The sequence below is a fragment of the Methylocystis sp. H62 genome (assembly GCF_015709515.1).
Lineage (GTDB): Bacteria > Pseudomonadota > Alphaproteobacteria > Rhizobiales > Beijerinckiaceae > Methylocystis.
In genome coordinates, this window is record NZ_JADNQZ010000054.1 from 170,900 (window position 1) to 216,638 (window position 45,739).

Consider the following 45,739-nt stretch of genomic DNA (forward strand, 5'->3'; position numbering starts at 1 on the left):
AAGAGCTCTCCCGCCTCGACCTGGGTCAGACCGATCTTCTCCCGGATACGCCGGATTTCTGGTGGCGAAAGTTCGCCCGAGGCTTTTAGTTCCATGCAACACCACCATGGTCACTTTAATGCGCTTTACACCATTATGGTCACCTAATGGATTTTATCGCCGATCGCAATGATTTTTTAGGGCGTGTCACGCCGTCGAAGCCGAGAAACTCTCGTTGGCGCTACAGATCGCTTGTCGGAAGCATAAGCGGCGGCTTGCGCAGGTCTGCTCCGCTTCCGTCGCCAGAGCCGCCCGTGGACAGTTTGTCCGAAGGTGGGTTGGCGGCCACCGCACTCGCGCCCGAACCAATGTCCGTTCATGGCGCTAAGCGGAAATGCACTACTGTGGCGATTCCTGAGCGGTTTCTTTGTCCGGCGTGCCGGCTTCGATTATCGTAGCGGTGGCGCTGCGGCCGATTGGTGTGTCAAGGAAACCCGCGGATGCTCAGCCTTATATTTCATCAACGTCATCGCATTCGCTATTCGGCGTGGCTTCTGTTCAATCTCACGGTTCGTGCGCGTACCAACCGCTGGCGGGTCGCTGGGCGCTTGTAGGCACGTTGACGGACCGATTAGACTCGCCGGCCGCATTTTCCTTCTTCTAGGCAGATATGTTCGAAGCGACCTATCCCTGACGCCGCCGCCTTTTCGTGCGCTGCTACTTCTTTTCCCTCGCTTTGAATTCTGCCGGTCTTGTGCTTTTTCCCTCTCGTTGGCGAAGTCATTCATAGAGGTTGCTGTCTGGCCAGCTACGACCATCACGACCTCTCTTATGGCTTCATCTGGCCGAAGACCGGCTCCGCCTCGATCGCCATAGCCGCAACAGCATAGGCGCAACCTTCTTCCCCTGACGCCTGCGGCGTCATTCCTCGCGAAGCAAGAAAGCCGCGCCCATGCCGTCCTCCGCTTCGCTGCGGCCCTGGGGGTGCGTCGACGAATCGCCTTCGGCTGCGAAGCGCCATCGAGGCCGCGATGGTCGCGGGCTCGAAGACAGCAGAACCTAAGGAGACTTACAATGGCGAACATCGGCTCTTTCAAGAAGTCCGGCAATGAATTCCTCGGCGAAATCGTGACGCTCAGCGTCCAGGCCAAAGGCGTCCGCATCGTTCCGGAAGCCAACCGTTCTAACGATAACGCCCCGAGCCACCGGGTTTTCGTCAGACGCGCGGAAATCGGCGCCGCCTGGTCCAAGCGCTCGAACGAGGGTCGCGACTATCTCTCGGTCAAGCTCGACGATCCGAGCTTCACGGCTCCGATTTACGCCAATCTCTTCGACGACGAGGATGGCGACGGCCACTCGCTGATCTGGTCGCGGGGGCGGAAGCCGAATGGAGACTGAACGCCAATGCCCCGCCTGAGAAATCGGGCGGGGCAGTCCTTCACTTTCGGATAAGTCACGCTTTGGCGCATGATTTTCCACTTACTCGCGCTGTTATCTTCGAGCCTTTGACTCCCGTCGCTTCGCGCTACTTTTCGACCGCCCGCGCGCTTTCCCTTCGAGGCGTCGGGCCTCTTCTTCGCGCGCTTCGTCATCCGGGGTGATCAAGGCGACATGATTGACGCCGAGCGCAAGCGCGATTTCATAAAGGCTCACGATCGTTGGATTTCGGAGACCACGCTCAAGGCCGCTCACATATTGCTGGGTAAATCCCGACTGTTCGGCAAACTTCTCTTGCGTCAGGCCTTTCTCGAGCCTGATTCTTCGCACGTTTCTTCCGACCAGCCTCCGCATATCCATGGGGAAAGGCTGGACCGACACACACTATGAGGTTTATCCACTATAGTATGTATTTGCGCCGTAATTTCGCGCGAGACGATCGCAGGAAAGATTGGCTAGAGTAAACATCTAATGTTCCCGGAATCGGAAATCGTGCCGCACACCAAAGCCAGTTCAATCGCCGACGTCGCGCCCACTGACAACCACGTGGTCGACTACGACCGCGCGCATTCGATCATTTATCTGCGATTGCTAGACGCCGCTAAGGAAGGGGCCGCCTGGGAGGAGGTTTCGAAGAACGTCCTTGGAATCGATCCGGAACGTGAGCCAGAACGCGCGAAGCGCGCCTATGATACGCACCTTCAGCGTGCGAAATGGATGACGACGAGCGGCTACAGGGACTTTCTCGACGGGTCGCCGTGAATGGTTCTTTGGGCCGAGTTTTGCAGCGCTAAATTGATATGGTTCGGTCAGGACGCCATTGGGAAGGTGATGTAACGGCCGTTCGCCGAGAACGATCACGCCGTAGTTCCGGGATTTCTTAGACAAATTATCGACAAATAGTCTTTCGAACATGGGCTTAGCCACTCCTATCCGAGAATTTCCATGACCATCGGCGATTGGCGCTCAGAAGGCGCATATGAGCATTTGCGAGATACGAATTGGCGCGACTACGCCTGGGAATATCTACGGCGCAACGATGACTATCAGGCGCAATACGCCGATCCCGAGTTCCGGTCGCGGCTCGACGCTGGCATAGATGGACCCGAGCGGTGTTGGGGGCTTCGATTTCGCGGCTGACCCAGCGCTGAACGCCACTGAAGCCGAAATTTTCTGGCGTCCCGAATGCTGCTCCAGCGTTGTGATGCTCGACGCGCATCCAGCTCTTACCTCGATGCTCGCCTACGCGCCGCAAAATTGGCCCGACCTACGGTCTCGCCGCACGACGTCGGACGGAGACTATGTGATCCTTGGCGCGAGACGCCGGGAACATCGGCTCTGGTTGCCCGGCCCTCCGGCGCCAGGCGCCGCGCTTTCAGCGCTTATTCCCGTCGATAAGTCGACACAGACGCGTTCCGCAGCAACCTTGCGCTTTCTCCGTCATGTCAATGGATCGTCCCCGGGCGCGGCGAAGATCGACGATAAGCGATTTTCAGAAATGCTCTGTGCGCTCGATGGACACCTCGCGAAGGCGTCCTATCGCGACATTGCAGAGCAGCTATTCGGTCATGAACGACTGAATCGTGAGCCCTGGAAGACATCCTCGATACGCGCCATGACGATCCGTCTTGTGAAAGGCGGCATTGCGCTGATGCGCGGCGGCTATCGTAAGTTTCTGACGAAATAGCCGATCCGCTCGCGGACAATTCCGCTCAGTCGTTCGCGGCGCCTCGACAACTCGCAGCTGCGAGGGTGACGAATCTCGCACTCAACATATCCGTCATCCCTCCCTCCGGACCTTCTCCGCCAATGTGATCGACGACGCCCGTCGGCTGTCGGCGGCGCGCTTCGCTATTCGAAGGTTCGATCATGTCCGCACAACCAGCAGAACTCCCGCCGCGCTACCTCCGCACGCCCGAAGCCGCACGCTTCCTCGGCCTCTCCGGCCGCACGCTCGAAAAGCACCGTACCTATGGCACCGGTCCCCGCTACTCCAAGCTCGGCGGCCGCGTCGTTTATCGCGTCGACGACCTCCAGGCATGGGTGGAACGCGGAACCAAAGCCTCGACGTCCGATCCTGGCTCCGGGACCGTTCTACCCGCGCGTCGGCACGCCAGCGACGTGCTCCTGCGCGCCCATCTGCCGCTTCGCTGAAGCGTCCGACGCACGCCATGAACGGCCGACCTATGCGCCTTCGCAACGACGAACGCGAGCAGCTCAAATTGTTTCGCGCGCTCCCCGGCGATCTCGCGGCGCGCGACGCCCAGGACCTGATGTCCTACCCATTTTTCAGCCTCGCCAAATCCAAACGCCTGACGCCGATCGACTTCCGGATGGGAGAGATCGTCATCAAGGTCGAAGCGACGCCTGAACACGGCATGGCGACCATTTGGGACGCAGACGTGCTCATTTGGGCGGCCTCACAGATCGTTCAGGCGCGCGACAACGGCTTAAAAACCTCGCGCCTGATGGCGGCGACTCCGTATGAAATTTTGACCTTTATCGGGCGTGCGACGAGCGCCCGAGACTATCAGCGGCTGAAGGCCGCGCTCGACAGGCTGCAGTCGACAAGCGTCGCGACATCCATTCGCCAGTCGGCAGAGCGGCGGCGCCACCGCTTCTCCTGGATCAACGAATGGAAGGAAACATCCGACGCGAACGGCCGGCCGCTCGGCGTCGAATTGATCCTACCGGATTGGTTCTACGCCGGAGTCATGAACGAAGCTTTGGTGCTGACGATCGATCGGGAATATTTCGCGCTGACGGGCGGTCTCGAGCGTTGGCTCTATCGCCTCGTGCGAAAGCATGGCGGACGTAAGGGCGGCGGCTGGAGTTTCGATTTCCGGCATCTCCACGTGAAGTCCGGCGCGCTGTCGCCGCTCAAACATTTTGCGTTTGACCTGCGCGACATCGTACGTCGGCAGCCGCTTCCAAACTACCAGCTCTCCATCCGTCACGACCCGCTTGGCGACGAGCGTCTCGTCTTCGCGCCAATTCCATTCGACCCGTTCAAGCGCGCTTTAGGCCGCCTCGATCCCTCTCTCCCCTCTGTGGATAAGCTGTGAAAACGTTCGTGCTATCGGGGACCTACCCTATCGTGCCATCAGGGACCAGATCCTCGTGCTATCGGGGACCAAAATGGGCACTAACGCCGTGCTATGTCATCGTTCACGGCGTTCCTAACTGTACTAACATTGAATCCTTCGGATTCATCCTAACGGACCACGCCGCAATCCACCGTATGGATGATCGCGGCAAAGCTTTGCCGGAAAGAGAGGACAGGCAGCGACATCGGTTCGGAGCAATCGCCGCTTCTTGGCTTCCGAGCGGCACGCATCAAAGTCGCGCACCTGCGCAAAAGCGGCGCATTCAAAGAACTCCCTCCGTCGATTCAAACGTCGCAAGAAACTCAGCCAGCTCTGTGCCTCGCGGAGGCGCGCCATGACCGCGCTCACCGAAGTGGAGCTCTATTTTCTTAAAGGCAAGATCGAGCGCTGGATTCGTTTCGGCGCGCCCGTTAATGAACGCACGCTCGACCGCAGACGACGCATTGCTTACTTCGCGCCGGGATCCATTTTCGCATTCGTCCGTTGGGCGTCGAACGGTTACGGGACGCTTGTTTCGCGCATCGATATCCTGCGCGCCTGTGAATCGATTGAGCCCCATTCCACTATCCCCGCCGTCAAGCCCGGCGCCGAAATTCTTCTTAGAGCGGCGGGTTGGGACAGAGTTCAGCGGGTTCTGCGCGCCATCGATGCTGTTGAGTCGCTGGGCTTTGCGCCACAAGATATCTGTCCGGATCATTGGCGGCATATCCACAATCGATCGGCTGCCGGCCTGTCTACGCGACCCTATTCGCGAGAACGCCATCAAGCCTGGCTCCTGCGCGCGAGGGTCAATTCCAAATGATCAGATCCATCGTTCTCACATTGCTCGCAAGCTGCGCCGTCGCTTCAACATTCGTGACGACACACGACCCGCTTCTGGTTTGGAACGCCTCCGCCAGCGTCCCAATAGGTCTCTATGCCGTCCAGCCTAAAGGAAAACTCGCCGTTACCAATCTTGTTGTCGCGCGACCACCGGAAGCGCTCGAAGACTGGCTAGCTGAGCGTCGCTATCTCGCTAAGGGCGCGCTGCTGATCAAGCGCGTCGCTGCATTACCCGGCCAGCGAGTCTGCCGCAATAGGCGCACCGTGATCGTCGACGGCATTGAGATGGCGGTGGCGCAGGAACGCGACCATGCCGGACGACCCCTGCCCGTTTGGAACGGCTGCCTTTCGGTGGCTGAAGACCAGGTTTTTCTCATCAACTGGGATGAACCCTCGTCGCTCGATGGACGATACTTCGGAACCATTCCTTCCGAAAAATTGATTGGACGCGCAGTCCCGCTTTGGACATTGGAGTGACGCCATTGACGCCAAGCGAAATTCGAACACTCTCCAGCAGACGTCGCCGCCGATTGGCGTTTCCCGCGGCTATGCTCGCCTCTATGACAGCCTCCGCCGCGACTTCGCATGCGCAGGCCCGCGCCGCCCAGATCGCCAAATGCGCGCTAAATTCGACTCAGGCATCGGCGGAAGCCATCAGCAGTGCGACTGACGAGGCGTCGCGCCGCTTCCATATCCCGCCTCAATGGATTCGCGCCGTCATGCGCGCTGAAAGTTATGGCGACGCATGCGCCGTCTCCGGCAAAGGCGCAATCGGTCTGATGCAGATCATGCCGGCGACATACGAGGAGCTACGCCTCAAGCATGCTCTTGGACCCGATCCCTTCGATCCAGGCGACAATATTTTGGCGGGCGCAGCCTATCTTTCCGAGGTGTTCGAGCGTTATCGCGAAGGCGGCTTCCTCGCCGCCTATAACGCCGGTCCACAGCGCTATGAACAATATTTGCGTGGACGCCCATTGCCGACTGAGACGATAATTTACGTTACGGGACTTGCATCAAAACTCGGCCTCGAGGAGCTTGCTGCGACGCAAAGTTCCCCATCCGCCGACATCAGCAAACCGTCAACCTTCGTCGCTCTAACCAAACTGAATTCTACGCGGCAAATCGCCCAAAACAGCGCGGCCAGCGCCGGAGCGACTACCGGGGAATCCGTCGATCACCCTCTTTTTCCGGCGCAGCGCGATGACAAGATATTTGCGCGAGTTTCGCTTTCGGACGGTGGCTCGATTGCACGCTTGCGCGTGGTCCAGCATTCGCCTGCCGATATTTTTGTAGATCGTCGCGCTCGATGATCCCTTTCAAGCTCTATCGCATGTTAGCGCAGCAACTCGCGCCTTTGTGCGCGAGCGTGGCGGAGGGAGCGCAAGTGAGTGACCTATGGCAAGATAAAAGGGACAGCCTGCGGCTTTGTCCAGCGGTCGGTTTGTCGTTGTGCATCAATGCATTCGCGCAGGCTGTCAATTCCATCCGCAGCCTCCCCCAAACAATAACTCATTGCGCCCGCACCTTCATTTCCACTTCGCGAGACTTTTGACATGGCCAGCGATGACGATATCCGCATTCGTCCCGAGCGCATTCGGCAGACGAAGCCCGGAAAGGTAAAGTCTTTCGTTTCCCGCGTGTTGGCCGCGACGCAGAAGGCGGGCGGACTAAATCGTTCGAGTTCACACGGAAAGGGACGCCACGCTTTCGGTCGTGGCCGCGCCGCGAGCTTCTCCGCGCTGCGCGGACTGACCTCCCGACCGCGAATTGTGGTGGTGAAGGCCCGTGTGGTTCGACATCGCGGAAAGTCGATGTCCCTCGCGGCGCATCTTTCCTATCTGCGTCGCGACGGCGTCACGCGCGATGGCGCGCCCGGAAAAATGTTTGATGCCAGTGGCGATGGCGTTGACGTCAAGTCCTTCACCGAGCGATGCCAGAGCGATCGCCATCACTTTCGCTTTATCGTCGCGCCGGATGACGCGATGGAGCTTAGCGACCTGCGGGCCTTCACGCGGGATCTCATGGCCGACATGGCGCGCGATCTTGGGACCAAGCTCGACTGGGTCGCGATCGACCATTGGAACACCGAGCATCCGCATATCCATGTCCTCTTGCGCGGACGCGCCGATGACGGCGCCGATCTCGTCATCAGTCGCGACTATATCAGCCGGGGTCTTCGCGCCCGCGCCGAGCGGCTCGCCACCCTAGAGCTCGGTCAACGCAGCGAACAAGAGATTCGCCAATCGCTCGAACGCCGGGTCGACGCCGACCGCTGGACGCCGCTTGATCAGGCGCTGGCCCGCGAAGCCGGGGAAAGGGACGGCCTCATTGATCTCCGGCCGGATGTGGAACAGGCGAACGACATGGAGCGAAGCCTCCTCGTTGGACGGGCGCGCAAGCTGGAGAAGCTCGGTCTCGCCGCCCCCGTCGGCGTGGGCAAATGGGTGATGGCCGAGGAGGCCGAGAGCGTGCTTCGCAAGCTTGGAGAACGCGGTGACATCATCAAGCGGATTCATCAAGGCCTCGCCGCCCAGGGCGTCGATCGTGCGACGGGCGATTTCTGCTGGGACGGCGAAACGCGCGGCGATCCGATCATCGGACGACTCATCTCGCGCGGCCTCGACGACGAATTAAAGGGCTCCGCCTTCGCGATCGTGGATGGCGTCGACGGTCGCACCTATCACCTCCGCTTCAACGACATCGATGCGACGGGTGACGCCGCTCCAGGCGCGATTGTCGAAGTTCGACGCCTCACATCTGGCGACGATCGGACAGCGCGTCTTGTTCTCGCCGTTCGTTCCGATCTTTCCATTGAAAATCAGATCGACGCGAACGGCGCTACCTGGCTTGATCGACGCCTCGTCGCCAAAGAGTCTATGCCGATATCGGAATCGGGCTTTGGTCAGGATGTCCGTGACGCGATGGAGGCGCGGGCCGACCACCTTATCGCCGACGGGCTTGCCAGGCGACAAGGTCAGCGACTGGTCTTCGCCAGCAATCTCATCGAAACGCTGCGCGCTCGCGAGCTGAACGAAGCGTCCGCCCGACTCACGTCCGAGACCGGCTTATCCCAACATTCGGTCACCGAGGGAGATTCCGTCGCTGGCGTCTATCGGCGGCGTGTGACCCTGGCGTCCGGTCGCTACGCCATGATCGATGACGGGCTCGGCTTCAGTCTTGTCCCTTGGACCCCTTCGCTCGAAAAGCAACTTGGACGGCAGGTGTCAGGCGTGCTGGGCCCAGGGGGCGGCGTGGACTGGAGCTTCGGTCGCAAGAGAGGCATCGGTTTGTAGGAGCGTTGCCGAATGGGCTCTCACGGCATCCCTTGGCGCGGACCGCTTGGTCTCCTCCGGTATTTGTGCGCTGTGGCGCGCCGATCTGCGACGCGAGGTTAATTTTCCTTGCAGACACAAAACTGGAAGCCACAAGCTGGCGTTATGTCGGCAACGCGCATCCTCTGGGACCAGATCTTAATCGTCTTCGCCATTGTGCTCGCGACGACGTGGAGCGCGACGCAATGGACGGCCTGGCGATTGGCGTTCCAACCGGAATTGGGCCCGCCCTGGTTTCTACTCGGAACATGGCGACTCTATCCGCCGCCGGCTTTCTTTTGGTGGTGGTATCACTTCGACGCCTATGCGCCCGATATTTTTGTCGAAGGCGCCGTCATCGCCGCATCGGGCGGCTTTGCTTCCATCGCGGTCGCCATCGGCATGTCGGTGCATCGCGCCGGCGAAGCTAAGAACGTTGTCACTTATGGTTCTGCCCGCTGGGCGACGCCGGAAGAAGTTCGACAGGCGGGGCTTCTCGAATCAGATGGCGTCATGCTCGGAAAATTCGAGGACAAATATCTGCGCCATGACGGACCCGAGCATGTCCTGTGTTTTGCTCCAACCCGTTCTGGCAAGGGCGTCGGCCTAGTCGTTCCGACGCTTCTTACCTGGCCCGGGTCCATCATCGTCCATGACATCAAGGGCGAGAACTGGTCCCTTACCGCCGGCTGGCGTGCGCGATTTGGCCGCGTGCTGCTGTTCGATCCAACGAACGCCAGCTCCTCTACCTACAATCCCTTGCTCGAAGTTCGGCGCGGCCCCGCGGAAGTGCGAGACGTCCAGAATGTCGCCGATATTCTTGTTGACCCGGAAGGGGCTCTTGAGCGACGCAATCACTGGGAAAAGACCAGCCATTCGCTTCTCGTCGGCGCCATTCTTCACGTCCTTTATGCCGAACCCGAAAAGACGCTCGCGGGCGTCGCCAACTTCCTCTCTGATCCGAAGCGCCCAATCGAAACGACGCTGCGAGCCATGATGACGACGCAGCATCTTGGCGCGGCCGGCCCGCACCCGGTCGTCGCTTCAACCGCCCGCGAGCTCCTCAACAAATCCGAGAATGAACGCTCAGGCGTACTTTCCACCGCAATGTCTTTTCTTGGTCTCTATCGCGACCCCGTCGTCGCTGAGGTCACGCGCCGCTGCGACTGGCGCATCGCCGACCTTGTCTCCGGGGAGACGCCCACAACGCTGTATCTCGTCGTTCCCCCGTCCGACATCTCGCGGACCAAGCCGCTCGTGCGCCTCGTGCTCAATCAGATCGGCCGTCGGCTGACGGAGGAGCTGGAGTCAAGGGAGCGCCGGCATCGCCTACTGCTCATGCTCGATGAGTTTCCGGCGCTCGGCCGGCTCGACTTCTTCGAATCCGCGCTGGCCTTCATGGCTGGCTATGGACTGAAAAGTTTCCTCATCGCCCAGTCGCTCAATCAGATCGAGAAGGCTTACGGCCCCAACAACGCCATTCTCGATAATTGCCACGTCAGAGTGTCCTTCGCGACCAATGACGAACGCACGGCCAAGCGGGTCTCAGACGCGCTCGGCACCGCAACCGAAATGCGGGCGATGAAGAACTACGCCGGCCATCGTCTCAGTCCATGGCTTGGACATTTGATGGTGTCGCGTCAGGAAACCGCGCGTGCGCTGCTGACGCCGGGCGAGGTGATGCAATTGCCGCCCGATAACGAAATCGTCCTTGTCTCCGGCCTACCGCCGATCAGAGCAAAAAAAACGCGCTATTACGAGGACCGCCGATTGGCGGCGCGAATTATGTCGCCGCCGGCGCCCCGCCCCGTCCGCGCGTCCGCGGCGCCCATGATGGCAGGCAACAGCATAACCAAGGACGATTGGACCGCGTTGCGGACACCGCAACCGAAAACGCCAAGCGACGAGGATTTCGCCAACTGCGGGATCCGCCGTGAACCTGAGCTCCCCGAGCACGAAGACATCGCGCTTCCAGAACCAAATTTGGTGCTGAAACCAGAAGTCTTCCTTGTCGAAGACGCGGATGACGACGAGGCGATCAGAGCTCGCATTCTACGAGCTCAATCTCGCTCGCTGGCGCGACAGGCGACGATGGACCCCGATGACGGCATAGCGCTGTAGGAAACCTACATGGCGGTGAAGCAGCGCCTTTCCGTCTATCTCGACGCCGACATGATGGCGCAGCTCGAAAAGCTTGCAAGCAAGGAACGCGCAGCGAAGTCTTCGATCGCGGAAGCCGCGATCATTTCGTTCCTGACGGCGGACGATGCCGACCGCTGGGAAGCCGCAGTGACGCGCCGGCTCGATCGCCTAACGCGCTCCGTTGATCGCCTTGAGCGTGATCTTGAATTCTCCGTCGAGGCGCTCGCGCTCTATGTCCGCGCCTGGCTCACCGCGACGCCGCCATTGCCCGAAGGTACGCAGCCGGCGGCGCAAGCCAAGGGACGAGAACGCTACGAGAGTTTTATCGAGGCGTTGGGGCGAAGGATGGCTAAAGGACAAAGACTGACAAAAGAAATCTCGGAGGAATTCCAGTCCGAAACTGCTGGCGAGATTTCGTGAAAGGTCGCACTGAGATCACGGGACTGCAAGGCATCAATCAACCCAGGCACGGTGAGCATCATGCCATAGTTTACGTCCGGTGAGCTGTTCCGTCGGGTCCGGAAACATGGATTGCTACCGCCACTTCCACGCCGTTAAAAGCACCGGCCCACCGCCCAGCTGGGTGTCGACGCCATAGCAGATCGTGTTCGCCTGATTGCCGCTCCCCTGAAGAGGTCCGGTTGCCGTCTGTTGCGTCTGATTGTACTTATTGAGGGCCCCGACGCGCCGTAATTTCGGCGGAGGGCCATCGGCGCCATAGCCGGTGACTCCCGGGCCATTGGCCCTTGGTTAGAAACACGAGATTCGATGTCGAAGTGATCCGAACGAAGGCCCCTTGCCGTGCAACTGCCCCCCATAGGATCAGCGACGAGTACGGCTCAGTCGTTGGCGCCGTATTCGTAGTCGGCCAACCTCAATTTATAGATGTCATCAGGGTTGTACGCAGCGGCGCAATAGTCGGCCATTGAGCGTCGCATATTGCGGCCGCGTGGCGGCGTAAAGTCCGCACAGTTTTAGGCTGACTTCCCGAACATTGATTCGGGAGGGCGGCCGGGGACGGTGGAGATTTACGCGGCGGCTCGACGCTTTGTTTTCATTGAGGGCAATAGCCAGCGCGAAGCGGCGCGCGTGTTTGGACTGAGCCGGGACACGATCGCGAAGATGTGCCGCCATTCCGCACGGCCGGATTACGTGCGCACAAAGGCGCCGAAGCGGCCGAAGCTCGGGCTGCTGCTCACGGTGATTGACGCGATCCTGGAGACGGACAAGACTGCTCCGCAGTGCAAGCCGACATCAGTGGTCAGATTGCTCTTTTCATCCCAAGAGACGGCGTCGGTCACCCAGCGGCGGCCAGCAAGACACGTTTCGGACGGGCCTGCACACCCCTGGGCCTCCAGCCTTAATGATGAGCTACCCGTTGAAATGATCCGCCTGCAAAAGCCTGTTCCCTTCACATCCCCCAGATCGACCCAAATTGGTTCAATTCTGCTCCGCTTCGGCCAGGCATTGTGCGAGATCGTCATAGCCATACAAGAGCGCCAGCTCCCTTGGCGTCAGGCCTGCGTGCGATCTCAGGTCCAGGCGCGCGCCAGCGGCGATGAGCGCTCGCGCCGCTTCCAGATGGCCGTGCCAGACCGCATCGTGCAGCGCTGTCAAGCCGTTGTAGGCACCCTGCGCATCCAACTCTGACGCTGGCCCAACAGCGCGAGTGCGCTTTTCCGTTAGCGCCTGGATGACCTCGGCGTGCCCGAAATAACTCGCCTCGTGGACCGGCGTGCCCCGCATCAATCCGATGGCCCGTCGCGGGTCCGCTCCCGCGTCCAGCAGTAAGCGCACGATGTCGGCCCGGCCTTGACGAGCAGCGATGCCAAGCGAGGTATAATTGTCGTCGGGGCTCCCCACGATCGGCGCCCGTTCGTCAACGCAGGCGCCGTTCGCAAGCAGCCGCTTGACCTCGCCGATGTCGCCTGCCTTGACTGCCCCCATCAGCGCAAGCGCACCTATCTGCTTGGTGTGAGCCTCCTCTTGCGCCTCGATCAGACGCGCGATCGCGTCGAGCTTGTCCTCTCTCGCAAGGTCGAGGGCTGTTTGCCGCCAATGGTTGCTGATTGCCGCTCGGGCGCCCCGCTCCAGGAGAAGTCGGACCGCCTCCACGTGCTTGTGCAGCACCGCATCCATTAGCGCAGTATTTCCGAGGACGGGAGACTGTTGATCGATAAAGGCGCCATGGTTCAGGAGTAGCCGGATGACGTCGGTATTGCCGGATTGCGCCGCCTTGTGAAACGCCGTCGCGCCCATCCTCGGCTCTATCACGTGGACCTCCGCACCAGCCGTGAGCAGAAGTTCGACCAATTGCGACTGGCCGAGTCCGGAGGCGACCATTAGCGGCGTGAAGCCCTCGGGGCCGCGGCGGTTTACTTCGGCGCCTGAGCGGAGACTGTCGATAACACCCGCAAGGTCGCCGGCCCGGACCGACGCTTCGAGCGTCACGTGGGAGTTCCGTCAGATGAACCGATAGCGCCGAGGAATTTGACAAGCTCGGCGTTGACGCGATCGGCCGCCTCGTGCTGGAGCCAATGGCCGGCATTCTCCACGCGGACGACGTCGAGCAGGCCAGGCTGAGATTGCTGAAGCTGCGAGGCTGTGGGTGGCTCAGGATGAAACAGCCGGCAGAGGCCATCGTCAGCGCCCCAGATGTAGAGCGTGGGCTGCCGGATGACTGCATTCTTGAACGCCGCCGTGAGATCGAACGACGTCTGCATGGCGCGGTAGTAATTGAGCCCGCCGCGAAAGCCCGTCCTATCGAACGAGCGAATCGTGTGTTGGACGTATGCCGGATTCGCCCAACTCGGCACACCGACCGGAGAAGGCCGTAGCATGTGCTTGGTCGGGTCGATCGGGTCCCATCTCTCGTCGGGTCGCGGGCTTGCCGAAAGCCAGTACAAAACGCTCGGTATCGTTCTCGGAGCGTCCGCGTAGCGGATCTCGGCGTCGGGCTCCATCATGTCGAACGCATAGTAGCGATTGCCCAGGCCTTTCCGGCGAAGCTCGTCCCAGAAACTGATCTCGCCACGGGGCGCAAAAGGAATGCTCAAGCTGACGAGCGCGCGAAATCGGTCGGGCCGCATCAGCATTGCGCGCTGGGCATGGTCGGCGCCCCAGTCGTGGCCGACGAGAACGGCCGACTTGATCTCGAGAGCGTCGAGCACGCCCACGAGGTCGCCTACGATGTGCAGGGAGCTGTAAAGATTGACGTCCGGGGGAGCATAGCTTTCGCCATAGCCCCGCATGTCGATCGCCACCGCGCGATAGCCCGCCTCTTCAACAGCGCGCATTTGGCTGCGCCAAGTCTCCGCCGTGTCAGGAAAGCCGTGACAGAACAGAACGGCGGGGCCCTGACCCCGGTGGATGACATGGAATGGTGCGCTGTTGACTTGCACCTGCGCCATTTGAGCCATGCTCCGCCTTTGCTCCGATCAGAGTCTGTCTTCTGATCAATGAAACGTCGCCCCACCATCGACGACTATGATCTGGCCGGTAACGAAGCAGGCCGCCTCGCTCGCTAAAAACAGGCAGGCGCCGACGAGATCCTCCGGCCGCTCCTCGCGCGCGATCGCGCGCGACGCAATGACGCCCGCCAGCATCTCCTCTGAATAATCCTTGTTGCGTCGTATGCCTCCGGTCACGGTGAGGCCGGGCGCGATGGCGTTGACGGTGATGCCGTCACGGCCGACTTCCGCTGCGAGTGAGCGCGTCATCGCAACGATCGCTCCTTTGCTCGCAACGTAATGCAGCATGTATGGGGTGCCGACAAAGACCGTGGCCGAGGTCAGATTGACGATGCGCCCCCATTTCTTTTTCCGCATACGCGGGATGACCGCCTTGCTGCAGAGGAACTGGCTAAGCGTATTGACGGTCAGAACGCGCGTCCAATCCTCCGGCGTGATCTGCTCGAAGGGCTTGGGCGAGATCTTCGCCGCCAGCGCGGCATTGTTGACCAGGATATCTACGCCTCCCTGACCCAGCTCTATCTGATCAATGCATGCCTGGACGCTGGAAGGATCGGCGACATTGCAATGAACCCGCCGAACGCCGGGCGGGCTTGCGTCTTTCTTCCACGCGATGTCGGCGCCGATCACCTGCGCCCCCTGCGCCGCAAGCTCCTTTGCGATGACGGCGCCGATGCCCGTGGCCGCACCAGTGACAAGCGCGATTTTTCCTTCAAGGGTCATGGCGTAAAGCTCTTCTGGTCATGCGCTGAGCGCGCCGCTCGTCATCCGCAAGGAGGCCGAAAATAAGCTCAACGGTTCGACCGCCTGTCGGCTGGCAAATCCCGTGATCAGAAAGAACGAAAGTTGCTCCCGGTCGGTTCCCAATGGGTCCCGCCGCTTATTCATATCGGGTACGTCGCGTTCCTCATGCTGGCTAGCCCCTCGGCGCCCGTGCTGCTGGCGTTGTAGGCGATCGCGACGGTCGCGCCGTCGGCCGCGAGCCGTTCAGCGATCGCCCTACCGATTCCGCGCGAACCTCCGGTCACGAGCGCGGTTTTTCCATGGGGGCCTGCGACATAAGAATCTCCTCGTTACGCGAGATGCGATTTCTGTGATTGCGGGGTGAGCTTGCGCGGCAGTTCATGCGTTCGCGGACGATCGGCCCCGGGTTTGCCTCGGTGACCGTGAGAGCCAGGCGAACGAGATCAGCGTCACCGCGCCATATTCATGGTGGGTCACGTGGTGCTGCGGAACACCGACCTGCTCCAGTTAACGGGCGCCCCTCAGGGGCCCGGCGCGCGCTGGCCAGACAAAGAGCCCAAGAAATTATAGCTTCACGCCGACGCTCGCCAGGAAGGTGTCGAAACGATTGTCGACTTCAGCCTTCGTTTCAGCCCACGCCGGGAACGACTGCAACAGATTGTCGTGCCAAGCGATGAGGTTTAGATAATCCCCGAACGGAAACTTTGCGCGATCGACCTGAGAGAAGGGAGCGGCAATGTCGATGTCCGCAAAGGTCAACGCATCGCCAACCATGAACTTGCGGCCTTCGAGATGCTTGTCGAGCACCTTCGCTGCGGCACGGATCTTGCCCTCGGCGAATGCGATGAGGGCCTCGTCCTTCGGCAGATTCATGATCGTCTTCCCGACTCGCTCGTCGAAGATGGTGGTGGTGAAGGTGCGCCACTGCTCGCCGGACCAGAACATCCACTGAAGGACCTGAAAGCGCCCCTCCTGCGTGGTGCCGACCAATGGCGAATTCACCTTGTCGGCAAGGTACAGATTGATCGCCGAGGCCTCATAGAGGATGGTGTCTCCATCTTCAAGAACCGGCGTCAAACCGTGGGGATTGAGGCGCGATTTGAACTCGTCGGTCTGGCTCTCGCCTTTAAACAGGTCAACGTTCACGCGTTCGAGTTCGATGCCCATGATCTTCGCAGCGGTGGTCACGCGACGCAAGCTGCCCGAGCCGGGATCGCCGTAAATCTTCATCGTCATAACAGTTCCTTTCGGTTCGAGTCCCGTAACCGGGATCGAAGTTGTCCTTTCGACCGAGAATCTAAGTCACTTAAACAATCTGATAAGATCGGAAGCCGTTATGCCTTCTATTCTTGTTTGGAATGAAAGTGATGGATAAGCTTGATGCGATACGGATGTTCGTACGCGTCGTCGAAAGCGGAAGCTTTTCACAGGCAGCGCGGGACCTAAAAGTCAGCCAGCCGACGGTCAGCAAACAGCTTGCTGCGCTTGAGGCGCGGCTCGGGACACAACTCGTCGCGAGAAATTCCCGTACCCTTGCCGTGACGCCCGCAGGACAGGACTATTACGAGGCCACCTTCCGTATCCTTCAGGATCTCGACTTCGTCGAAGAACGAGTCCTTGAAGGGCAATCGGCCCCCACAGGACTGGTCCGCGTGACCCTCTCGCCAGCCTTCGGGAGGATGTTCGTTATTCCCCGGCTTTTAGGTTTCAGGGAACGTTTTCCCGACGTCTCAATCGAGATGGAAGTGTCTGGCCGCCATGTAGACCTCATCGAAGAGGGAATAGACGTCGCTATCCGCATCGGTCGGCTTTCAGACTCAGCGCTCGTCGCCCAGCACATTGGCGACATGCGGATGATAACCCTAGCCTCCTCCAGCTATCTTGCCCAACACGGCACGCCGCAGACGCTGGACGAACTGCGCAGCCACCAGCGTATCAGCTATGTCTACCGGGGCGATATCATGGGGTGGGGTTTCGACGTAGACGGCCGGCAGGTCACGGTCGACGGAGGAGGAGCATTCCGCACAAATGACGCAGAGCATGTCCGGGGCGCGGTCCTCGCGGGCCTCGGCATCGCCCATCATGCGAGTTGGTTGTTCACGGATGTGCTGGCCTCCGGCGAGGTTGTACGAATTCTGGGCCAGCATGCGCCGCCGCCCTTTCCGATTAACGCGGTTACCGTCGCCGGACGGCGCATGCCCTCCCGAGTGCGGCAATTCATCGATTTCCTCGCTGCGATTTGCGCCGAGGAGCCGGAATTACGGGTCGGCTAGGGCTAGGGCGTCAGGCAGCGAACGGCTCAGGAGTGGCCTCGCACAGGAGGACGCTGACCAGGCCCTTTTTGTCGGTCCACTCTGCCATTGGCGAAGATCCCGCTGCACGCAGTAACAACGTGGCGCCCGCATGGCTGTGTTTGTGGCTATTCTCGGCGACAAGATCGGCGTCACCATAGGCTTGCTACGCGTCAGGGCGATCGGGATCGCCCCCGTCAGGTTCGCCAGCTGGATGGCGCCGAGATGAGTAATGGCTCGCCGGGCTGAATCTTTGCTTCCTCGATCAGGGGCCATAGGCGGTTAGGAAACATGATCCAGAAGGATGCCCACTCCTCGAAGGAAAGCGATTTCGGTTGCTTGATCACCGAGCGCGCAGGCGCAATGATCATCTCCCGGTAGACGTTGTAATCGCCCAGCCAGAAGCCGGGGACCACGTTGACGCGATCGCCGACCGCGTCGTGTGCGACGCCTGTCGCCGAAACATCGCTTCGGCACGGTTCGGACCGATCGCGTAAACGCGGATCAGTACCCCGTTGGCACCGGTGCCGGAGGTCTGGGTCTCGACGAACCGCGTGACTTCAAGGCCGCCGAATTCGGAGAATTCGATGTGGCGCGGCCAAGTCTCGGCCCTTCCTGAATTGTTGTCAGACCCGCCCGCGATGGAGGGGTGGCGTTCGGCTGGTGAACATCGGTGGGGAGGCCGGATTACACCTGCTGCCTGATCTGAACAGATCGGCTTCTGTGATGTACTGGGAAGGATGGCGAAAGGGCCTCCGGTTCACGCGTCCCGAGGCCCCACGTCGGTCTAGAGAGCTGCCGACAGGCCACCATCGACAGGTAGGTCGATGCCGGAGATGTAGCTGCTTTCGTCGCTCGCGAGGAACAGCGCGGCCGCAGCGACTTCTTCTGGCTCGCCGATCCGCTTCATCGGCACCATCGCCGCGAAATTCTTGCGCAGCTCTGCGAGTTCCTCTGGCGAGGAGACCTGCTTCTCGAGGATCGGAGTGTCGATCGGGCCGGGGCTAATTGTATTGACGCGAATGCCGCGCTCGATCAGCTCCGTCGACCAGGTGCGGCCAAGCGACTGGATCGCCGCCTTCGAGGCGCTATAGGCACCGTAGCCGGAGAACGAGAAGTTGCCCAGCACCGAAGAGGTCAGAATTATCGATCCACCTTGGGTGAGCAGGGGACGTGCGTGGCTGATGGTGAAGTAGATGCCACGCAGATTCGTATTCAGCGTTTCGTCGAAATTTAGCTCGGTCGCATCGGAGATGGTTTCGGGGCTTATGGTGCCCGCATTGGCCATCACGATGTCCAGCCGGCCATGGTCGGAGCCGATGCGGTCCATAAGGCGCTTGATGTCCGCACTGTTCTGGACATCGCCTTGGACGGCGATGGTTCCATTACCAATTTCGCTGGCTGCAGCGTCGAGTTTCGTCTGTCGACGTCCGAAGATATATACGGACGCACCTTCATCGACGAAGAGCTTCGCTGTCGCGCGTCCGATGCCGGTGCCGCCACCGGTGATTACTGCGATCTTTCCTGTGAGTCTGCCCATGATAATCCTTTCCGAAGATATCTTGAGGCCGCGAAGCACTATTTAGTTAGCCGTCCGAGTTGTTGGCGCGGCGAGAACGGAATAGCTGATATTATTCGCAGGAATATCTACCTGCGTTGATACTCCGTTTGCAGCAAACTCTATGTCTACCGAAACAACTTAAATTTGACCGAAGGGCTATCTTACTGCGAATGCGAAGGATAGGACGACTGCAGGCCGATGAAGGCGACCGCCATTGCCCACGGTGAGCACCCAATCGCATCCGTCGCACTCACAAATGGCATTCCGGATTGCGGCCCAAGCGGGCGAAAAGGGTCATTGAAGTGCGTGTCTAATCCATCGTGCGTCTTGGCGCGCCGGCGTCGTGAGACCGTCAGTCTGCTTCGGCCCTCTAGATCAGCAAAACGCGCGTCGAGAGATTCGAGTTGGAAGCGCAGCGCGCCCAGCGTCGTGAGACCCGCCAGCTGCTATTACGATCGTGTTAACGATCGCGCCGAGTAAAATAGCGTAATCAATATTGATCCTCGCTCCTCCCCCTCGCGAATCTTGTGGACCGAACAGCCTGGCGAACGGATTGCGGAAAGCTGTCGCCGCTTCCACTCCCGACGCGGGTTCTTGCGACTTCTTCGGGCCGTTCTAAGAGCGGAGCCATCGAGCTCCTATGGCGCGCTGGCGGCTCCATTTGGTTCGAGTGTCCCTCGCATCGTGCGCGGCGCGAAGTTCTTTAAGAGCCGAGGAGAGAAATCCGAATATTTTTCGTACCATAGCGAACTCGGCCCTCGGGAATGCTTTTACATCTCCCAAGGACTGAGACGAAGGGTCAGGCACGACTATCTCGATGCCTCGTCAAGAGCGAACTGCGAGATGTGGCTCAAATATTGCCGCATCTCGACCTGATGACATTGCAAATCCCGGACCTCAGCCTTTCGCCTGTCTTTGTACGCTGTAGCCCTAATCTCCCAACTGACTTGTTGCATTCGACCCATTCCCGCCTTTCCTAATCGACCCGACTCCGAACCGTCAACTGACGATTTGAAGGGAAACGGGGACAAACTTGCCAACCCATTTCAACAACGTCGAGGCGCTATCGCGCGGCGCGCGCATGTTGCGGACGGCGCTGGGACCCGAGATTGCCTCCTGGCTAAACGACGAGAGAGTCGTTGAGATCATGCTCAATCCCGACGGCCGGCTCTGGCTCGATCGCTTAACGAGCGGGCTAGAGGACACGGGCGCCCGACTTTCGGCGGAGGATGGTGAACGCATCATACGCCTTGTTGCGCATCATGTCGGCGCCGAGGTTCATTCGGGCGCACCGCGCGTTGCGGCTGAGCTCCCCGAAACCGGCGAGCGCTTTGAGGGCGTGTTACCGCCAATCGTCTGTGCCCCCGCCTTTTCCATCCGTAAGCCTGCTGTCGCCGTTTTCTCGCTCGACGACTACGTCACCGCGGGCGTTATATCGAGGCGCCAAGCCGCGATCCTTCGAGCGTCTGTGGTGGAACGCAAAAATATCCTCGTCGCCGGCGGCACTTCGACAGGCAAGACGACACTGGTCAATGCGCTGCTGGCCGAAGTCGCCAAGTCAAACGATCGCGTTGTCCTCATCGAAGACACGCGCGAACTGCAGTGCGCCGCGCCGAATCTTGTTTCGCTGCGGACCAAGGACGGCGTTGCGTCCCTCTCCGACCTTGTTCGTTCCTCACTGCGCCTTCGGCCCGATCGCATTCCGATTGGCGAAGTGCGGGGCAGCGAAGCGCTGGATTTGCTCAAGGCTTGGGGCACGGGCCATCCAGGCGGTGTCGGCACCATTCACGCGGGTTCAGCCCTCGGCGCGCTGCGCCGTCTCGAACAGCTCATCCAGGAAGCCGTCGTCACCGTTCCGCGCGCGCTCATCGCCGAGACCATCCAGATCGTCGCCGTGCTTGCCGGCCGAGGGGCTGAGCGCAGGTTGATCGAGTGCGCGGCTGTCACAGGCCTCGGCGAACACGGCGACTACGCGCTCATCGATCTTACCCACATCAGCTTCGGAGAAGAGCATGAATAGGTTTCATAGTGGCGCGTTTCGGACGCGCTTTGGAATTGCGGTTCTCGGACTTGGCATTGCAATCGTTTCGTCGCCGGCTCTCGCCGCTGGCTCGAACATGCCCTGGGAGCAGCCGCTCCAACAGATCCTGCAATCAATCGAAGGCCCGGTCGCCAAGATCATCGCTGTGATCATCATCATCACGACCGGCCTGACCCTCGCCTTTGGCGACACTTCAGGTGGGTTCCGACGCCTCGTGCAAATCGTCTTCGGCCTGTCCATCGCTTTTGCCGCATCGAGCTTCTTTCTCTCCTTCTTCTCCTTCGGCGGCGGAGCGCTGATCTGATGGAAACAATTTCGTCCCCCGACGCGTCGGTCCCGGGCTTCCGTGTGTCCGTTCGCCGATCCTTGACCGAGCCGATCTTTCTTGGCGGCGCGCCGCGTTCGATCGCGATCTTGAACGGCACGCTCGCGGCGGCGCTTGGGCTCGGATTGCGGCTCTGGATCGCCGGTCTCGTCTTCTGGGTCGTCGCGCAAGCCGCCGCCGTGTGGGCGGGAAAGCGCGATCCCGACTTCGTCGAGGTCGTGCGTCGCCACCTGCGCTATCCGGCGCATTTTGGCGCTTGAGGGAAAGCCTCCATGCTGAACCTCGCCGAATATCGAAAGAAGCCGCAAAGCCTCGCCGATTTCCTGCCATGGGCGGCGCTCGTCGCGCCCGGCGTCGTCCTGAACAAGGACGGCTCGTTTCAACGCACGGCGCGATTTCGCGGACCTGATCTGGAGAGCGCGACTCCAGCCGAACTCGTCGGCGTAACGGCGCGGCTTAACAACGCTCTACGGCGCCTTGGCTCCGGCTGGGCAATCTTTTTTGAGGCGCAGCGCAATCCAGCCCAGGATTATCCCGCAGGCTCATTTCCAGATCCAGTTTCAGTGCTTGTCGACGAAGAGCGCCGCGCGCAGTTCGAGGAGGAGGGCGCGCATTTCGAAAGTGAGTATTTTCTCACGCTTGTCTATCTGCCGCCCGAAGACGACGCATCGAGCGCCGAGAGCTGGCTCTATGAGGGCCGTTCCTCAGAGCATGATTCGAATAGCGTCCTCTCAAGCTTTATCGACCGCAGCAACCGACTTCTTCAGCTGATCGAAGGCTTCGCGCCGGAAGCCGAGTGGCTTGGCGACGCCGAAACCCTGTCGTTCCTTCATTCCTGCGTCTCGACCAAGCGCCATCGGGTGCGCGTCCCCGAGACGCCGATGCATCTCGACGCCATCCTCGTCGACGAGCCCTTAACCGGCGGGCTCGGGCCGCGTTTGGGGAATGCCCATCTGCGCACCCTGACAATCCTCGGCTTTCCGTCATCGACCCATCCCGGGATTCTAGACGAACTTAATCGTCTCGCCTTTTCCTATCGCTGGTCGACGCGGGCGATCTCGCTCGACAAGGGAGACGCGAGTAAGGTTCTCACCCGCATTCGCCGCCAGTGGTTCGCCAAGCGCAAATCGATCCTCGCCATCCTCAAGGAGGTCATGACCAATGAGGCGGCGACGCTCGTCGACACCGACGCGCATAACAAGGCGCTCGAAACCGACGCCGCGCTTCAGGACCTCGGCTCCGATCTTATTGGCGAAGCCTATGTGACGGCGACGCTCACTGTCTGGGACGAAGATCTACGTCTCGCCGACGAGAAGCTGCGGCTTGCCGAAAAGATCATCCAGAGCCGCGACTTCAGCTGCATGATCGAGACGGTCAACGCCATTGAGGCATGGCTAGGGTCGCTGCCTGGACACGTCTACGCCAATGTCCGCCAGCCGCCGGTCTCGACCATCAATCTCGCCCATATGATCCCGCTCTCAGCAGTCTGGGCGGGACCACTGACCGATGCCCACCTCAACGCTCCGCCGTTGCTCTTTGCCAAGACCGAAGGCTCGACGCCATTCCGCTTCTCGCTGCATGTCGGCGATGTCGGGCATACGCTCGTTGTCGGTCCGACCGGCGCCGGCAAGAGCGTGCTGCTGGCGTTGATGGCGCTGCAGTTTCGCCGCTACCACAATGCTCAAATCTTCATCTTCGATTTCGGGGGATCGGCGCGGGCGGCGACGCTCGCCATGGGCGGCGACTGGAACGATCTCGGCGGCTCGTTCAATGATGACGCCATCGACCCGGTCTCCCTGCAGCCGCTGGCGTGCATTGATGAAGTCGCGGAGCGCGCCTGGGCCGCCGAATGGATCGCCGCGATCCTCGCCCGCGAAAATGTCGGCGTCACGCCGGAGGTCAAAGAACATCTCTGGACGGCGCTCGGCTCCCTCGCGTCAGCGCCAGTTATTGAGCGCACCCTCACCGGCCTTTCGGTCCTTCTGCAATCGAATGCGCTTAAGCGGGCGCTGCAACCTTTTTGTCTTGGCGGGCCGCATGGACGGCTTCTCGATGCGGAGGCCGAAGTTCTGGGCGCTGGCGACATCCAATCCTTCGAGACCGAAGGCCTGATTGGCTCATCGGCCGCGCCCGCCGTTCTCGCCTATCTCTTTCATCTTATCGAAGGCCAACTCGACGGCTCGCCCACTTTGCTCATCATCGATGAAGGCTGGCTCGCCCTCGACGACAAGGGCTTTGCCAGCCAGTTGCGCGAATGGCTGAAAACCCTACGCAAGAAGAACGCTTCCGTCGTCTTCGCCACACAGTCGCTCGCCGATATCGAAACGAGCCCCATTGCGCCGGCGATCGTCGAGAGCTGCCCGACGCGCTTGTTCCTGCCGAATGAACGCGCCTTCGAGCCGCAGATCGCCGCCATCTATCGCCGCTTCGGCTTGAACGACCGCCAGATCGAGATCATCGCGCGGGCGACGCCAAAGCGCGACTACTACTGCCAATCGCGGCGGGGCAATCGGTTGTTCGAACTGGGTCTCGGTCCCCTGGCGCTGGCGCTCTGCGCGGCGTCCTCAAAGACAGATCAAAAACTCATCTCCGGGCTCCTTGCCGAATATGGCCGTGACGGTTTTGCGCGCGCCTGGCTCGTCGCCCGCGGCCTCGTCTGGGCGGCCGATCTTCTCACCCAACAAAACGAACTGGAGGCCGCGTCATGAATCGCAGTCGTTTACCTATCTCCGCAAGCCGCCTCGCGCTCGCTCTAGCGCTGTCCCTCGCGCCGCTTGGGGCGACGCGCGCGCAGTTCATGGTGTTCGACCCGAGCAATTACGCCCAGAACGTGATGACGGCGGCGAATACGCTGCAGCAGATCAACAATCAGATCACCAGCCTCCAGAACGAGGCGACGATGATCATGAATCAGGCGCGCAACCTCGCCAATCTTCCCTATTCGTCGCTGCAGACCATCCAGCAATCGATCGCGCAGACCCAGCAGCTCCTGCATCAGGCCCAGCGCATCGCCTATGACGTCCAGCAGATCGATCAGGCCTTCTCGACGCAGTATGGCGCGGCGAATGTCTCGATGAGCAGCGCATCGCTGATCGATGGCGCACGGCAGCGCTGGCAGAATTCTCTCGGGGCACTGCAAGACGCGATGCGCGTCCAGGCCGGCATCGTGCAATCGATCGACACGGCCAAATTCGAAGCCGGGACGCTTCTGTCATCGAGCCAGTCGGCCGTCGGGGCGCTGCAAGCCTCGCAAGCCGGCAATCAGCTGCTGGCGCTACAGACCAAGCAACTCGCCGATGTGACGGCGCTACTCGCCTCGCAGGGACGCGCCCAGTCGCTCGAACTCGCGCGTCAGGCCGAAGCGCAGGAACAGGCGCGCGAACAGATGCGCCGCTTCATCGCGCCTGGCCAGGGCTATCAGCCCGGCAATGTCGCCATGTTTCATTGAGGGCGCGCCGCGATGAAGATCGAACAATGGTTTAGCCCCGAAAATCTAGGACTTATCGCCGTTGGCATTGTCATCGGCGCGGTATCGCTGATTGGGGTTGAAGCCGCCTGCGACGCCGATGTCGCGGCAAGATTGCGCGCGTCGAAAAGTTTTGAACTGATCGCGCCCTCGAAGGCTTCGCCGATCGACAGCGAAACGCTGCGCTGCGCGACGCTTCCCATTGAGCAGGCCGACGATCCCAAGTGCCAGGCGCTCTGGGCGTCGCAGCGCCGAAAGTTTCTGGCGCCGAAGAAGAAGGAAGGCGACTCGGGCGCTGCGCCAGAGATGTTTCCCTCAGTCCCGCGCGCGCTCGAGAAGCCGGCGCCCAAATCCGCGCCCGACCAGAGCGAGTAAGGCTATGGGTGGAACTGGAGTCATCGATCGCTTCCTCGAGGTTTTCACTCGCTATATCGATAGCGGCTTTGGCCTCCTTGGCGACGAAGCCTCTTTCCTGGCTTCGAACCTCGTCGTCATCGATGTGACGCTTGCCGCTCTCTTTTGGAGCTGGGGCCCTGACGAGGACATCATCGCTCGCCTCGTCAAGAAGACCCTCTTCGTCGGCGTCTTCGCCTTTCTCATCGGCAATTGGAACAATCTCGCGAGGATCGTCTTCGAGAGCTTTTCTGGCCTTGGCCTCAAAGCCGCCGGCAGCAGCCTGTCGTCAGCGGATTTCCTGCGTCCAGGGCGCATCGCTCAGGCCGGGATAGATGGTGGCCGCCCGATCCTGGAATCGATCTCATCACTCCTCGGTTACGTCTCCTTCTTCGAAAACTTCGTTCAGATCGTCGTTCTGATGTTCGCCTGGACGGTGGTTCTCCTAAGCTTCTTCATTCTTGCCATTCAGCTCTTTGTGACGCTGATCGAATTCAAGCTGACGACGCTTGCCGGCTTCATCCTCATTCCCTTCGGTCTCTTCGGCAAGACCGCCTTTCTCGCTGAACGCGTTCTCGGCAATGTCGTTTCGTCCGGCGTCAAGATCCTCGTTCTCGCCGTTATCGTCGGCGTCGGCTCGACGCTTTTCGCGCAATTTACGCAGAGCGCGACTGGCGCTCAACCGACCGTCGACGACGCGATGGCGCTCGTCCTCGCGGCGCTGTCGCTTCTGGGTCTCGGCATATTCGGACCAGGCGTCGCCAATGGCATCGTCTCGGGCGGACCGCAACTTGGCGCGGGCGCAGTTGTCGGAACCGGTCTTACAGTTGGCGGCGCGGTTCTCGCCGGAGCCGGCGCGGCGCGAATGGCTGGCGGTGCTTTGATGGGGCCGGCCGGAAAGAGCGAGACGCAGGCCGCCGCCCTGCTGCCGCCCTCACGCGGTCCCGACCCGCCCGGCGGCGGTCCGTCAGGCGGATATTCTCCGGGCCCAGGCGGAACGCCCGGAGGCGGAACAGCCGCCGCTGCCGAATCCTCTGCTGCGCAGTTTTCCGGCGCGCGACCGATCGGCTCTTCTGCGGCTCCAGCTTCCGCCGCTTCTCCTTCAGGCGAACCCGCCTGGGCCAAACGCCTCAAACGCAGCCAGTCCATGGCTCACGGCGTCTCGCTCGCCGCCCATTCCATCCGCGCCGGCGACGCCCATGGCACCGGAACATCCATCAATCTTTCTGAAGGCAGCTAAATGTTCAAACGCTCTTCCGTTCGCTACGGACGCACGCCCGAACCTGTCACTCCTTACCAGAAAGCCGCGCAAGTCTGGGACGAGCGCATCGGCTCGGCGCGCATTCAGGCGAAGAACTGGCGTCTTATCGCCTTTGGCAATCTGATCCTCGCCGGAGGACTAGCAATGGCGCTCGTCTGGCAAGGCGCGCGCGGGTCTATCGTTCCCTGGGTGGTGCAGATCGACAAATTGGGTGAAGCGCAGGCCGTCGCCCCGGCGATCGCCGATTATCAACCAACCGATGCGCAGATCGCCTGGCATCTCGCGCGCTTCATCGAGAATGTCCGCGCCATTCCCGCCGATCCGATCATCGTTCGTCAGAACTGGTTCAAGGCTTATGACTTTGTGACTGACAGGGGTGCGCACGCTCTCAACGACTACGCCCGCGCCAATGATCCTTTCGCCAAAGTCGGGCAAATCCAGATCGCCGTTGACGTAACGAGCGTCATTCGCGCCTCGACCGATTCTTTCCGCGTCGCTTGGACCGAGCGGCGCTACGAGAACGCCAGCCTCGCTTCGACCGAACGCTGGAGCGCGATTCTGACCATCGTCGTTCAGCCTCCGCGCGACGCCGAGCGCCTGCGCAAAAATCCGCTCGGGCTTTTCATCCACGCCGTCAACTGGTCGAAGGAGCTCGGGTAATGACGCCGATCAGATCCAAGAAATTCATCGCCGCCCTACTCGCTTCGAATTCGCTTTCCGCCTGCATGAGCTTCAGGCCGCCCGAGATCGCCTATGACGATATTCCCGCCCCCGCGGTGATGGAGAGCGATCCGGAGAAGCCGGTCAAGATCGTCGAGATTCCGAAGATCCTGCCGCTCCCGGGGCAGCTTAAACCCTTGTCGAACTTCAAGGAGACGCCGGAAGCGCCGGATCCCAAAGTCAGGGTGGCGCAGGCGAACGCTGCGGCGCGGGTGCAGCCCCGACGCGCCGGCTATATCAACGCCGTCCAAATCTATCCCTTCACCGAAGGCGCGCTCTATCAGGTCTATGCGTCGCCGGGAGAGATCACCGATATCGCCCTCCAGGAAGGCGAGCAGCTCGTCGGCTCTGGTCCCGTCGCCGCCGGCGATACGGTGCGCTGGATCATCGGAGATACGGAAAGCGGCGTGGGCGCATCGAAGAAAACCCACATCATGGTCAAGCCGACGCGGCCTGACATTATGACCAATCTCGTCATCAACACGGATCGGCGCACCTATCATCTTGAGCTCAGAGCAACGGAAAAGACCTATATGGCTTCCGTCTCCTGGCAATATCCGCAGGACGAACTCATTGCGCTTCGCCGGCGCAACGCTGCGGCCGAAGAAGTTATGCCTGTCGATACAGGCGTCGATCTCGGGAGCCTCAATTTCCGCTATGCGATCGAAGGCGACGCAGCGCCCTGGCGCCCGCTTAGAGCCTTTGATGACGGCCGCAAGGTCTATATCGAATTCCCGCGCGGCATCTCCCAAGGCGAAATGCCGCCGCTCTTCATCATCGGCGCTTCCGGCGACATTGGGCTCGTCAATTATCGCGTGCGCGGCCATCACATGGTCATCGATCGGCTTTTCGCCGCCGCGGAGCTACGCTTTGGATCGGACGATCAAAGAGTGGTCCGTATCGTACGCAGCGATGGAAGACCGGCGATATGAGCCCGCCGGAGCACGAGAAGAAGCTCGCTGAGGAACTGCGGCTGCGGCCTGAACGGACGACAGTAACCCGGCTCTCGCGCAAGGTGCTCATTGCGCTCGCCGGCGTCGCGTCTTCGCTCATTCTCGGCCTGACGCTCTGGGCGCTGCATGAGCGTTCGGGCGCCAAGGCGCCGCCCGAACTCTACAACACCGACGCCAAGACGACCGCCGACGGCCTCGCCACGCTGGCGCGCGACTATACGGGGCTTCCGAAAAATGTGCCAAAGCTCGGACCGCCATTGCCCGGTGATCTTGGGCGGCCGATCCTCGCAGCACAGGGTCAACTCCCGCAATCTACAATCGATCCCGAAGAGCAGCGCATGGGTCAGGAGCGCGAAGCCGCGCGCACGGCGAAGCTCTTCGCATCGACCAATACCCATGAACGCGCCACGACAGCGATGCGATTGACTCAGTCATCGGATGGCGAGTCTTCATCTCAACACTCGCCCTTTTCCTTCGAACCGGCGCAGATCGATCCTGGCGCGATTCAAAATATGCAGGATCGCAAGCTCGCCTTCGTGAATGCGCCAGCCGATCGTCGAACCATCAGCTCCGACCGGCTCGCAAATCCGGCCTCGCGTTACGTCCTGCAAGCCGGCGCGGTCATTCCAGCCGCGCTGATTACCGGCATCCGTTCCGATCTTCCCGGTCAGATCACCGCGCAGGTGACCGAAAGCGTCTATGACAGCCCGACGGGGAAATTTCTGCTGATCCCTCAGGGCTCGAAACTGATCGGCCCTTATGACTCAGCAATAGCCTTCGGACAGTCGCGGGCGCTGCTCGTTTGGAGCCGGCTCATTCTTCCTGATGGCCGCTCGATTATTCTCGAGCGCCAGCCGGGAGCCGACACATCCGGCTATTCCGGGCTTGAGGACGAAGTTGATCATCATTGGCTCCGGCTGGCCGGCGCCGCGGCGCTCTCGACCATTCTCGGCGTCGGCACGCAGCTTGGGACGACGGGCGGTGAAAACGCGCTCATTCAGGCGCTGCGCCGCGGCGGCGCGCAAAGCCTCAACCAAACCGGCCAACAAATCGTCGGCCGCAATTTCAATATCCAGCCGACGCTCACGATCCGTCCGGGGTTTCCCGTGCGGGTGATCATCACGCGCGACCTGGTGCTCGCGCCTTATCAAGAGCGCGCAACAATCGCTCAAAGCGAGTTGATCCATGACCAAGTTGAAACTCGCCGAGATCGATGACGACAAACCCGTTAAGCTCACCGTCACGCTGCCGGCCTCGTTGCACCGCAATCTGGTCGCCTATGCGGAGATTCTCGCGAAGGAAACGGGAAAGCCGGTCGAGCCAGGAAAACTCATTGTGCCGATGCTAGAAAAATTCATTGCAAGCGATCGAGGATTTGCGAAAGCGCGGAATAACACGAAGAAAGATAAGTCGTTAACATCACTTTCTCCCGCACCTTCATTCGACTTTTCTTTGCCATCGTCCGGGCAGGGCTGAGATGCGACGCCTGATTCTTCCGGCCGGCGCATAGGTCGGCGGCTCGCGGCATCTCGCGCCAGGCGAGTTCCGCCATCAACTCTCGGCGAGGTAAAAACCTACCGTGTGCTCGTACCCAAAGACTCGCAGCTCAACTGCTGTCGTTGGTTGCAGGAAGGCCGAGGCTACCAGCGTGGCGCGAAGGCGCGGCGACGCAAAGTCGATGAAAGCTTGGCGCGCGGCGGACATGGAGCCTTGATGAAGCCAGCGGATTGTCGACGAAGCTTTGGCGCCCGACGCGTCTGTTGCGGCGGTTGCGCGTCGGTACGGTCTGAACGCCAATCTCGTTTTCAAATGGATACGCCGTGCGCGCGAGGGGAGGCTCGACCGGCGACGCGCGCCAGCGCAAGAGGCTGATGCCTCTGCTGTAGCGCGAGATAGCGACGCGCCGGCGTTTGTGCCCGTGAAGCTCGTGGAGCTGAACGCCGTGACGATTCCAGCATTGGCGCCGCCGCTGGCGTTGGCGAAGCCGGTTCGCGAGCCGCGAAGAATCACGCGACGCGGGGCAATGGAGATCAGCCTGCCAAATGGCGCGCGGGTGTCGCTCGACGCGGATGTCGACGCCGAAGCGCTGCGTCGCGTCTTATCCGCGCTAGGCGATCTTTGATGCTTCAGTTCGCGCCGGGCGTGAAGGTCTATTTGGCGTGCAAGCCGGTTGATATGCGGCGCGGCTTTGATGGACTTGCCGCCGATGTCGCGCAGGTTCTGCGCGCTGATCCTTATTCGGGCGCGGCCTTCGTGTTCAGGAGCAAGCGCGGCGACTATGTGAAGATTTTGACCTGGGACGGATCTGGTCTGGGTCTGTCCGCCAAACGGCTTGAGAAGGGTCGGTTTGTTTGGCCGCCGATTGTCGAGGGCGCGTTCGGCGGCGCAACTGGCGCTCTTGATCGAAGGGATCGACTGGCGCCGGACGGTTGTGCCGGACGCGCCGAAATGCCCTGCATTCCTATAGATTCCAGGCATTCTTGAGCTGCGCCGACGTGTGTTTTGTAGTAGACAAAATCATGTTGTGCGCCCTGCTGATTTGCCGGAAGACCCCGCCGAACTGCGTCGCTTCGAGGCGACGCTCGCCGCGGAAGTTCACGCCAAAACGCTGCTGATCGAGAAGCTGAAAATGCAGCTCGCCATTTTGCGTCGCGCGCGCTTCGGGAGATCTGGGTCCACCGCCGCCGGCGGCCTTCTATCTCTATTCGGCGGACCGCAAGGCGGAGCATGCCCGCGCCTTGTTGAAGGATTGTCGCGGTCATCTCCATGCCGACGGCTATGCGGGCTTTGGCGGACTTAACGAGGCCGATCCAAAAACCGGCGCGCCGGCGCCGCTGATAGAGGTCGCCTGCTGGGCGCATGCGCGGCGCAAAATCTACGACGTGCATTTCGAGACAAAATCGCCGGCGGCGGCGCAGGCGCTCGAAATGATTGCGCGGCTCTTCGCCATCGAAGCCGACATCAAGGGTAGATCGCCGGCCGAGCGCGTCGACGCGCGCCGGGATTGCGCGGTCCCCATCTTGGATAAACTACGCGCCTTTCTCGACGCGACGCTCGCGAAAATCAGCGGCAAGAGCGCCTTCGCCAAAGCCATCCGCTACGCGACCTCACGCTGGACGGCGTTGACCCGCTACGTCGATGATGGGTGCCTCGAAATGTCGAACAACGCCGCCGAGCGCGCCATCAGACCACTTACTTTGGGCAGAAAGAATTACCTGTTTGCCGGCTCCGACGACGGCGGACGTCGCGCGGCGATCATGTATACGCTGATCGAAACCGCGCGCTTCAACAATGTCGACCCCGAAGCCTGGCTTGCGGACGTCGTCGCCCGCATCGCCGATCATCCGATCAACCGCGTCGACGAACTGCTCCCCTGGAAATGGGAGAAAGCCACTCCGCAAGCAATCGCCGCTTAGCGACGCGTGGTCGTCGGATCACGCTTACGCTTTTTTGCCGTCGAGAAAGCGCCACTCCCTGTTCGGCATAAGGCCCGTGAACGCAATCATGGAGTGGAGACGTAGATCGGCTGGAGTCTGCGGCATCGCGCCGCGCGAGATATTCCGGACTCGCGACCAAATTTTAACTCGGCAACGGACCGATGCGGACCGCAAGATCGATTCCTTCGTGACTAGAGCCAGCTCGCCGCCCCGCTGGCCCAAGTTCTAGTCCCTCCGCACCATGCCGAGGAATTCCTCACGCGAGCGGGCGTCGTCGCGGATTACGCCGAGTAACCGGCTAGTGGTCAATGTGAATCCGAGCGTGTTCATGCCGCACAGGGTCATGCAACTGTGTTCGGCCTCGACAACCACTTCTACTCCATGCGGCTCGAGAATTTCCTTGGATCGTTTCGGCAATCTCAGCGGCAAGCTTCTCTTGAGACTGTAACGACGCGCGAATCCGTGCACCATTCGCGCCAGTTTGGAGAGTCCAACCTCCCGATTTGTCGGGAGGTAATCGACATGCGTGTCCGATCACCGGCAGCATGTAATGTTCGCAAACAAGTAACGACGCGGATGTCCTTCAAATACGACCAGTTCATCACAACCGCCCACTTCCTCGAACGTGCGCTTGACATATTTAGGAGGATCGGCGGCGTAGCCAGCGAACAATTCGCTATAAGATCGCGCCACCCGCTCGGGCGTATCGACCAAGCCTTTCGCGGTTCGGATCGTCACCCGCCCATTCGATCGAAACCGCACAGCTGCCAGCTTCAGCCTGGCAGATTGATGTCGCGAACTGCAGCGTCATCGCCATCGCTTCCTGGACCGTCTCGGCGATGCCCACGATCTCGAAGCCCTAAGTTTCAAGCAGCAATTCTAGGGACATCGCCACGATCGGCTTATCCTCCACGATAAGAATTCGCCGCTTGTGCTTCAGCTCGCTCGGCTCGTTCATGGTGTTAGATCCTCAAACTAGAGTTCCATCCCCTGCCGGAGTTACTTGCTTTTATCCTGTCATTGCTGCGGCGCAACCCTTTGAAGGCCTTAGCCGCCTCCTTCAGCAGCCGATCACGTCTCCATTACTGGAGCATGTCCGCGATAATTGCAGTATTCGCGTCCCGATCGCGGGCCGCCGCTTTCGAGGTCGGCGGCGATCTCCATCGCGAACAGCGTCTCGTCCCTCGACGACGAACACGCGTCCGCGTGCGGCCTATGGCGCCGAGCCTGCTGCGGTCGCTCCGTTCAAACGCGGCGTCGACGGCGCGCTGCGGCCTTCGAGCACGCGTTCGGCCGCGCAATCGATGCGCCACACAAAGCCGGTCGGCGCGAAGTCGATCTCAGCGTCGCAGCCGAAGCTCATCTTGATCATGCGGCCGATCACCGTCGAGCCGAAACCGCGCCGTGTAGGCTTTGCGACCAGTGGACCGCCGCTTTCGACCCATTCCATCTTGAACCGAGTATTGCCCGGTGCGTCGGAAAGCACGGCCCAACTGATCGCCACGCGGCCAGCGTCGTTCGACAAGGCCCCGTACTTGGCGGCGTTGGTGGCGAGCTCATGCAGCGCCATGCCAAGTCCCTGAGACGCGGAGGCGGCGATCTCGACCGGCGGGCCGTGAAGCGAAACGCGCGTGCCGCGCGCGCCGCCGAAGTGCGCGAGTTGAGAGCGCACAAGATCGCCGAGCGCCACGTTCTTCCAATCGCTGTTGACCAGCAGGTCCTGGCTGGCGGCCAACGCCTGCACGCGCTGCTCGAAGCTCTCGATGAAGTCTTCGGACCGCGTCGCCGCCGTCTGCCGGGCGATGGCCTGGACCAAGCCCAGCATGTTCTTGGACCGGTGGCTGACCTCGCGCATGAGGAGCTGGACATGGTCCTCGGCTTGCTTGCGCTCCGTGATGTCTTGCACCATGCCGACTGAGCGGACGATCCTGCCCTCGTCGTCGCGCAGGTGCTCGCATCGCTCGTGAACAATACGGACCTCGCCGGTGGATTTGCGGAGGATGCGGTGCTCGATCTCGTAGGTGTCGCGATTGTCGCGCACCGAGGCGGAATAAGCCGCATCCACTGTGTCGCGGTCGTCGGGATGCACGGCCTCCAGGAAGGCTTCGTAGGAGGCGCTGAACTCCTGCGGACGAAGCCCGAATATCCTGTAGGTTTCGTCGGACCAGGAGAGACGGTCCCCGACAATGTCCAGCTCCCAGCTGCCAATATGCGCGATGTTCTGCGCGCGGCTGAGCCCCTCTTCGCTCTCGCACAGCTCGCGCTCGAGGCGAGCCCGCTCCAGGCTCGTCGCGATCTGGTCGCAGATGGTCTGCAATACCTGCATGTCGCCGTCGCGAAAGTGCACGCGCTCGCGCGAGATGAACGCGACGGTGCCCACAAGCTCGCCGTACGCGACCAGCGGGAAGCCGGCGTAGCTCGTCGCCCCGGCCGCATTCAGCACCTCACTGCCGGGTTGCGTGCTGTGCTGCAGGTCCTCCACGATCAAGCGTTCACGCGTTTCGGCGACGCGTCCGCACAACAGCTCGCCGAACCGCATGGTCGCGAAGAGTTGCCGCTCCTGCGCGCTGATGCCGCCGCACGCGTCGAGGCGCAAAAGGCGCGGCTGCTCGGCCGGGCGGTAATGATAGAACATTTCGACCCCAAGGTGCTCGGCAGTCTCCCGGAAGATCGACTCGAGCAGCACGCGCTCCACCTCGCGTCCGAACAGCAGCTTCTGCGAGATGCGCGCCAGCAGATCGAGCTGCCGGACGCGCTCGTGCAGTCGCTCCTCGGCCTCCACGATGTCATGAATGTCGGTGTTGCTGCCGAACCATTTTTGGATTGCCCCATTGCCATCACGCAGTGGCACGGCGAGCGTGCGAAACCAACGGTAGGCGCCATCGTGCCGCCGGATGCGGAACTCGCCGGCGTAGTCCTTGCCGGCACCGGCCGCTTCCCGCCAAGCGGCGATCGTCGGCTCGCGATCGCCGGGGTGCAATTGCTCGAGCCACCCATAGCCGAGTTGCGTTGCCTCGGGTATGCCGGTGTAGCGGACCCATTGTGAGCTCAACCAGTCGCACGGGCCATCGGCCTCGCACGTCCAAACCATCTGTGGCAGTGATTCGGCGACTTGCCGGAACCGCGCCTCGCTCTCCCGCAGCGCGTCCTCGCTTCGGGCCCGTTCCAGTCGCAGATAAACTCGCGTCGCCACCTCGCGGAGCAACTCCACCTGGTCGTCTCGCCATTCAGTTGGCTCGGCTCGCGCGAGACTCAGCATGAACTTCCAGCGTCCGCGATGCATGTGCGGGATATTGACCAGGGCGCCGACGCCAAGTGAGGCAAAGCGATCGGCGGCTTCTGCCGGGCGCCCCGCGCGTGTATCCTGGATGACGATCGGCTTACCCTCAACGAGCTGCGCTCTTTCCTGCTTGGGATGGAATTCAAAGATCGGGTAGCTCCCGACGAGGCTCGGCAGGCCGTCCGCCGCGTAATCGTGAAACACCATGGCGCGATCCTGCGCCTCGTCGATAGTGACCAGCATGCAGCGCGCGGCGGCAAAGTAGTCGACAAGTCGCTGCGTCGCGATGCGGGCCACATCCTCGCTCGCCTCGAGCGGCGCTAAAGCCTGACCGAGCTCGGCCAGGAACGCCATATTGGCCTCCGCCCGCTTGCGCTCGGCGATGTCGCGGATAACGACCGAGATGCCGCTCACCACGCCCGCGCCATTGAACATCGGCGAAGCGTTGATCTCGACGGGCAGGAGGCTGCCGTCCTTACGGCGGCGTTCGCTCTCGAGCGCGATGGCGACATGACCGGCCCGGACGTCCGCGTACAGCTTGCGCCGCTGCTCAATCATGGGCGGCGGCACGATCAACTCCTCGATCGTGCGTCCGACCGCCTCGTGCTCGGCGTAGCCGAACATGGTCTCTGCGCCCGGATTCCAGCTCATTACGCGATCGTTGACGCCGGTCGAGACGATGGCATCGGTGGAGGCGGCCACGATCGCGGCGAGATAGGCGTTGCGCTCCTCCGTCCGGCGGCCCTCCTCGATCAGCCGGTGGCGCTCGACGGCACCCTGCACGGCGCGCCGGAGGTTATCCTCGAAAAGGCGCTCCTTGCGGAGGTAATCGAGCGCGCCGGCCTTGATCAGCCTTGCCGCCGTCTCGCCATTGCTGGAACCGGTCAGCATGACAACGGCGCAGGGCATGGCGCCGTCGGATCGGCGCAAGGCGTCGAGCACCTCGTCGCCGTCGAGGTCGGGCAGGTGGTAGTCGAGCAAGATGCAGTCCGGCTGCAGCGCCGCAGCTGCCGCCAGCCCGCGCTCGCCGGTGTCGACCTCGTTCAGCAGGTAGCCTTGCGACTCGAGTGCGAGGCGCACGACCATGCGGTCCTCAGGCGTGTCGTCGATGATGAGGACGCTGAGCGGCGCCTCGGCGGCAACTCTCGGCGCTTCTTTCGTTCGCGGGCGCGCAACCGACCGCGATGTGAGTGCGATGACGTTGCTGTCACTAGTCTGCATCAGGTGCTGCTCTTCAATCAGGGCTCGTCTAAGGTGGGAGCGCAACCGTTTCTAGCCAATACGTCGCCACCCTCGCAATCATCTCCTGCCAGCGGTCGTATTCGAGCGGCTTCACCAAATAGCCGTTCGCTCCCTTGTCATAGCAAAAAGCGATATCGTCCGGGTAAGACGAGGTGGAGAGCACGATCACAGGCACGCTTCGCTCGCGGCTGCGGAACAGCTCCAGGAGCCCGCGGCCGTCGGCGCCAGGCATGTTGAGATCGAGCAGCACGAAGGCGGCCTTTCGGGTAGCGACGCAGCCCTTGTCCGAGCTGAGCGCGTCCAGCGCCGCCCGGCCGCTGGCGCAGCGCTGCACTGGATTGGTGACGCCCGCGTCGTTCAACGCTTGGCACAAGCTCGCAAAATCCTCATCGCTATCCTCAACGGAGACGATCGGGCGATTTTGATGCTCGCTCATAGCTGGGCCCCTTGTGCCGCCGGCTGCAGCGTGAAGAAGAAGGTCGTGCCCACGTCCGGGGTAGAGGCGAGCCAGATGCGCCCACCGTGGCGCTCTATGGTCTTCTTCGCGATGGTCAGTCCGGCTCCGGACCCGCCGCCAAACTCGTCGCGCGTGTGCAGCCGCCGGAAGATCTGGAAGATGCGCTCGTGATAGCGCTCGGCGATGCCGATGCCGTTGTCGCGCACATAGATGACGGGAGGGCCGCCCCCCGCTGCCGGCTCCACCCCGATCTCGACCCATCGCTCCGACTTGTCGTTGTAATTGATGGCGTTGCCGATAAGGTTGCTCAGCGCCTCCCGCAAACGAATGCGGTCGGCCTTTACTGTCGGCAGCTTGGCCGGGCGGCGGATCACGCAGCCGGCCTCGCTGATTCTCAGCTTGAGACCCAGCAGCGTCTCGTCGAGCACCGTATCGAGGTCGCAATCAACGAGCGCCATATCGGCGCGGCCGGTGCGCGAATACTGCAGCAGGCTCTCGATCAGATCGTCCATGCGCTTGGTGAGCCGCAGGATGGTCTGGGTCTGCTCGGCCGCATCGCCGTGCCCGCGCTTGAGGAATGTCGCCATGTGGTGAATGCCGCGCAGCGGCTCCTTCAGGTCGTGCGAGGCTATATAGGCGAAGCTGTCGAGTTCGATATTGACGTCGCGCAGCTCGCGGTTGAGCAGCTCCGTCTCTTCGGCACGCTCCAGGATCACTTCGACGATCGCCCATCTGAGGTCGGCCGCCGCCTTGACCTCGAAATCGCCCCATGGCCGAGAGCGCCCCGCGACGCTATCCTTCCAGATCGCGAACGAGGTGCGTGGCATCAGCCGGATTGTGCCGTCGGAGGTGTCGACCTCGACCGGCTTGTTCGGGTCGCCCGCCCAGGCGACCGTCTGCGCCTGCTCGACCCGGAACCACATCACGTGTTCCGGCCGCCGTTTCGACAGCCGCACCGCCAGGAGGCCCGCCGCCGACGACGCGAGCTTGGCTGCCAGCGGATAGCGCCCGGGCAGGCGGTCCGTCGCCGTGATCAGTTCTTCGCTATTGGCGAGGAGCCAAGCGCTGAGCTCGCGAATGTCGGACTCTGCGGGCGTGGCGCCGAGACAGGTGACCCTGTCCTCGGTCACGAGCGCCGCGCCATCCGCCTCGATGTAGGCGGCGATGCTGGCGCGGCCGTTACCTCCGCCGAGGCCGGCGTGCAGGTCGGAGCGCTCGTGCAGTGTCTGCATCATACTGTCGAGCACCGTTTTCATGCGCAGACGATAGGCGTAGCTCTCCGCGTCCTCCTTGGCGGCCATCATCAAGGACAGCATGTGCGCCAGGAATTCGGCCGCCATGCGCGCCTCGTAGGGCACATGCCGCGGCGCCGACTCGTGCATGCACGAGATGAGCCCCCATAGCTTGCCGTCCTTCATCAGCGGCATGACCATGGTCGACTTGACGCCCATGTTCTTCAGATAGCCCGAATACATCACCGAGACGCTGCGCAGGAAGGCGTAGCTGAGGTCGACGGGGTCGCCGGTGCGCGGATGCGCCTCGGGCGCCAGCGGCGCAGGCTGGTAGTCGACATTCGGCAGGTGGCGAAGCCAGGCCATAGCGAACAATCGACGGGCGGGCGCAGGGATGTCGGTTGCGGGATAGTGCAGGCCGAGATAAGGCGAGAACCCTTCGGCGTTGGACTCGGCCATTACGTGGCCGCTGCCGTCCTCCAGGAACTTGTATGCCATCACCCGCTCGAAGCCGGTAAAATGGCGGATCTTGGCCACCGCCTCGTCGAAAAAGGCCTGCAGCGACTGGGTCGTCTGCAGCCGAGAGATGGTGGCACGCAGCTGGGAGTAGAGCTCGAGCATCGGTCGCTCGGCGGCTTCCGGTACGACCTCGAACTCCAGAATGAGCACGCCGCCGGCGCGGTGCGCGAACAGGTTGAGCGGACGCTTCATCCGTTGTTGCTCGGCTATCAGGCAGGCGAGGTGCACCGGGCCGTTGTCGAGCGACTCACTCTTGAGGCGGGCTGTGATCTCGGCCGTGCGCGCTCCGAGCACCGCCTCGACCGTGCCCCGCCGCAGCGTGTCCGGAGCAATGCCGATCAGATCGCCCGTGTTGACCGACGCCTGTAAAATGGCGAGCGACGCCTCCTCGACCACCAGCAGGCAGCCATGCGGCTGCACCGCGCCCGAGAACTGCACCTGCTCGCGATCGCAATTGGAAAGGTCCACGTTTTTCGCAGTGATGATGTCGCTCATCAGTATTCTACCCGCTCAAAGGGTCTGTTTCGAGCGCCGCCAACATCACGCGGCAGCCTAGTTAATTTTGTTTGTAAGACGTTGTACGCGGGCAAGTATAGCACACACTCACCCGAAAATGCTTCCTCCTGCGCGGTTCCGTGAAGAAGCTGCTCCGGTGCCGTCGGGTTCCGTACGGGCTCGAGTGTGCACGCCGCGCGCGACGGTCCCGCCTTTTGACACATAGAAGATCCCCAGCTGCACTGCACAACAGTCCATACCCTTCCTCGCGGGACAGTTGAATGCGGGTTCGCGCTAAACGAGCGGAAGGGAGGTGAGCCCGTCGGCGGCGAGCCAGAGCGCCAGCGGCGGTAAAAATGAAGCTATGCGCTCGATGCGGGGCCCCGTTCGGATCTAAGTCGTACCCCATCCAAAATCATAAGAGCTTTGCCTCTAGACAGGCGCTGTGACGCGATGCCGACGTCTGTTTTCTTTGCGGCCGCGCCTGCCGTCGCTCAATCCGGAAGGCAGTCGGCGGCTTCTTGATTCATTCGCGTTAAAAGCACGGGAGACGGACGAAAGGTCACGACCCTGCGGGCGCTAATTACCGCCTCCACCCCGGTCTTTGGGTTACGCCCGGTGCGCTGTCGCTTGGCGCGGAGGTTAAACGTTCCAAAGTTGCGCAGTTTGACGGCTTCGCCGCGAACAAGCGCGTCGGACAGCTCATCAAAGGTCTCATCGAAAATCTTGCGAGCTTCAGCGCGGGACAGCGTTGGGCAACAGTTATAAATCGCCGCTCTCAAGTCGTGTCGCGTGAAAGTTCGCACTCCTTCGCTCTTCTTCGGTATGCGACCGCCGTCAGTTGATCCGAACCTTGCTCGTCCGCCTACAAAGATGCTCACGACCATCTCTCCAACGGGATGTATTTCGCAGAATCTTCCATGATTATGAGACCTTTACGAGTTACGCAAGAGGCCCGCCGTTGGCGATTGCCGTTCGAGCATCACCGTCGATTTTTGCTGTGAAAAGGCATTAGGGCGGTTCAACGCTTTTTCGTCTCACCTAGCTTCGCCGATGGAGCGAGTTGCGTTTCCCTTTGTCAACTTTTTTTGGCTCGATGAGATTTGTAGAACTTCGTCAAATCGTTCTTTCATTGGCTGTTGTCAGGATCTACGGCGTTCGTCGCCTACCGGCTTGCACGGATCGTAGCGGCAGCGCTACAACTCAGAAATGATGAAGTTACCGCGGAGGCTGCAGGCGCTTGGTGCCGACGACGCCGTCCGTACTAGCTCATGCCGAGCACGTTCGACAATGACACCAATCGACTGCTCCCAAAATATCGACATGTGCCGTGATGCACGTCGTAAGGACGGCGTCCGAACAGCAACAAAACAGCCCCGAATCATCCGGCTTCGATGTGGTGCGCGCAGGCGTGCGCGATCGTAAGGCCGATCACCTCGACGAGGACAGATGCATATCGGTCGCGCCGGCCGAGTAGAAGCATGGCAAAGGCAGATCGGCGGGCCGTGCGGGTTCTTTTCGGCCGAGGCTGAAGCGGTGACTGCGGCGGCTTGCGCGGCTTAGGACGCGTTTTTGGCAGGGCCCCCGCTATCGCTTAGGCTCCTGCTGGCGCGCACTCCGGGGCCGCGGGGTATCGGTTCGGACGGGATCACCTCGACATCTGCGATGTGATAAGCGGTTTTGGTGCGAGCGCCCGACCGTCGCTTGCCGAACTCGCTACACTCTCTGGAATACCGGCGAAGATCGGCGGCATAGACGGACCGCGTCCTATGGAGAAAAGCCGACCGGAACGGTTTTTGCTCCGACCGGGATGAACATGTGAAAGTCTACTCTGGTGTCATCGCCGCGCGAGGGATGTCAGAATGTGCACGCCGGAGCGTACACGCGCTTACTCTGGTCTCGTCTATGACAGCGCGCGCTGGGACAAGCTCACGCTGCGCGCGGGAGACATCGTCGTCTGCACACCGGCCAAATGCGGCACGACATGGACGCAGATGATCTGCGCGCTTCTTGTGCATCAAAGCGCAACTCTACCGCAACCCCTGACGCGCCTTTCGCGATGGCTCGACCGTCTAGCACAGCCGATCGACGAAGTCGTTGCCGACTTCGAGGCGCAGCCATTCCGCCGCGTGATCAAAACCCATACGCCACTCGACGGCCTTCCGTTCGACGCTAGAGTATCTTACGTCGTCTGCGGTCGCGATCCGCGCGATGCATTTCTTTCGATGGTGGACCACGTCAGTAATCTCTCCGACGAAACCGTGAATGAAATTATGGCCCGGCTGGGCGCTGCTGGCGACAGTCTGCCGATCCCCAACGATCCAAACGCGCTGTTCCCGGTATGGATGACAACGCCCGAAATGCCATGGATGGAGGATGGTTTTCCATGGGGTTCCATCTTCTACTACATGCGCAGCTTCTGGAAGTTCCGTCAGCTGAATAATATTGCCTTCCTGCATTATGCCAATTTGAGTGACAACCTCGACGCCGAAATGCGCCGGCTGAGCGCCATTCTAGGTATCCCAATTGACGAGGCGAAATGGCCGTCGCTCGTTGCGGCCGGCCGCTTCGACGCAATGAAGACGATCGGCGAAGAAACTGCGCCGGGCGCGCATCTGGGCGAATGGCGGGACGCAAATGCGTTTTTCAAGATGGCGCGACGCGGGCAATGGCGCGACGCGCTCTCGCCAGCGAATCAGGCGCTCTATGACAAACTGTCGGCGGAGCGTCTCGATCCAAGGCTAAAGGCCTGGCTTGAGGGCGGCCGTCAAGCCGCTGACCCCAAGAGCGGTGCGAGCCTTTAGCGCTGGCGCATACGCAGTGACAGGTCAAATTCTATCCTGCTGCTCGTTTCTCGATAAAGTGGGTGTTGAACGCGAGACGGGGGACGGTTAAATTAACTGGGGAAGCTATGATACTTGATGAGCAATGGCGGCGGCTTGAACAGCCAGTCGAAGCGCGATTTAGAAGGTTGGCGGTAGGACAACTGCAAGCGCTTAGCCGATTCCCTCCAGAAGAAAAATTTCTGGTCATGCGAAGAAGCCCTTGCTTTTTAGGGTGGCTGTATGACCAGAGACGTCAAAATGGACGCCCACATGGGCGTCTCGAAGGAAGGCTACGCGGGACGGATTGAGGTGGTTACCGGCCCCACGGGCCGTCGGCGACGCTCTGAGGCGGAGAAGGCTCTGATCGCCGCCGAGAGTCTGACGCCGAACGCCATCTGGCCGATATCGCTCGCCGATACGGAGCGACGCGCTGCAGATCTACGATTGGCACCGGCGCTTTCGGCGTGGTCTTTTGGCCGCGCCGAAAGAGGATGTCGCGTCGCCCGCGTTCGTTCCGCTAACCGTCGACGATGATCTACAACGAACGCCGAAAGCCGATATCGTCGAGGTCGCGATTGGCGACATCTTGATCCGTGTGGGACGAGACGTGGGTGAGGCGCATCTGGCGCGGATTTTCCGCGCGGCGCGCGCCGCGTCATGATCGGGCTCGGCGGGCAGCCGCTGACGATCTACCTGGCCACGCGGCCGGTGGATTTCCGCAAGGGACACGATGGCCTCTCGTCGCTTGTGCAGGAAACGTTCGGGCGCGATCCGTTCAGCGGCGCCGTGTTCGTGTTCAGATCGAAACGCGCGGACAGAATCAAGTTCTTGGTCTTCGATCGAACCGGGCTGGAGTTGGAGCACAAGCGGCTTGAAGGTGGCGAGTTCGTTTGGCCCGGCATACGCTACGGCGTCATGCGATTGTCGTCCGCGCAGTTCGCGGCGCTGTTTGAAGGGCTCGGCCGGCCACTGTTCGGCCTGAGCGCGTGCGTCGTCCAGAGTTTGCTGGATGAACGCGACGAATTGGCTCGGGCATCTATTTCGACGTGGCGAAAACGTCACGAATATGATTGCCTGCGGGTAAGGATGCCGCTTCTCTTGCAGAAGAAAACGCCGCCTGAAAGCGCTGCTCGCGCGGTCGCCATCGGATCTGGCGGGCCATCAGGCGGCGCTCGCCGCCTCCGAGGAGGCGCGCCGTCGGCTGGAAATCATCATCGACGATCTGCGACGCGAGAAGTTCGGTTCGAAGTCGGAGAAGCTGACGCCGGATCAGTTTAGTCTTCCGCTCGAGGACGTCGAGATTGCTCAGGGCGCCCAAAGATAGGGGGTATTCACCACCCTACCGCCTGCCCGAGCGCCTCCACCGCTGCATCGGCCATTTTCTCGGCATCCTCGCGTTTGAGTATATAATTGCGATAGGCGAGCGTCATCGTTAACTGATCACAGGCTGTGGAAACACCTACGGTTAAATCCCCCTCGCCAGAATTTACTGCCGGGCCATAAACGGCCTCCAACTTCAGTGAACCGCCTCTGGCAGGCAAAGAAAGCCGTCCCAAGTTCGTGAGCGAAATATCGTAAAGGGGCGGAGTGACCGCAAAAGCAGGGAGCGCCTGCCGCAGAGTGCCCAATGACAAATCCGTTAAACCAATCAAGGTGAGGACCCAGTGATACACACGCCCCGTATGGATGTCTTGTTCTAGCTGCGTCTTGATTTGACGAGCTACGATCCAAAAATCCCGGTTGGGATCGCATTTCACGAAGGTGAAAGCGATGGACATATAGACACCGAAGGCACCTTCGGCTCTTAGGTCTTCTCGCAAATTGACTGCGCTCCAAATGACTTGTTTCCGCCGCCGGCGGGCGGGATTGTTCTGCAAGCGAGCGCGCAACCAAGCAGCGCTTAGGGCGGCGTGAACCGACGTCCCTTCTTCCCGACACCGCGCCATGAGAAGATCGGTTTGTGCTGGGGTCAAGCGACGGCTAGTCGCGTAAATATGTTGCCAGGGCGGTCGGCCGTCAATCAGACGATCTGCTCGTCGAAAGGGAATTCCAAGGCGCCTCCCGTGCCGAATAAACCACAACGCGGTCTTCATAACCAATACCAAGCTCTTGGTGCGAAGCGCGCGTTTTGCTCGCTCCGGGATTACGCTGTGCAACTCAGGAGATGGAGGCATATTTGGCAGTTGAGCCTCTGGATCGTCCAACAGGCAAAGCAGATCACGCAAGAAAAAAACTGCGGACATCCCATCCGCAACACCATGATGGAAAGTGAGTATTAATTCAGCGGTGGAGGGGACGCCTTTGGCGGAGTTTGAGCTTCGCTTAAGCAGGACAACGCGAATAAATGGTCCCTGTGCGGAGGGGAAGTTCTCGCCCAGCTGGTCTGCCACTACTTGGTGCCAATCGCCCTCTTGGGTGTTCTTGATCACGCGCAGTGGGAAATCCGGGACTTCGGTTGTGTTGAAGCAAACTTCTCCACGCTCATCCTTGTCGAGCCGCACGGCAGCTGTGAGACAACGCTCGCGTAAGCTAATTAGCGCCCGGCTTATGGCGATTTCGTCTGGGTCGCCAGTAAATAAGGCGACCAGCGAAAAATTTGTCGGAACAGGCGGTTCGCTGAGGAAGAAGACTTTCTCGAAGCCAGGAGACAAAGGTCGCTGCACGGCTCTATTCCTTGTTGCGGTTCCTTTCGACTGCTGAGACGAAGGCGCGGGTTGTTCAGAACATGGTTACGCAGTCGCGAAAATGTCTACAGGCGCTAGCTCGTTCATGTCGCCACTTGTTTGAGAACGCGCTCGCTGAAGGACATAGAACTCGCGGCGCAAAACGCGCAATCCGGAAGTTGCCGCAAACCGTCGCGCTCGCCGTGTGCGCGGAAAAAGGTCTCAAGCATGTCATAATAGCGAGGTCGGCGTAGCTTATCGGCCAATCCTCGCCGACGCCGTCGCGCCTCGCCACACTGAATTCGTGATCAGAGAGGCGCTGCATAGGGGAGCGGTCTCCAACTTGACGTCCCCGAATCCAGCGGAATGGCTTGTCCCGGAGCTTGGAGTAAAACATGGCGGGTGTCGTCGACAAACAGCCGCGGGTTCGCTTGCCAAAAGATCGCGTGGCGCTCTTGGATGTGCTGTCGAACAGTGACGTGCGCATGGAGCTGGCGCACGAAATTCGTCGCCGGCGAACTATAGCATTTGTCACTCCGGACCGCTGAACCGGCTTCGACTACTAGAGCGGGTTCGTTGTTTTCCGATTCTGTTCGGGATTCCCGAATCGGCGAGAGCATGATTCTTTCATCGCGATAGCGATGGAGGCGACGCATGGCGAGGGCCTACAGCCAGGATTTGCGTGATCGCGTGATTGACGCCGCGTTGGCGGGAGTGCCGGCTCGCCATGCGGCAGCAAGGTTTGGGGTCGGCGACGCCACGGCGATTGTCTGGGTGCGGCGGGCGCGAGAGACCGGGGAGCGCACGGCGCGCAAGCAGGGACAGCCTCGACGCTCGAAGCTCGATCCCCATCGGGACTATCTGCTGGGATTGATCGAGGCGACGCCGGACTTGACGATCAGCGAACTCCTGGAGCGGCTGCTTGCCGAGCGCGGCGTGAAGGCCAGTCGCGCGACATTGTGGACGTTTCTCGACCGTTTGCGGTCTGACGTTCAAAAAAAGACCGCCCATGCGAGCGAACAGGACCGCCCGGACGTAAAGGCGCGGCGCGAAGCCTGGTTCGAGAGCCAGCTCGATCTCGATCCGGAAAGGCTCGTCTTCATCGATGAGACCTGGACCACGACCAACATGGCGCGCAAATGCGGGCGCGAACAGAAAGGCGAGCGGCTGCGCGCGAGCGTTCCGCACGGACATTGGAAGACGACGACCTTCATCGGCGGTCTGCGCTGCGACCGCATGACGGCGCCGATGGTTCTCGACGGGCCGGTCAACGGCCAATGGTTCCAAGCCTATGTCGATCAGGTTCTCGTCCCGACGCTCTCGCGGGACGACATCGTGATCATGGACATGTATGGACGCCCCCGCCGGTGCAAGAAGAATCTTCGAAGTTGCGCAGCGCATGGTCAGGTGCTGACATGTATCCGGCCTCTGATGCGGCGCAGTCACATGCCGCGGGCCCGTATGGGAGTTCGCGGATCGGATCCATTACAATCTCGCGCGCTCGTGGCGCTCGTCCATGAACTGGTTTTCCCGATCCCGTCTCGTCGACCGTTGCGCCATACC

General features: G+C 61.1%; 45 protein-coding genes and 6 pseudogenes (1 of these 51 only partly in view). 35 read left to right on the plus strand and 16 right to left on the minus strand.

Features of this window, described 5'->3' with window-relative positions; all coding sequences use genetic code 11:
* Nucleotides 1-95, minus strand: partial view of a type II TA system antitoxin MqsA family protein gene (locus IYY11_RS12685; protein ID WP_196404182.1) — the beginning only. It extends 3,937 nt beyond the left edge of the window; only the first 95 of its 4,032 coding nucleotides appear in the window; its start codon is at nucleotides 93-95; the stop codon falls past the left edge of the window.
* Between the two features lie 958 nt (nucleotides 96-1,053).
* Here IYY11_RS12685 and IYY11_RS12690 point away from each other — a divergent pair.
* Nucleotides 1,054-1,377, plus strand: a complete 324-nt coding sequence (locus IYY11_RS12690) for a DUF736 domain-containing protein (protein WP_109025221.1) — start codon at nucleotides 1,054-1,056, stop codon at nucleotides 1,375-1,377.
* Nucleotides 1,378-1,470: 93 nt separating this feature from the next.
* Here IYY11_RS12690 and IYY11_RS12695 read toward each other — a convergent pair whose 3' ends face one another.
* Nucleotides 1,471-1,776: a helix-turn-helix domain-containing protein gene (locus IYY11_RS12695; protein ID WP_196404183.1), complete on the minus strand. Its 306-nt coding sequence runs from the start codon at nucleotides 1,774-1,776 to the stop codon at nucleotides 1,471-1,473.
* A gap of 111 nt (nucleotides 1,777-1,887) precedes the next feature.
* Between IYY11_RS12695 and IYY11_RS12700 the strand changes: the two genes are divergently transcribed.
* From IYY11_RS12700 to IYY11_RS12755, 12 genes and pseudogenes are all read left to right on the plus strand, one after another.
* A complete protein-coding gene (locus IYY11_RS12700; RefSeq protein WP_196404184.1) occupies nucleotides 1,888-2,178 on the plus strand; it encodes a hypothetical protein in 291 nt (96 codons plus the stop codon).
* A 183-nt stretch (nucleotides 2,179-2,361) separates the two neighbouring features.
* Nucleotides 2,362-2,556, plus strand: a complete 195-nt coding sequence (locus IYY11_RS12705; protein ID WP_109025224.1) for a transcriptional regulator domain-containing protein — start codon at nucleotides 2,362-2,364, stop codon at nucleotides 2,554-2,556.
* Nucleotides 2,516-3,103 carry a DUF2285 domain-containing protein gene (locus IYY11_RS12710; protein WP_196404185.1) on the plus strand — a complete coding sequence of 196 codons (588 nt, stop codon included), beginning with the start codon at nucleotides 2,516-2,518 and terminating at the stop codon, nucleotides 3,101-3,103. Before IYY11_RS12705 ends, IYY11_RS12710 begins: the two co-directional genes overlap by 41 nt.
* 182 nt (nucleotides 3,104-3,285) lie before the next feature.
* Complete coding sequence (locus tag IYY11_RS12715) at nucleotides 3,286-3,570, plus strand: AlpA family transcriptional regulator (RefSeq protein ID WP_109025225.1); 285 nt, start codon at nucleotides 3,286-3,288, stop codon at nucleotides 3,568-3,570.
* A gap of 17 nt (nucleotides 3,571-3,587) precedes the next feature.
* Entirely contained in the window at nucleotides 3,588-4,481 is an 894-nt protein-coding gene (locus IYY11_RS12720) for a replication initiator protein A (RefSeq protein ID WP_409455250.1), read from the plus strand.
* Nucleotides 4,482-4,857: 376 nt separating this feature from the next.
* Nucleotides 4,858-5,325, plus strand: coding sequence for a DUF2840 domain-containing protein (locus tag IYY11_RS12725; RefSeq protein ID WP_109025227.1), 468 nt, complete (start codon nucleotides 4,858-4,860; stop codon nucleotides 5,323-5,325).
* Entirely contained in the window at nucleotides 5,322-5,822 is a 501-nt protein-coding gene (locus tag IYY11_RS12730) for a S26 family signal peptidase (protein ID WP_196404186.1), read from the plus strand. The genes IYY11_RS12725 and IYY11_RS12730 overlap by 4 nt, the downstream gene beginning before the upstream one ends.
* Before the next feature lie 242 nt (nucleotides 5,823-6,064).
* Entirely contained in the window at nucleotides 6,065-6,658 is a 594-nt protein-coding gene (locus tag IYY11_RS12735) for a lytic transglycosylase domain-containing protein (RefSeq protein ID WP_409455251.1), read from the plus strand.
* A 243-nt stretch (nucleotides 6,659-6,901) separates the two neighbouring features.
* Nucleotides 6,902-8,641, plus strand: coding sequence for a DUF3363 domain-containing protein (locus tag IYY11_RS12740; RefSeq protein ID WP_196404188.1), 1,740 nt, complete (start codon nucleotides 6,902-6,904; stop codon nucleotides 8,639-8,641).
* A gap of 144 nt (nucleotides 8,642-8,785) precedes the next feature.
* Nucleotides 8,786-10,780 (plus strand): conjugal transfer protein TraG, encoded by a 1,995-nt coding sequence (locus tag IYY11_RS12745; RefSeq protein WP_196404189.1) that lies wholly within the window; start codon nucleotides 8,786-8,788, stop codon nucleotides 10,778-10,780.
* A gap of 9 nt (nucleotides 10,781-10,789) precedes the next feature.
* On the plus strand, nucleotides 10,790-11,221 hold the full coding sequence (locus tag IYY11_RS12750) for a ribbon-helix-helix protein, CopG family (protein ID WP_196404190.1): 432 nt from the start codon (nucleotides 10,790-10,792) through the stop codon (nucleotides 11,219-11,221).
* Nucleotides 11,222-11,821: 600 nt separating this feature from the next.
* Nucleotides 11,822-12,040: pseudogene (locus IYY11_RS12755) on the plus strand (IS21 family transposase); the annotation flags it as partial.
* Between the two features lie 201 nt (nucleotides 12,041-12,241).
* On the opposite strand, the gene IYY11_RS23475 reads toward IYY11_RS12755, so the two are convergent.
* The 5 genes and pseudogenes from IYY11_RS23475 to IYY11_RS12780 all read right to left on the minus strand — a co-directional run bounded on the left by IYY11_RS23475 (nucleotide 12,242) and on the right by IYY11_RS12780 (nucleotide 16,251).
* Entirely contained in the window at nucleotides 12,242-13,252 is a 1,011-nt protein-coding gene (locus tag IYY11_RS23475; RefSeq protein WP_196404191.1) for an ankyrin repeat domain-containing protein, read from the minus strand.
* On the minus strand, nucleotides 13,249-14,211 hold the full coding sequence (locus tag IYY11_RS12765; protein ID WP_246719919.1) for an alpha/beta fold hydrolase: 963 nt from the start codon (nucleotides 14,209-14,211) through the stop codon (nucleotides 13,249-13,251). The genes IYY11_RS23475 and IYY11_RS12765 overlap by 4 nt, the downstream gene beginning before the upstream one ends.
* 45 nt (nucleotides 14,212-14,256) lie before the next feature.
* The gene (locus tag IYY11_RS12770) at nucleotides 14,257-14,994 is read right to left on the minus strand and encodes an SDR family NAD(P)-dependent oxidoreductase (protein ID WP_196404193.1); all 738 of its coding nucleotides are present in this window, start codon (nucleotides 14,992-14,994) and stop codon (nucleotides 14,257-14,259) included.
* Between the two features lie 191 nt (nucleotides 14,995-15,185).
* Nucleotides 15,186-15,299: pseudogene (locus IYY11_RS12775) on the minus strand (SDR family NAD(P)-dependent oxidoreductase); the annotation flags it as partial.
* A gap of 280 nt (nucleotides 15,300-15,579) precedes the next feature.
* Nucleotides 15,580-16,251: a glutathione S-transferase family protein gene (locus IYY11_RS12780; RefSeq protein ID WP_196404194.1), complete on the minus strand. Its 672-nt coding sequence runs from the start codon at nucleotides 16,249-16,251 to the stop codon at nucleotides 15,580-15,582.
* Nucleotides 16,252-16,382: 131 nt separating this feature from the next.
* On the opposite strand from IYY11_RS12780, the gene IYY11_RS12785 reads away from it, so the two are divergent.
* A complete protein-coding gene (locus IYY11_RS12785; protein ID WP_196404195.1) occupies nucleotides 16,383-17,288 on the plus strand; it encodes a LysR family transcriptional regulator in 906 nt (301 codons plus the stop codon).
* A 215-nt stretch (nucleotides 17,289-17,503) separates the two neighbouring features.
* Here IYY11_RS12785 and IYY11_RS12790 read toward each other — a convergent pair whose 3' ends face one another.
* Entirely contained in the window at nucleotides 17,504-17,722 is a 219-nt protein-coding gene (locus IYY11_RS12790; RefSeq protein WP_196404196.1) for a hypothetical protein, read from the minus strand.
* 371 nt (nucleotides 17,723-18,093) lie between these two features.
* Nucleotides 18,094-18,846: an SDR family NAD(P)-dependent oxidoreductase gene (locus IYY11_RS12795; protein WP_196404197.1), complete on the minus strand. Its 753-nt coding sequence runs from the start codon at nucleotides 18,844-18,846 to the stop codon at nucleotides 18,094-18,096.
* Between the two features lie 1,102 nt (nucleotides 18,847-19,948).
* On the opposite strand from IYY11_RS12795, the gene trbB reads away from it, so the two are divergent.
* The 14 genes and pseudogenes from trbB to tnpC form a co-directional block, all read left to right on the plus strand.
* Nucleotides 19,949-20,887, plus strand: a complete 939-nt coding sequence (trbB, locus tag IYY11_RS12800) for a P-type conjugative transfer ATPase TrbB (protein ID WP_196404231.1) — start codon at nucleotides 19,949-19,951, stop codon at nucleotides 20,885-20,887.
* Nucleotides 20,880-21,212, plus strand: coding sequence for a TrbC/VirB2 family protein (locus IYY11_RS12805; RefSeq protein WP_196404198.1), 333 nt, complete (start codon nucleotides 20,880-20,882; stop codon nucleotides 21,210-21,212). Before trbB ends, IYY11_RS12805 begins: the two co-directional genes overlap by 8 nt.
* A complete protein-coding gene (locus tag IYY11_RS12810; protein ID WP_196404199.1) occupies nucleotides 21,212-21,493 on the plus strand; it encodes a VirB3 family type IV secretion system protein in 282 nt (93 codons plus the stop codon). The genes IYY11_RS12805 and IYY11_RS12810 overlap by 1 nt, the downstream gene beginning before the upstream one ends.
* A gap of 12 nt (nucleotides 21,494-21,505) precedes the next feature.
* Entirely contained in the window at nucleotides 21,506-23,941 is a 2,436-nt protein-coding gene (gene trbE, locus IYY11_RS12815; RefSeq protein ID WP_196404200.1) for a conjugal transfer protein TrbE, read from the plus strand.
* The gene (trbJ, locus tag IYY11_RS12820) at nucleotides 23,938-24,681 is read left to right on the plus strand and encodes a P-type conjugative transfer protein TrbJ (protein ID WP_196404201.1); all 744 of its coding nucleotides are present in this window, start codon (nucleotides 23,938-23,940) and stop codon (nucleotides 24,679-24,681) included. The genes trbE and trbJ overlap by 4 nt, the downstream gene beginning before the upstream one ends.
* 12 nt (nucleotides 24,682-24,693) lie before the next feature.
* Entirely contained in the window at nucleotides 24,694-25,074 is a 381-nt protein-coding gene (gene trbK-alt / locus IYY11_RS12825; protein WP_109025246.1) for a putative entry exclusion protein TrbK-alt, read from the plus strand.
* 4 nt (nucleotides 25,075-25,078) lie between these two features.
* The gene (gene trbL, locus IYY11_RS12830; protein ID WP_196404202.1) at nucleotides 25,079-26,332 is read left to right on the plus strand and encodes a P-type conjugative transfer protein TrbL; all 1,254 of its coding nucleotides are present in this window, start codon (nucleotides 25,079-25,081) and stop codon (nucleotides 26,330-26,332) included.
* Nucleotides 26,333-27,013: a conjugal transfer protein TrbF gene (trbF, locus tag IYY11_RS12835; protein ID WP_196404203.1), complete on the plus strand. Its 681-nt coding sequence runs from the start codon at nucleotides 26,333-26,335 to the stop codon at nucleotides 27,011-27,013.
* On the plus strand, nucleotides 27,013-28,005 hold the full coding sequence (gene trbG / locus IYY11_RS12840; protein ID WP_196404204.1) for a P-type conjugative transfer protein TrbG: 993 nt from the start codon (nucleotides 27,013-27,015) through the stop codon (nucleotides 28,003-28,005). The genes trbF and trbG overlap by 1 nt, the downstream gene beginning before the upstream one ends.
* Nucleotides 28,002-29,243 (plus strand): TrbI/VirB10 family protein, encoded by a 1,242-nt coding sequence (locus tag IYY11_RS12845; RefSeq protein WP_196404205.1) that lies wholly within the window; start codon nucleotides 28,002-28,004, stop codon nucleotides 29,241-29,243. The genes trbG and IYY11_RS12845 overlap by 4 nt, the downstream gene beginning before the upstream one ends.
* The gene (locus IYY11_RS12850) at nucleotides 29,212-29,502 is read left to right on the plus strand and encodes a DUF2274 domain-containing protein (protein ID WP_196404206.1); all 291 of its coding nucleotides are present in this window, start codon (nucleotides 29,212-29,214) and stop codon (nucleotides 29,500-29,502) included. Before IYY11_RS12845 ends, IYY11_RS12850 begins: the two co-directional genes overlap by 32 nt.
* A gap of 265 nt (nucleotides 29,503-29,767) precedes the next feature.
* Nucleotides 29,768-30,148: an IS66-like element accessory protein TnpA gene (tnpA, locus tag IYY11_RS23845; protein ID WP_409455252.1), complete on the plus strand. Its 381-nt coding sequence runs from the start codon at nucleotides 29,768-29,770 to the stop codon at nucleotides 30,146-30,148.
* A complete protein-coding gene (tnpB, locus tag IYY11_RS12860) occupies nucleotides 30,148-30,510 on the plus strand; it encodes an IS66 family insertion sequence element accessory protein TnpB (RefSeq protein ID WP_409455253.1) in 363 nt (120 codons plus the stop codon). The genes tnpA and tnpB (IYY11_RS12860) overlap by 1 nt, the downstream gene beginning before the upstream one ends.
* 188 nt (nucleotides 30,511-30,698) lie before the next feature.
* Nucleotides 30,699-31,442: pseudogene (gene tnpC / locus IYY11_RS12865) on the plus strand (IS66 family transposase); the annotation flags it as partial.
* Nucleotides 31,443-31,688: 246 nt separating this feature from the next.
* On the opposite strand, the pseudogene IYY11_RS23850 reads toward tnpC, so the two are convergent.
* From IYY11_RS23850 to IYY11_RS12890, 6 genes and pseudogenes are all read right to left on the minus strand, one after another.
* Nucleotides 31,689-32,201: pseudogene (locus tag IYY11_RS23850) on the minus strand (GTP cyclohydrolase I).
* Complete coding sequence (locus IYY11_RS23035) at nucleotides 32,140-32,310, minus strand: hypothetical protein (protein ID WP_246719923.1); 171 nt, start codon at nucleotides 32,308-32,310, stop codon at nucleotides 32,140-32,142. The pseudogene IYY11_RS23850 and the gene IYY11_RS23035 overlap by 62 nt, the downstream one beginning before the upstream one ends.
* Nucleotides 32,311-32,676: 366 nt before the next feature.
* Entirely contained in the window at nucleotides 32,677-35,964 is a 3,288-nt protein-coding gene (locus IYY11_RS12875; protein WP_196404207.1) for a PAS domain S-box protein, read from the minus strand.
* 28 nt (nucleotides 35,965-35,992) lie between these two features.
* Nucleotides 35,993-36,421 carry a response regulator gene (locus IYY11_RS12880; RefSeq protein WP_196404208.1) on the minus strand — a complete coding sequence of 143 codons (429 nt, stop codon included), beginning with the start codon at nucleotides 36,419-36,421 and terminating at the stop codon, nucleotides 35,993-35,995.
* Complete coding sequence (locus IYY11_RS12885; protein WP_196404209.1) at nucleotides 36,418-38,688, minus strand: ATP-binding protein; 2,271 nt, start codon at nucleotides 38,686-38,688, stop codon at nucleotides 36,418-36,420. The genes IYY11_RS12880 and IYY11_RS12885 overlap by 4 nt, the downstream gene beginning before the upstream one ends.
* A gap of 494 nt (nucleotides 38,689-39,182) precedes the next feature.
* Nucleotides 39,183-39,515 carry an integration host factor subunit alpha gene (locus tag IYY11_RS12890; RefSeq protein ID WP_312029731.1) on the minus strand — a complete coding sequence of 111 codons (333 nt, stop codon included), beginning with the start codon at nucleotides 39,513-39,515 and terminating at the stop codon, nucleotides 39,183-39,185.
* 819 nt (nucleotides 39,516-40,334) lie between these two features.
* Between IYY11_RS12890 and IYY11_RS23855 the strand changes: the two are divergent.
* The 5 genes and pseudogenes from IYY11_RS23855 to IYY11_RS23865 all read left to right on the plus strand — a co-directional run.
* Nucleotides 40,335-40,502, plus strand: a pseudogene (locus tag IYY11_RS23855) (hypothetical protein); the annotation flags it as partial.
* A gap of 48 nt (nucleotides 40,503-40,550) precedes the next feature.
* Nucleotides 40,551-41,492 carry a sulfotransferase domain-containing protein gene (locus IYY11_RS12900; protein ID WP_196404212.1) on the plus strand — a complete coding sequence of 314 codons (942 nt, stop codon included), beginning with the start codon at nucleotides 40,551-40,553 and terminating at the stop codon, nucleotides 41,490-41,492.
* A 493-nt stretch (nucleotides 41,493-41,985) separates the two neighbouring features.
* Nucleotides 41,986-42,174, plus strand: a complete 189-nt coding sequence (locus IYY11_RS12905; RefSeq protein ID WP_196404213.1) for a hypothetical protein — start codon at nucleotides 41,986-41,988, stop codon at nucleotides 42,172-42,174.
* Nucleotides 42,171-42,461, plus strand: a pseudogene (tnpB, locus tag IYY11_RS23860) (IS66 family insertion sequence element accessory protein TnpB); the annotation flags it as partial. The gene IYY11_RS12905 and the pseudogene tnpB (IYY11_RS23860), both read left to right, overlap by 4 nt.
* Before the next feature lie 274 nt (nucleotides 42,462-42,735).
* Nucleotides 42,736-42,837 carry a transposase domain-containing protein gene (locus IYY11_RS23865; RefSeq protein WP_409455256.1) on the plus strand — a complete coding sequence of 34 codons (102 nt, stop codon included), beginning with the start codon at nucleotides 42,736-42,738 and terminating at the stop codon, nucleotides 42,835-42,837.
* A gap of 7 nt (nucleotides 42,838-42,844) precedes the next feature.
* Here the strand turns inward: IYY11_RS23865 and IYY11_RS12920 are convergent, their stop codons facing one another.
* Nucleotides 42,845-44,176 carry a phthiocerol/phthiodiolone dimycocerosyl transferase family protein gene (locus IYY11_RS12920; protein ID WP_196404214.1) on the minus strand — a complete coding sequence of 444 codons (1,332 nt, stop codon included), beginning with the start codon at nucleotides 44,174-44,176 and terminating at the stop codon, nucleotides 42,845-42,847.
* 395 nt (nucleotides 44,177-44,571) lie between these two features.
* On the opposite strand from IYY11_RS12920, the gene IYY11_RS12925 reads away from it, so the two are divergent.
* Both IYY11_RS12925 and IYY11_RS12930 read left to right on the plus strand, forming a co-directional pair.
* Nucleotides 44,572-44,724 carry a hypothetical protein gene (locus tag IYY11_RS12925; RefSeq protein WP_196404215.1) on the plus strand — a complete coding sequence of 51 codons (153 nt, stop codon included), beginning with the start codon at nucleotides 44,572-44,574 and terminating at the stop codon, nucleotides 44,722-44,724.
* A gap of 106 nt (nucleotides 44,725-44,830) precedes the next feature.
* On the plus strand, nucleotides 44,831-45,739 hold a 909-nt coding region (locus IYY11_RS12930), incomplete at its 3' end, for an IS630 family transposase (protein ID WP_196404216.1).

Bases quoted from the DNA above. Each gene is read 5' to 3' on its own strand.
- trbK-alt (WP_109025246.1), top strand. From the start codon at position 24,694: ATGAAGATCGAACAATGGTTTAGCCCCGAAAATCTAGGACTTATCGCC.
- IYY11_RS12750 (WP_196404190.1), top strand. From the start codon at position 10,790: ATGGCGGTGAAGCAGCGCCTTTCCGTCTATCTCGACGCCGACATGATG.
- IYY11_RS12695 (WP_196404183.1), bottom strand. From the start codon at position 1,776: ATGGATATGCGGAGGCTGGTCGGAAGAAACGTGCGAAGAATCAGGCTC.
- IYY11_RS12810 (WP_196404199.1), top strand. From the start codon at position 21,212: ATGGAAACAATTTCGTCCCCCGACGCGTCGGTCCCGGGCTTCCGTGTG.
- IYY11_RS12795 (WP_196404197.1), bottom strand. From the start codon at position 18,846: ATGGGCAGACTCACAGGAAAGATCGCAGTAATCACCGGTGGCGGCACC.
- IYY11_RS12715 (WP_109025225.1), top strand. From the start codon at position 3,286: ATGTCCGCACAACCAGCAGAACTCCCGCCGCGCTACCTCCGCACGCCC.
- IYY11_RS12900 (WP_196404212.1), top strand. From the start codon at position 40,551: ATGTGCACGCCGGAGCGTACACGCGCTTACTCTGGTCTCGTCTATGAC.
- IYY11_RS12725 (WP_109025227.1), top strand. From the start codon at position 4,858: ATGACCGCGCTCACCGAAGTGGAGCTCTATTTTCTTAAAGGCAAGATC.
- IYY11_RS12700 (WP_196404184.1), top strand. From the start codon at position 1,888: ATGTTCCCGGAATCGGAAATCGTGCCGCACACCAAAGCCAGTTCAATC.
- tnpB (WP_409455253.1), top strand. From the start codon at position 30,148: ATGCTTCAGTTCGCGCCGGGCGTGAAGGTCTATTTGGCGTGCAAGCCG.
- IYY11_RS12845 (WP_196404205.1), top strand. From the start codon at position 28,002: ATGAGCCCGCCGGAGCACGAGAAGAAGCTCGCTGAGGAACTGCGGCTG.
- IYY11_RS12805 (WP_196404198.1), top strand. From the start codon at position 20,880: ATGAATAGGTTTCATAGTGGCGCGTTTCGGACGCGCTTTGGAATTGCG.
- IYY11_RS12745 (WP_196404189.1), top strand. From the start codon at position 8,786: ATGTCGGCAACGCGCATCCTCTGGGACCAGATCTTAATCGTCTTCGCC.
- IYY11_RS12730 (WP_196404186.1), top strand. From the start codon at position 5,322: ATGATCAGATCCATCGTTCTCACATTGCTCGCAAGCTGCGCCGTCGCT.
- IYY11_RS12925 (WP_196404215.1), top strand. From the start codon at position 44,572: ATGGCGGGTGTCGTCGACAAACAGCCGCGGGTTCGCTTGCCAAAAGAT.
- IYY11_RS12780 (WP_196404194.1), bottom strand. From the start codon at position 16,251: ATGACGATGAAGATTTACGGCGATCCCGGCTCGGGCAGCTTGCGTCGC.
- IYY11_RS12770 (WP_196404193.1), bottom strand. From the start codon at position 14,994: ATGACCCTTGAAGGAAAAATCGCGCTTGTCACTGGTGCGGCCACGGGC.
- trbJ (WP_196404201.1), top strand. From the start codon at position 23,938: ATGAATCGCAGTCGTTTACCTATCTCCGCAAGCCGCCTCGCGCTCGCT.
- IYY11_RS12765 (WP_246719919.1), bottom strand. From the start codon at position 14,211: ATGGCGCAGGTGCAAGTCAACAGCGCACCATTCCATGTCATCCACCGG.
- IYY11_RS12710 (WP_196404185.1), top strand. From the start codon at position 2,516: ATGGACCCGAGCGGTGTTGGGGGCTTCGATTTCGCGGCTGACCCAGCG.
- IYY11_RS12880 (WP_196404208.1), bottom strand. From the start codon at position 36,421: ATGAGCGAGCATCAAAATCGCCCGATCGTCTCCGTTGAGGATAGCGAT.
- IYY11_RS12690 (WP_109025221.1), top strand. From the start codon at position 1,054: ATGGCGAACATCGGCTCTTTCAAGAAGTCCGGCAATGAATTCCTCGGC.
- trbG (WP_196404204.1), top strand. From the start codon at position 27,013: ATGACGCCGATCAGATCCAAGAAATTCATCGCCGCCCTACTCGCTTCG.
- IYY11_RS12720 (WP_409455250.1), top strand. From the start codon at position 3,588: ATGAACGGCCGACCTATGCGCCTTCGCAACGACGAACGCGAGCAGCTC.
- trbB (WP_196404231.1), top strand. From the start codon at position 19,949: ATGTTGCGGACGGCGCTGGGACCCGAGATTGCCTCCTGGCTAAACGAC.
- IYY11_RS12705 (WP_109025224.1), top strand. From the start codon at position 2,362: ATGACCATCGGCGATTGGCGCTCAGAAGGCGCATATGAGCATTTGCGA.
- trbE (WP_196404200.1), top strand. From the start codon at position 21,506: ATGCTGAACCTCGCCGAATATCGAAAGAAGCCGCAAAGCCTCGCCGAT.
- trbF (WP_196404203.1), top strand. From the start codon at position 26,333: ATGTTCAAACGCTCTTCCGTTCGCTACGGACGCACGCCCGAACCTGTC.
- IYY11_RS12850 (WP_196404206.1), top strand. From the start codon at position 29,212: ATGACCAAGTTGAAACTCGCCGAGATCGATGACGACAAACCCGTTAAG.
- IYY11_RS12735 (WP_409455251.1), top strand. From the start codon at position 6,065: ATGCGCGCTGAAAGTTATGGCGACGCATGCGCCGTCTCCGGCAAAGGC.
- trbL (WP_196404202.1), top strand. From the start codon at position 25,079: ATGGGTGGAACTGGAGTCATCGATCGCTTCCTCGAGGTTTTCACTCGC.
- IYY11_RS12785 (WP_196404195.1), top strand. From the start codon at position 16,383: ATGGATAAGCTTGATGCGATACGGATGTTCGTACGCGTCGTCGAAAGC.
- IYY11_RS12740 (WP_196404188.1), top strand. From the start codon at position 6,902: ATGGCCAGCGATGACGATATCCGCATTCGTCCCGAGCGCATTCGGCAG.
- IYY11_RS12885 (WP_196404209.1), bottom strand. From the start codon at position 38,688: ATGAGCGACATCATCACTGCGAAAAACGTGGACCTTTCCAATTGCGAT.
- IYY11_RS12875 (WP_196404207.1), bottom strand. From the start codon at position 35,964: ATGCAGACTAGTGACAGCAACGTCATCGCACTCACATCGCGGTCGGTT.